At 61.9% G+C, this 56905-nt stretch carries 51 protein-coding genes (1 of these 51 cut by a window edge); 24 read left to right on the forward strand and 27 right to left on the reverse strand.

The annotated features are described in order from the left end of the window. The first annotated feature begins 93 nt into the window (after positions 1-93). On the forward strand, positions 94-1434 hold the full coding sequence (gene ltrA, locus MA04_RS06780) for a group II intron reverse transcriptase/maturase (protein WP_262459885.1): 1341 nt from the start codon (positions 94-96) through the stop codon (positions 1432-1434). A gap of 139 nt (positions 1435-1573) precedes the next feature. On the opposite strand, the gene MA04_RS06785 is transcribed toward ltrA, so the two are convergent. From MA04_RS06785 to MA04_RS06795, 3 genes are all read right to left on the reverse strand, one after another. Next, on the reverse strand, positions 1574-1888 hold the full coding sequence (locus MA04_RS06785) for a HigA family addiction module antitoxin (RefSeq protein ID WP_262459886.1): 315 nt from the start codon (positions 1886-1888) through the stop codon (positions 1574-1576). Between the two features lie 613 nt (positions 1889-2501). Further along, a complete protein-coding gene (locus MA04_RS06790; protein ID WP_014992458.1) occupies positions 2502-3623 on the reverse strand; it encodes a PilT/PilU family type 4a pilus ATPase in 1122 nt (373 codons plus the stop codon). 18 nt (positions 3624-3641) lie between these two features. Continuing rightward, a complete protein-coding gene (locus MA04_RS06795) occupies positions 3642-4676 on the reverse strand; it encodes a type IV pilus twitching motility protein PilT (protein WP_014992459.1) in 1035 nt (344 codons plus the stop codon). A gap of 118 nt (positions 4677-4794) precedes the next feature. On the opposite strand from MA04_RS06795, the gene MA04_RS06800 reads away from it, so the two are divergent. From MA04_RS06800 to MA04_RS06810, 3 genes are all read left to right on the forward strand, one after another. After that, positions 4795-5499: a YggS family pyridoxal phosphate-dependent enzyme gene (locus MA04_RS06800; protein WP_080530121.1), complete on the forward strand. Its 705-nt coding sequence runs from the start codon at positions 4795-4797 to the stop codon at positions 5497-5499. 32 nt (positions 5500-5531) lie between these two features. Next, positions 5532-6344 (forward strand): pyrroline-5-carboxylate reductase, encoded by an 813-nt coding sequence (gene proC, locus MA04_RS06805; protein ID WP_163124629.1) that lies wholly within the window; start codon positions 5532-5534, stop codon positions 6342-6344. Positions 6345-6843: 499 nt separating this feature from the next. After that, positions 6844-7392 (forward strand): YggT family protein, encoded by a 549-nt coding sequence (locus tag MA04_RS06810; protein WP_163124626.1) that lies wholly within the window; start codon positions 6844-6846, stop codon positions 7390-7392. Positions 7393-7470: 78 nt separating this feature from the next. On the opposite strand, the gene MA04_RS06815 is transcribed toward MA04_RS06810, so the two are convergent. After that, the gene (locus tag MA04_RS06815) at positions 7471-8394 is read right to left on the reverse strand and encodes a hydroxymethylglutaryl-CoA lyase (RefSeq protein ID WP_163124623.1); all 924 of its coding nucleotides are present in this window, start codon (positions 8392-8394) and stop codon (positions 7471-7473) included. A gap of 186 nt (positions 8395-8580) precedes the next feature. Here MA04_RS06815 and MA04_RS06820 point away from each other — a divergent pair, with 186 nt between their 5' ends. Then, positions 8581-9432: an esterase/lipase family protein gene (locus MA04_RS06820; protein ID WP_163124620.1), complete on the forward strand. Its 852-nt coding sequence runs from the start codon at positions 8581-8583 to the stop codon at positions 9430-9432. Positions 9433-9533: 101 nt separating this feature from the next. Beyond that, on the forward strand, positions 9534-9986 hold the full coding sequence (locus MA04_RS06825; protein ID WP_163124617.1) for an OsmC family protein: 453 nt from the start codon (positions 9534-9536) through the stop codon (positions 9984-9986). A 68-nt stretch (positions 9987-10054) separates the two neighbouring features. On the opposite strand, the gene MA04_RS06830 is transcribed toward MA04_RS06825, so the two are convergent. The 3 genes from MA04_RS06830 to MA04_RS06840 all read right to left on the reverse strand — a co-directional run bounded on the left by MA04_RS06830 (position 10055) and on the right by MA04_RS06840 (position 13198). Next, positions 10055-11215 carry a C4-dicarboxylate TRAP transporter substrate-binding protein gene (locus tag MA04_RS06830; RefSeq protein WP_163124614.1) on the reverse strand — a complete coding sequence of 387 codons (1161 nt, stop codon included), beginning with the start codon at positions 11213-11215 and terminating at the stop codon, positions 10055-10057. A 29-nt stretch (positions 11216-11244) separates the two neighbouring features. Further along, positions 11245-12402 (reverse strand): C4-dicarboxylate TRAP transporter substrate-binding protein, encoded by a 1158-nt coding sequence (locus MA04_RS06835; RefSeq protein ID WP_262459887.1) that lies wholly within the window; start codon positions 12400-12402, stop codon positions 11245-11247. Between the two features lie 124 nt (positions 12403-12526). Continuing rightward, on the reverse strand, positions 12527-13198 hold the full coding sequence (locus MA04_RS06840; protein WP_163124612.1) for a histidine phosphatase family protein: 672 nt from the start codon (positions 13196-13198) through the stop codon (positions 12527-12529). A 328-nt stretch (positions 13199-13526) separates the two neighbouring features. On the opposite strand from MA04_RS06840, the gene MA04_RS06845 reads away from it, so the two are divergent. Beyond that, positions 13527-14666, forward strand: a complete 1140-nt coding sequence (locus MA04_RS06845; RefSeq protein WP_163124606.1) for an acyl-CoA dehydrogenase family protein — start codon at positions 13527-13529, stop codon at positions 14664-14666. Here the strand turns inward: MA04_RS06845 and MA04_RS06850 are convergent. From MA04_RS06850 to MA04_RS06860, 3 genes are all read right to left on the reverse strand, one after another. Further along, positions 14638-15246 (reverse strand): class GN sortase, encoded by a 609-nt coding sequence (locus MA04_RS06850; RefSeq protein ID WP_262459888.1) that lies wholly within the window; start codon positions 15244-15246, stop codon positions 14638-14640. The two genes, MA04_RS06845 and MA04_RS06850, sit on opposite strands and share 29 nt — an antisense overlap. Continuing rightward, positions 15239-17236 carry a VIT domain-containing protein gene (locus MA04_RS06855; protein WP_262459889.1) on the reverse strand — a complete coding sequence of 666 codons (1998 nt, stop codon included), beginning with the start codon at positions 17234-17236 and terminating at the stop codon, positions 15239-15241. The genes MA04_RS06850 and MA04_RS06855 overlap by 8 nt, the downstream gene beginning before the upstream one ends. A 128-nt stretch (positions 17237-17364) precedes the next feature. Further along, complete coding sequence (locus MA04_RS06860; RefSeq protein WP_163124599.1) at positions 17365-18027, reverse strand: GntR family transcriptional regulator; 663 nt, start codon at positions 18025-18027, stop codon at positions 17365-17367. 132 nt (positions 18028-18159) lie between these two features. Between MA04_RS06860 and MA04_RS06865 the strand changes: the two genes are divergently transcribed. From MA04_RS06865 to MA04_RS06890, 6 genes are all read left to right on the forward strand, one after another. After that, a complete protein-coding gene (locus MA04_RS06865; protein ID WP_163124596.1) occupies positions 18160-19308 on the forward strand; it encodes an alkane 1-monooxygenase in 1149 nt (382 codons plus the stop codon). Positions 19309-19474: 166 nt separating this feature from the next. Further along, positions 19475-20194, forward strand: coding sequence for a hypothetical protein (locus MA04_RS06870; protein ID WP_262459890.1), 720 nt, complete (start codon positions 19475-19477; stop codon positions 20192-20194). Between the two features lie 199 nt (positions 20195-20393). Continuing rightward, a complete protein-coding gene (locus MA04_RS06875; RefSeq protein ID WP_262459891.1) occupies positions 20394-21368 on the forward strand; it encodes a YbgA family protein in 975 nt (324 codons plus the stop codon). After that, positions 21365-22249: a MerR family transcriptional regulator gene (locus tag MA04_RS06880; RefSeq protein WP_262459892.1), complete on the forward strand. Its 885-nt coding sequence runs from the start codon at positions 21365-21367 to the stop codon at positions 22247-22249. The genes MA04_RS06875 and MA04_RS06880 overlap by 4 nt, the downstream gene beginning before the upstream one ends. After that, positions 22227-23651 carry a cryptochrome/photolyase family protein gene (locus MA04_RS06885; protein ID WP_262459893.1) on the forward strand — a complete coding sequence of 475 codons (1425 nt, stop codon included), beginning with the start codon at positions 22227-22229 and terminating at the stop codon, positions 23649-23651. The genes MA04_RS06880 and MA04_RS06885 overlap by 23 nt, the downstream gene beginning before the upstream one ends. 217 nt (positions 23652-23868) lie before the next feature. Then, positions 23869-24345, forward strand: coding sequence for a GNAT family N-acetyltransferase (locus tag MA04_RS06890; RefSeq protein WP_262459894.1), 477 nt, complete (start codon positions 23869-23871; stop codon positions 24343-24345). Here the strand turns inward: MA04_RS06890 and MA04_RS06895 are convergent. The 5 genes from MA04_RS06895 to MA04_RS06915 form a co-directional block, all read right to left on the reverse strand. Then, positions 24321-25595: an MFS transporter gene (locus tag MA04_RS06895; RefSeq protein WP_262459895.1), complete on the reverse strand. Its 1275-nt coding sequence runs from the start codon at positions 25593-25595 to the stop codon at positions 24321-24323. The two genes, MA04_RS06890 and MA04_RS06895, sit on opposite strands and share 25 nt — an antisense overlap. 78 nt (positions 25596-25673) lie before the next feature. Further along, positions 25674-26477, reverse strand: a complete 804-nt coding sequence (locus MA04_RS06900; RefSeq protein ID WP_262459896.1) for a crotonase/enoyl-CoA hydratase family protein — start codon at positions 26475-26477, stop codon at positions 25674-25676. Positions 26478-26677: 200 nt separating this feature from the next. Further along, a complete protein-coding gene (locus MA04_RS06905; protein WP_262459897.1) occupies positions 26678-27826 on the reverse strand; it encodes an acyl-CoA dehydrogenase family protein in 1149 nt (382 codons plus the stop codon). Then, complete coding sequence (locus tag MA04_RS06910) at positions 27823-28887, reverse strand: acyl-CoA dehydrogenase family protein (RefSeq protein WP_262459898.1); 1065 nt, start codon at positions 28885-28887, stop codon at positions 27823-27825. Before MA04_RS06910 ends, MA04_RS06905 begins: the two co-directional genes overlap by 4 nt. Before the next feature lie 6 nt (positions 28888-28893). After that, complete coding sequence (locus MA04_RS06915) at positions 28894-30078, reverse strand: thiolase family protein (protein ID WP_262459899.1); 1185 nt, start codon at positions 30076-30078, stop codon at positions 28894-28896. A gap of 229 nt (positions 30079-30307) precedes the next feature. On the opposite strand from MA04_RS06915, the gene MA04_RS06920 reads away from it, so the two are divergent. After that, positions 30308-30955 (forward strand): TetR/AcrR family transcriptional regulator, encoded by a 648-nt coding sequence (locus MA04_RS06920; protein WP_262459900.1) that lies wholly within the window; start codon positions 30308-30310, stop codon positions 30953-30955. 311 nt (positions 30956-31266) lie between these two features. Continuing rightward, positions 31267-32301: an amidohydrolase family protein gene (locus tag MA04_RS06925; RefSeq protein ID WP_262459901.1), complete on the forward strand. Its 1035-nt coding sequence runs from the start codon at positions 31267-31269 to the stop codon at positions 32299-32301. 93 nt (positions 32302-32394) lie between these two features. On the opposite strand, the gene MA04_RS06930 is transcribed toward MA04_RS06925, so the two are convergent. The 5 genes from MA04_RS06930 to def form a co-directional block, all read right to left on the reverse strand. Then, a complete protein-coding gene (locus MA04_RS06930) occupies positions 32395-33846 on the reverse strand; it encodes a TrkH family potassium uptake protein (protein ID WP_262459902.1) in 1452 nt (483 codons plus the stop codon). 117 nt (positions 33847-33963) lie between these two features. Further along, the gene (gene trkA / locus MA04_RS06935; RefSeq protein WP_014992484.1) at positions 33964-35340 is read right to left on the reverse strand and encodes a Trk system potassium transporter TrkA; all 1377 of its coding nucleotides are present in this window, start codon (positions 35338-35340) and stop codon (positions 33964-33966) included. A gap of 13 nt (positions 35341-35353) precedes the next feature. Then, a complete protein-coding gene (gene rsmB, locus MA04_RS06940; RefSeq protein WP_262459903.1) occupies positions 35354-36658 on the reverse strand; it encodes a 16S rRNA (cytosine(967)-C(5))-methyltransferase RsmB in 1305 nt (434 codons plus the stop codon). Continuing rightward, entirely contained in the window at positions 36651-37616 is a 966-nt protein-coding gene (fmt, locus tag MA04_RS06945; protein ID WP_262459904.1) for a methionyl-tRNA formyltransferase, read from the reverse strand. The genes rsmB and fmt overlap by 8 nt, the downstream gene beginning before the upstream one ends. Before the next feature lie 83 nt (positions 37617-37699). Further along, entirely contained in the window at positions 37700-38206 is a 507-nt protein-coding gene (gene def, locus MA04_RS06950; RefSeq protein WP_262459905.1) for a peptide deformylase, read from the reverse strand. Positions 38207-38356: 150 nt separating this feature from the next. Between def and MA04_RS06955 the strand changes: the two genes are divergently transcribed. From MA04_RS06955 to MA04_RS06980, 6 genes are all read left to right on the forward strand, one after another. Beyond that, a complete protein-coding gene (locus tag MA04_RS06955) occupies positions 38357-39427 on the forward strand; it encodes a LysM peptidoglycan-binding domain-containing protein (RefSeq protein ID WP_262459906.1) in 1071 nt (356 codons plus the stop codon). Between the two features lie 180 nt (positions 39428-39607). Next, complete coding sequence (gene dprA, locus MA04_RS06960; RefSeq protein ID WP_262459907.1) at positions 39608-40678, forward strand: DNA-processing protein DprA; 1071 nt, start codon at positions 39608-39610, stop codon at positions 40676-40678. Between the two features lie 115 nt (positions 40679-40793). After that, the gene (locus MA04_RS06965) at positions 40794-41342 is read left to right on the forward strand and encodes an L-threonylcarbamoyladenylate synthase (RefSeq protein WP_262459908.1); all 549 of its coding nucleotides are present in this window, start codon (positions 40794-40796) and stop codon (positions 41340-41342) included. Between the two features lie 37 nt (positions 41343-41379). Beyond that, positions 41380-42288 (forward strand): oxygen-dependent coproporphyrinogen oxidase, encoded by a 909-nt coding sequence (gene hemF / locus MA04_RS06970; protein ID WP_163124563.1) that lies wholly within the window; start codon positions 41380-41382, stop codon positions 42286-42288. Next, positions 42285-43103, forward strand: a complete 819-nt coding sequence (gene aroE, locus MA04_RS06975) for a shikimate dehydrogenase (protein ID WP_163124561.1) — start codon at positions 42285-42287, stop codon at positions 43101-43103. The genes hemF and aroE overlap by 4 nt, the downstream gene beginning before the upstream one ends. Beyond that, on the forward strand, positions 43100-44083 hold the full coding sequence (locus MA04_RS06980) for a lipid A deacylase LpxR family protein (protein ID WP_163124559.1): 984 nt from the start codon (positions 43100-43102) through the stop codon (positions 44081-44083). Before aroE ends, MA04_RS06980 begins: the two co-directional genes overlap by 4 nt. Here the strand turns inward: MA04_RS06980 and MA04_RS06985 are convergent. Continuing rightward, the gene (locus MA04_RS06985; RefSeq protein ID WP_022996622.1) at positions 44067-44603 is read right to left on the reverse strand and encodes a gamma carbonic anhydrase family protein; all 537 of its coding nucleotides are present in this window, start codon (positions 44601-44603) and stop codon (positions 44067-44069) included. The two genes, MA04_RS06980 and MA04_RS06985, sit on opposite strands and share 17 nt — an antisense overlap. Before the next feature lie 45 nt (positions 44604-44648). Between MA04_RS06985 and prlC the strand changes: the two genes are divergently transcribed. Continuing rightward, entirely contained in the window at positions 44649-46682 is a 2034-nt protein-coding gene (gene prlC, locus MA04_RS06990) for an oligopeptidase A (RefSeq protein WP_163124556.1), read from the forward strand. Between the two features lie 129 nt (positions 46683-46811). Continuing rightward, the gene (locus MA04_RS06995; RefSeq protein WP_097058308.1) at positions 46812-47006 is read left to right on the forward strand and encodes a YheV family putative metal-binding protein; all 195 of its coding nucleotides are present in this window, start codon (positions 46812-46814) and stop codon (positions 47004-47006) included. On the opposite strand, the gene MA04_RS07000 is transcribed toward MA04_RS06995, so the two are convergent. Then, positions 47003-49126 (reverse strand): TonB-dependent receptor, encoded by a 2124-nt coding sequence (locus tag MA04_RS07000; protein ID WP_262459909.1) that lies wholly within the window; start codon positions 49124-49126, stop codon positions 47003-47005. The genes MA04_RS06995 and MA04_RS07000 overlap by 4 nt on opposite strands. A gap of 281 nt (positions 49127-49407) precedes the next feature. On the opposite strand from MA04_RS07000, the gene aqpZ reads away from it, so the two are divergent. Next, positions 49408-50097, forward strand: coding sequence for an aquaporin Z (gene aqpZ / locus MA04_RS07005; protein ID WP_262459910.1), 690 nt, complete (start codon positions 49408-49410; stop codon positions 50095-50097). A 94-nt stretch (positions 50098-50191) separates the two neighbouring features. On the opposite strand, the gene MA04_RS07010 is transcribed toward aqpZ, so the two are convergent. The 5 genes from MA04_RS07010 to MA04_RS07030 all read right to left on the reverse strand — a co-directional run. Further along, entirely contained in the window at positions 50192-50776 is a 585-nt protein-coding gene (locus MA04_RS07010; RefSeq protein ID WP_262459911.1) for a hypothetical protein, read from the reverse strand. Beyond that, on the reverse strand, positions 50776-51405 hold the full coding sequence (locus tag MA04_RS07015) for a hypothetical protein (RefSeq protein ID WP_262459912.1): 630 nt from the start codon (positions 51403-51405) through the stop codon (positions 50776-50778). The genes MA04_RS07010 and MA04_RS07015 overlap by 1 nt, the downstream gene beginning before the upstream one ends. 134 nt (positions 51406-51539) lie before the next feature. Then, positions 51540-52193, reverse strand: a complete 654-nt coding sequence (locus tag MA04_RS07020) for a hypothetical protein (RefSeq protein WP_262459913.1) — start codon at positions 52191-52193, stop codon at positions 51540-51542. Between the two features lie 462 nt (positions 52194-52655). After that, positions 52656-56609 carry an autotransporter domain-containing protein gene (locus MA04_RS07025; protein WP_262459914.1) on the reverse strand — a complete coding sequence of 1318 codons (3954 nt, stop codon included), beginning with the start codon at positions 56607-56609 and terminating at the stop codon, positions 52656-52658. Positions 56610-56668: 59 nt separating this feature from the next. Continuing rightward, positions 56669-56905: the 3' portion of a hypothetical protein gene (locus tag MA04_RS07030; RefSeq protein ID WP_262459915.1), read on the reverse strand. 201 nt of this gene lie beyond the right edge of the window; only the last 237 of its 438 coding nucleotides appear in the window; the start codon falls outside the window, past its right edge; its stop codon occupies positions 56669-56671.

A 56905-nucleotide genomic window follows, 5' to 3' on the forward strand; every position in this document is an offset into this window, starting at 1 on the left:
GGAAACTGTCCAAGATCACTTGACCACTACAGACGAAGGGCTGAACGAGACGGAGTGTCCAAAGACGTGTCGATGAGAGCGGTAAGGCATCAGATGTCCGCGTCAGCGGAGCGGGTCGTGGAAGGGCGAGGTGAAGCTTTGTCCCAGACGATCCGCGATGAAACCGGTCTCCCGCGACAGGATACGGAGGACGCAGGGCGAGACCTGCTCGGGCAGGTACTCGCTAGGGAGAACATGGAGCGTGCCTGGAAGCGCGTGAAGGCGAACAAGGGGGCCGCGGGTGTGGATGGTCTGGGCATTGCCGAGACCGGAGAGGCCCTGAAGCAGACGTGGCCGGGCATCCGGCAACAACTGCTGAGGGGTCGGTACCGACCGCAACCGGTACGGCGCGTGGGCATCCCGAAGCCGGACGGCAGCGAACGTGAGTTGGGTATCCCCACCGTGACGGACCGTCTGATCCAGCAAGCGCTGCTGCAAGTGCTGCAACCGCTGATCGATCCTACCTTCAGCGAGCATAGCTACGGGTTCCGCCCCGGACGCCGGGCCCGAGGGGCGGTGCTTGCGGCGCAACGTTATGCTCAGCAAGGTTACTGCATCGTGGTGGACGTTGACCTGTCGAAGTTCTTCGACCGGGTGAACCACGATATCCTGATTGATCGCCTAAGGAAGCGTGTGAACGATGCCGGAGTGATCCGGCTGGTTCGCGCGTACCTGAACGCGGGGATCATGGATGGGGGTGTGGTGATCGAGCGGCACGAGGGGACGCCGCAAGGCGGCCCGTTGTCGCCGCTGCTGGCGAATGTGCTGTTGGACGATGCGGACCGGGAACTGGAACGCCGTGGTCATCGCTTCGCTCGGTACGCCGATGACTGCAACGTCTACGTGCGCAGTTGGAAAGCGGGTGAACGGGTGATGGCGCTGTTGCGGCGCTGTTACGGCAAACTGCGCTTGAAGATCAACGAATCGAAGAGCGCGGTGTCGAGCGTGTTCGGTCGCCGCTTCCTTGGCTATGCCTTGTGGCGGAACCGACATGGTAAGGTATGCCGTGGCGTGTCGGGCAAAGCGTTGCAAACGTTCAAGCAACGGGTCAGGCAACTGACTCGTGGCAACGGCGGGCGCAGCATCGAGCAAGTAGTGGAGAAGCTGCGAAGCTACCTGCTGGGGTGGAAGGGCTACTACGGTCTGGCGCAAACCCCGCGAGTCTGGCGAGGTCTGGATGAGTGGATACGGCGTCGGTTACGGGTGCTCCACCTGAAGCAGTGGCGACGAGGCAAAACGATCTACCGGGAGCTACTGCGCCTTGGCGCCAGTCCCTCGGTAGCGCGCTCGGTGGCGGCGTTGAGTCGTCGCTGGTGGCACAACAGCTGCTCGGCCATCCACAACGTGCTGACGATCGCTTACTTCGACCGGTTGGGCGTGCCGCGTCTGTCCTGATCTGCTGACCTCAACGTCTCGAACCGCCCGGTGCGGACCCGCATGCCGGGTGGTGTGGGAGGGGCGGAGCCACAAGGCTCCCCCCTATCCCGATTACTCTTTATAGCCCGCCGCTCATGGCGTCTGCTCTCGTGGCGAATCAGGCCGCACTCAATGGCTTGATCCGCGCGAGCTCTTTGCCAATGGCTTTGGCCGCATCCCATAAATCCACCGCGCGCTGGGCGTTGAGCCAGAACTCCGGTGAGTTACCGAACAGGCGCGCCAGTCGCAGCGCCATTTCCGGGCTCAGCGCGCGCCGTTCCCGCAGCAGCTCATTGATGGACTGACGGGACACGCCCACCGCCGTGGCTAGGCGGGTCACGGTGAGCTGGTAATCGGACATGAAATCCTCGCGCAGCATCTCGCCAGGATGGGTGGGACGGCGTTCCAGGCCCGACAAGCTTTCCGGCGTCATGAGACCTCCCCTGATTCGTTGATGCGTATGGCGTGTTGTTCCTGGCGACTGCGTTAACAATGTCCCCGGGTTCGTTTGTCGGTGAAGGTTAAAATTATTTGCATCGTGTCACGTGACTGATGTCAATAAAAAGAAAGATTCATCACGGAATAACGGGACTGAGTGCCTTCATCGGGGGCTCGGGTCTGTACGGAGGCCTTCCGGGATCGCCGTGAATACGTCCCTGTAAGCTCCCGGTTTGACGTGCGTGTCAAACAGGGTCCCGGAAGGCCTCCGTACAGACCCGCTTCGAGTGAACCGCAATGTTCCGGGCCCGAACAACGACGAACCTTTTTGGAAAGGGGGGCGCGTTACCCACAGCCCATCGTGGTTTTCTGGGAGCGGCTGGAAGGACACTCATGCCTGCTGGCTACCTCGAAGCTGATCGGCGTTACGCCTTTGCGGGACCCTGTCGAACAGGGATGTTCGACAGGGAGCTTACATGGATGTATTCACGGCGTTCCCGTAAAGGCGTAACGCCGATCAGCGTCCCCGATGGAGAGTCATATCGTTTCCCTCTAAACCGGGAGGAACCAAAAAAAGGCGGTCTTCGAGACCGCCGAGGCAGGAAAAATCAGTCCGAGTCCTCGATGCTCAGGCCACGGGTGGCGTGGTCCAGGCTGGAGGCGTCGGTTTCGTTGGCGAGCTTGATCATCAGACGCAGATCGTTGGGGGAGTCGGCGTGGGCAATCGCGTCCTCGTAAGTGATTTCACCGGCGTCATAAAGATCATAGAGGGCCTGATCGAAAGTCTGCATGCCCTGCTCCCGGGATTTGCCCATCAGCGCCTTGAGCAAATGCACTTCGCCTTTACGGATATGGTCCGCCACCAGTGGCGTGTTCAGCAGCACTTCGATGGCGGCGCGGCGGCCCTTGCCGTCCGGAGTCGGGATCAGTTGTTGGGCGATGATGCCGCGCAGGTTCAGGGAGAGGTCCATCCATAACTGCCGGTGACGGTCGGCCGGGAAAAAGTGAATGATCCGGTCCAGCGCCTGGTTGGCGTTGTTGGCATGCAGGGTGGCCAGGCACAGATGGCCGGTTTCGGCGAAAGCGATGGCGTAATCCATCACCTCGCGGCTGCGGATCTCACCGATCAGAATCACATCCGGCGCCTGTCGCAGGGTGTTCTTGAGAGCGATCTCGAAACTGTCCGTATCCAGCCCCACTTCCCGTTGTGTAACAATGCAGCCCTGGTGCTGGTGGATGAATTCGATCGGATCCTCAATGGAGATGATGTGGCCTTTGGAATTGCGATTACGGTGGCCGATCATCGACGCCAGCGATGTGGATTTCCCGGTGCCGGTGGCGCCGACGAAAATCACCAGGCCGCGCTTGGTCATCGCCAGGTCCTTGATGATCGGCGGCAGCCGCAGCTCGTCCACATCGGGAATTTTGGTCTCGATGCGCCGCAACACCATGCCCACCAGGTTCCGCTGATAGAAGGCGGAAACGCGGAAGCGGCCGATGCCCCGCGAGGACAGCGCGAAGTTGCATTCGTGCTGGTCGACGAACTCCTTGCGCTGTTTTTCCGACATCACACCGAACACCAGGTCCCGGGTCATGTCCGGGGTCAGGGCGTTACGGGTAACCGGCACCACCTTGCCGTGGACTTTCATACTTGGCGGGACACCGGCGGTGATGAACAGGTCCGAGCCGCCTTTTTGCACCATCAGTTTGAGCAGGTCTTCGAATTCCATGGGCGCTCACCGCTGCGTTCAGATTGAGTCCGGGGACTTGGCTTTTTCCCGGGCCACTTCGCGGGATACCAGCCCCCGCTGCACCAGTCCTTGCAGGCATTGATCCAGGGTCTGCATGCCCACCGAGGCGCCGGTCTGGATCGCCGAATACATCTGCGCCACCTTGTCCTCGCGAATCAGGTTTCGAATCGCCGGGGTGCCGATCATGATTTCGTGGGCGGCCACCCGGCCGCCGCCGTTTTTCTTCATCAGCGTTTGCGACACCACCGCCTGCAGCGACTCGGAGAGCATGGAGCGGACCATGGCCTTCTCCTCGGCGGGGAACACGTCCACCACCCGGTCGATGGTCTTGGCGGCGCTGGTGGTGTGCAGGGTGCCGAACACCAGGTGACCGGTTTCGGCGGCGGTCAGCGCCAGGCGAATGGTCTCCAGGTCCCGCATCTCCCCCACCAGGATGATGTCCGGATCCTCCCGCAGTGCCGAGCGCAGAGCTTCGGCGAAACCATGGGTGTCCCGGTGCACTTCCCTCTGGTTGACCAGACATTTCTTCGATTCATGGACGAATTCAATCGGGTCCTCGATGGTGAGGATGTGTTCGTAGCGGGTGTTATTGATGTAGTCCATCATCGCCGCCAGCGTGGTGGATTTACCGGAACCGGTGGGGCCGGTGACCAACACGATGCCGCGCGGCAGCGAGGCGATGTTCTGGAACACCTTGCCCATGCCCAGTTCCTCCATGCTCAGCACCTTGGAGGGAATGGTCCGGAAGACGGCGCCGGCGCCCCGGTTCTGATTGAAGGCGTTGACCCGGAAACGGGCCACGCTGGGCACATCGAAGGAGAAGTCGGTTTCCAGGAACTCCTCGTAGTCCTTGCGCTGCTTGTCGTTCATGATCTCGTAGATCAGCGAGTGCACTTCCTTGTGCTCCATGGGCGGCAGATTGATGCGGCGCACGTCGCCGTCCACGCGAATCATCGGCGGCAGACCGGCGGACAGGTGCAGATCCGAAGCGCCGTTCTTGGCGCTGAAGGCGAGCAATTCGGTGATATCCATGGGTTGCTTATATAGTGTTGTGTGATTCGTTCCGGCCGACCCCCGAAAACCCGATGACCGGAACACTCAGTAAAAAGTATCAGCCATAAACTAACCCCTGGATGCCCACCGTTCAATCATGAAGCACAGTGAAACACCATATACCTCGATTCGCGCACGAATTGACGACGCTTGTCGCCGATCCGGGAGGGATCCCGCGCAGGTGACTCTGCTGGCGGTCAGCAAGACGCGATCGGCCAGGGACGTGGCCGCGCTGGCGGATCAGGGCCAGTACGACTTTGGCGAGAATTATCTGCAGGAAGCGCTGGACAAGATCCGGGCACTGGCGGATCGGGACCTGACCTGGCATTTCATCGGCCCGATCCAGTCCAACAAGACCCGGGACATCGCCGCCCATTTCCACTGGGTGCACTCCGTGGACCGGGCCAGGATCGCCGAGCGCCTGAACGCTCAGCGTCCCGAAGGGCTGGCACCACTGAATGTTTGCATTCAGGTGAATGTGGATGCGGAAGACAGCAAAAGCGGTGTGGCGCTGGCGGACGTCCCTGCCCTCGCCGCCCGCTTCCAGCAATGGCCGCGCCTGCGTTTGCGCGGGCTGATGGCGATTCCCCGGGCGGACGCCGCCGATGGCGGCCGGGACGCCTTTCGTCGACTCGCCATGACACTGTCACAATTGCGCAATACAATGCCGGCCCTTGATACGCTTTCCATGGGCATGAGCGCGGACTATCCGGTGGCGATCGATGAAGGCGCCACCATCGTGCGCCTGGGCACCGCCCTGTTCGGTCCGCGCCTGCCCAAGGCGAGTAATCCCGCGGTATGACCACGGCGGGACCTGAACATGGGAAGGAACGCATGGCACAACAGCTAATCGGATTCATCGGCGCCGGCAACATGGCCACCAGCCTGGCCGGAGGCATGATCGCCAAGGGCATTCGCCCCGCCCGTATTTGGATGAGCGACCCCTCCCGGGATCGCCTCGACGAAGTGTCCCAGCAGCACCGCGTCCACGTGGCCACGGATAACCTGGAAGTGGCCCAGCGGGTGGATGCCCTGGTGCTGTCGGTGAAGCCGCAGATGATGGCATCGGTATGCGCTGATTTGCGTTCCGTGGTGGAGGAACGGCGGCCGCTGGTGATTTCCATCGCCGCCGGTGTCACGGTGGCCAACCTGCGTGACTGGCTCGGTGAGGAGGTTCCCATCGTGCGCTGCATGCCGAATACGCCGGCGCTGGTGCAGGCCGGCGCCACCGGTCTGTACGCCGCCGAAGGCGTGGATGACAGCCAGAAAGCCCTGGCCGCCCAGGTATTGGGGGCGGTGGGTCTGACGTTCTGGTTCGATAACGAGCAGTCGCTGGATGCGGTGACCGCTGTTTCCGGCTCCGGCCCGGCCTATTTCTTCCTGCTGATGGAAGCGCTGATTGACGCCGCCAAGGCCCAGGGCCTGGACGCCGCCACTGCCCGCCAATTGGTACTGCAGACCGCCTGGGGCGCCGCGCAACTGGCGATCACCAGCGAGGCGGGCCCTGATGTGCTGCGCCAGCGCGTCACCAGCCCCGGCGGCACCACCGCCGCCGCCCTGGAAGTCTTCGAGGAAGCCGGCTTCCGCGAGCACGTCCAGGCGGCCGTCGCCGCCGCCCGCGAACGCTCCGAAGAGCTGGCTGGGTAAACCGAGACCGAAGCATGCTTCGCAGCTCGGTTTACGACTGGCCATGGATGGCCAGGCCGGGCTCCCCGACTGGCACGGCGCCACGCCATGGATGGCGGGCACGGCCTGTGTAGGATCCTCCACCGAAGCATGCTTCGCAGCGTGATTTACGACTGGCCATGGATGGCCAGGCCGGGCTTTCCGACCGGCACGGCGCCGCGCCATGGATGGCGGTCCAAAGCCTGTTGTGGGCCCCGGAGGTTGAACGCTGGGGTAGCTACGAAGCCGCTGTAGGAGCTTGCCCGCAAGCGAATCTCTTGTGACCCGAAAGCCTATTCGCTTGCAGGCAAGCTCCTACAGCGGCCTTGTGTAGATTCCTCCGTGGAAATTTCCTGCAACGACGAGACACCCCCGATCCCAGGGTGCCGGCTCATTCCAATCACGTCCCCCACCGATCCGGTTTGAATTCACGCCGATTTGCCCCAATACTCTTTCGCCAAATGACACCGCCGGAGAGCCTATGAACCCCCAGGGTGCCGCGATCTTCCTGATCAATGTGGCGTTCAGCATTTACATCTTCATCGTTCTGACCCGTTTTGTACTGCAACTGGCCCGGGCCGACTTCTACAACCCGATTTCCCAGTTCGTACTGCGTGCCACCAACCCCCTGCTGGCGCCGCTGCGTCGGATCATCCCGAGTTGGCGCGGTCTGGACATCGCCTCGCTGGTGTTGGTGGTGATTCTGATCATCGCCAAGGTATTGGTGCTCAGCGCCATCCATTACGGCTCCCTGCCTGCTGGCCTGGGACCCCAGCTATTGCTCTACACCCTGCGTGAACTGGCGTCGCTGATTCTTAACTACGTGTTCTGGATGGTGCTGATCCGGGTGATTCTGAGCTGGATCGCGCCGGACCCGTACAACCCGATGGTGCGGGTGATCGTACAGATCACCGAGCCGATCATGGCGCCGGCCCGCCGCTTGCTGCCGGATATGGGAGGCCTGGATTTAAGCCCGCTGATCGTATTGTTGGGGGTGCAACTGCTGAAGATTCTGTTCCAGCTTCATTAGTGGGCTTGGGTTCCTTTTGAGGCCGATAGCCGCATTTTCAATGAAATTTGCGGATATTGGCCTCATTATTCCGGAAGATCACCAAAGGCAGGGGGTTTTGCCGCGCTTTTCCTGGGAGGCCATCCACTCCAGAATTCGTCCGCCCAGCGGCCGCTGGGTCGCCTCCGCTGCCAGTGCCACCACTTCACGCAAGCCCTGGATGTCGACGCCGGTTTTCAGCCCGCAGCTCTCCAGCAGGTAAACCAGATCCTCGGTGGCCATGTTGCCGGTGGCGCCCGGGGCGAACGGACAGCCGCCGAGGCCGCCCACCGAGGCGTCGAAGCGGCGCACGCCCAGGTCCGCTGCTTCCCAGGCCATGGCCGCCGCCAAGCCGCGGGTGTCGTGCAGATGGACAAAGAACTTTTCGGCACCGAATGCGCGGATCAGCGGCGTCATGATGTCCTTCATTTGTTTTGGGTTGCCGGCGCCGATGGTGTCGGCGATGGCGACTTCATCACTGCCGGCGGCGAACATGCGCTCGGTCAGCTGTTGCGGCAGACTGACAGGCACCGGGCCGTCGTAAGGGCAAGCGAAAGCGCCGGAAATGTAGGTCCGGGTGGCCACGCCGTCTTCACGGGCGGCGGCGATGATGTTCTCGCAGCTGGCGGCGGCCTGCTCCAGGCTCATGTTCAGGTTGCGCTGGTTGAAGGTGTCGGTGGTGGACAGTACCAGTGCCACGGTGCGGTAACCGGCATCCCGGGCCAATTGGTAGCCCTTCAGGTTGGGTACCAGGGCGGTGTAGTGCAGCCCCTCGTCGGCCGGCAACCGGGGCGTCAGCGCGGCGGCGTCGGCCATCTGCGGGATCGCTTTCGGGCTGACGAAGCTGACCGGCTCAAGATAACGGACCCCGGCGTCCACCAGCAGGCGCGCCAGGCGCGCCTTGGTGTCGGTATCCACGGTGACGGGCTGATTTTGCAGGCCATCACGCAGGCCCACTTCGTTGACTATGACGGTGTCGCTCATATTGTTCTCGTTCGTGCTCTTCCCGAAAAGGTCAGCCAGTTTGCCATGACATCCCCGCCGCGGTCATGTCAATGACCGTCGGCGGTACGCTGGTGCCAGTGCCGCGTTGAGCCGGGCGCCGGGGGCGCGTAGTTTGCCGGAATGAATCCGGTGCGAGGGTGCCGGTAACGAAAGGAGAAGGCCCGTATGTTCTGGATTTCCTGTTTGTTGCTGGTGTTGATGCTTATCCCCGGCGCCCTGACCCTGGTGTTCTATCTGCTTTGGTACTATGACCGGCGCGCCTTCCCCTCCCCCACGCCAGCGGACCGGGAAACAGCATTGCGTCCCCTGCCCGCTTTGCTGGCGGTGGCGCGGGAGGCCATCAGTCTGACGGTGCTGGTGCTCAGCTATCCATTGCGGCTGGTCCAGGACGCGTCGCCGCAGCGCTCCCGCCAGCAGGGACGGAAACCGATCATTCTGGTCCATGGGTACGGTGGCAACAGCACCAATTTTCTCTGGCTGCAATGGTGGTTGCGCCGTCGCGGCTGGGCCAATGTGTATTCGGTGAGTTATACCCCACCCCACATCAACGCGCGCAAACTGGCTCAACAGGTGGCGGATCATGTAAACCGCATCCTGGCCCTGACCGGGGCGGAGAAAGCCGATCTGGTATGCCATTCCATGGGCGGCCCCCTGGCCCGCTATGCGCTCAAAAATCTGGGGTTGGCCGGTAAGGTGGATCGGGTCATCACCTTGGGCAGTCCCCATCGCGGCTCACGCATTTCGGCACTGTTCGCACCCCGTGGCGCCGCCGCCCAGATGCGCTATGACAGTCCTTTCATCAAGGAGCTGGAAGAAGGCGGAGCCTGCCCCGGCGGGGCAAGCTACCAAGTGATTTATTCCACTATGGACAACTTTATTCTGCCGGCCTCCAGCGCCTTGCTGGACGGCGCCGAGCGCACCGTGCATGTGCCCTACCTAGGCCATTGCGCCCTGCTCTACAGCCGCCGGGTGGCACGGGCGGTGGCCGAAGGGTTACAGGATGAGAGCATGAGATAAGGTTTCCGTGGTTGGTATTGACCCCGATCACTTGCCAGAAACCGCGACCGGGGGCATGGTTAAACTGGAGCTTGTCCATAGGGCCAGAGGGAGAAATAGCCATGACCGAGTACACCGCCAGTGTTGCCTGGCATTTGCCGCCGGGCGCGGATTTCCAGTATGAAACTTTTCCTCGCGATCATGAATGGACGTTCGCCGGTGGCGAGGTGGTTCAGGCATCGGCATCGCCGGACTACTACGGTTGCCATAGCCGGGTGAACCCGGACGAAGCGGTGATCGCCGCCACGTCCAGCTGCCACATGCTTACTTTTCTTTCCATCGCCGCCAAGAAAAAACTAAGGGTGCTCAGTTACGTGGACCGGCCCCAGGGGGTGGTGGACAAAAATGCGGACGGCCGTATGTCCATTACCGAGGTGGTGTTGCATCCGAAAGTGGTTTTTGAAGGTGAGGAGGTGGATGAGGCGACGCTGAGCAGCCTCCACGAAAGCGCCCACCGTAACTGCTTCGTGGCCAATTCCCTCAAAGCCTCGGTGAGTGTGAGGCCGGAAAAATAGTAATTTTTCAGTAAAAAGGCCGGCTGTGATGCCGGCCTTTTGCTGCTTTTTATATGCCGCCAATGGGCTTACTTCATGCCATAGGTCGCCACATCCACCTTCGAAAAGATCTCGTCCCAATACAGCTTTTCCAGTTCCTCGGGGCCGTCGACGTCTTGAACCAGATCAACCCAGCGGACCAGAACGTCGTGGAAGGAATCGAGCATTTCCTTGCCGCGTTTTACGCCGTGGTTTTTGGCGTAATAGTTGATGATGGTGTTCATATCCTGTTCCACGAACTCGCGGGTCGCCTTAACCAGTGCGGGGTCGGGGTCATGCTGTTTAATGCCTTCCTTTTTCGCTAGTTCCAAGGCTTGTGGAACCTGCTCCAGCGAGCTCCAGGGAGACAGCGCGGTGGTGGAGGCTCCGGCGCGGAGTATGGCGTGGCGTTGACCTTCGGTCAGTCCTTGCCACACGTTCTTGTTGAAACCGGCGGCGCTGGCGCCAGCATAGAGCCCGCCGGGAATGGCCAGGGTCATATCGGTTACCACTTCGGCAAGACCGAGGTTGATCAATTCCACCGGGGAAGTGATGCTGCAGTCGATCACGCCCTGGCTCAGCCCCTCCAGAGTTTCGTTGATGGTCAGGGACGTCGGAGTGGCGCCAAAGTGCTTGGCCCAGCGCGACCAGTGTGAGCCGGCGACACGGATTCGTTTGCCTTTCAGTTGCTTTTCATTGGTTACCGGAGAAGTGCAGAGAAGGCCGTAGCTGATGCTGGTGGCATTGGCGGTATAAACCTGGTTTTGTTTCTCATACTCCTCCAGGCATTCGGGGCAGTGGAACAGAGTAAACTCCGACATGGCTCCTTCGAATGCCATGGCCGCCTTGCCTTTCAGTTTTTCCGGATCCAGCAACAGAAGTTGCATGGCGGATTCGTTGAGGAGATTGGTATGAGGGTACATGGCCGGGAAGTACACCGTGTACATGACGCCGATATCAGCGATGCCGTCACGCACACCGTCGGAAATTTCCGCGGCGCTCAGCAATGACATTGGATACACCTTCACCGACAGACTGCCGTCGGTATACTTTTTTACCGTTTCGGCGTACTTCTGCATGACCTCGTCGGCTTTTGAACCCGGCGGGTAGCCCAGTGCTAGTCTCAACGTTTCCGAGGCGCTGACCTGGCCGAAACCGACCAGGAACATTGCCACAAGAAGAGCACGGGTGACACTTTTTGTTATCGCCATAATCAGTCACCTTTTTCTGTTTTATCGAGTTATTTCATTCCGTAGCTGGATACGTCCACTTTGGAGAAAACCTCGTTCCAATACAGTGTTTCCAATTCGTCGAGGCTATCCACATCCTGTACCAGGCCAACCCATTTCTTGAGAAGATCCTGGAAGGTGTCGAGCATTTCCTCTCCGCGTTCGACGCCATGATTTTTTGCGTAGTAGTCAATGATGGTGTTGAGATCCTGCTTAATGAATTCGCGGCTGGCTTCCATCAGCTCCGGTGATGCCTGATGGAGTGTGGCGCCTTTTTCTTCGGTCTTTTTCAGTGCTTCTTTCTCAAGCTGCAGGTAGCTCCAGGGTGTTTCGGCGGTGTAGCGGGCGCCGGCGCGCAGAATGGCCTGGCGTTGTTTTTCGTTAAGTTTGCGCCAGACATCAATATTGAAACTGCCGGCGTTGGCACCGGCATAGACGCCGCCGGGCACGCTCATGGTGATATCGCTGACCGCTTCGATCAGTCCCAGATTAATCAGCTCTGGTGCTGATGCGATGGTGCAGTCAATCACGCCTTGATGCAGTGCCTCGAGCGTATCGTTGATGGTCAGCGACATGGAGGTGGCGCCGAAATGTTGGGCCCAGCGGGACCAGTGAGAACCGGCTACCCGAAGACGTTTTCCTTTGAGTTGTTCCTGGTTGGTGACCGGTTTGTTGCACAGCAAACCATAGCTCGAGCTGGCGGCGTTGGCGGTATAGACCTGTTTTTGCTTTTCGTATTCTTCAAGGCATTCAGGGCAGTTGAAGAAAGTGAATTCCGTCATGGCGCCTTCATAGGCCAAGGTGCCTTTACCATTCAATTCTTCTTCATCGAACAGCAACAGCTGCATGGAGGATTCGTTTGCCAGATTGGTATGCGGATACATGGCGGGAAAGTACACCGTCAGCAAATAGCCGCCGTCGGCGATACCATCACGGACACCGTCGGAAGTTTCCGAAGCATTGAGAAGAGACAACGCGAAGACACGTAACTTCAGATCACCATCGGAATATTCTTCCACCGCTTTGGCGTAATTCTCCGCTGCCATGGCAGGCAGAGATCCCGGGGGGTAACCGGTGGCATAACGCAAGGTAGTGGCGTGGGCGCTGGCCATGCCGGCGAGCAGAGCCCCTATTAAGACCGGACGCAGAACGACAAGCGAAAGACGCATGGACGACCTCTCAAAAAAGGTGAATAACCCGCCATAAAAGGCGGGTCTGGCCGTCCTTACCCTATCGACAAAGCAATAACCGGTTATCGTCTGTTACGACGATTTGCCGGGAGGGGCTGAGCCGTCAAACAAAAGTAATGGCGTCACGCCGATCCGGGCGGTCAAGGTGGGGCAGGGCGTTGAACGTGGAAAGGCGCCATTCGGAACGGCCGACGATGATTTCGCAGAACGCGCTGTTGCGGAACTGGAAGTTCAATTCGATGGCGGAACGCGGCGCGGTCTGTAAAAGACCGGCGATGGTGGTGCCGATGACGCCGCCGGAACTGACCGCCAGGACATTGTCTTCCCGGGACAAACCCGTGCACAGCGCGCTCAATGCCTGCTGAATGCGGCCACCGAAATCGTCCCAGCTCTCGTGCTCTCCGATAAGGGTGCCGTCCACCCAGCCTTGATAGGCCCCACGGAAAGTTCGCCAGTAATCCACGGCATCCCGTTTTTGGTGGCCGGCCACGTCGGCGCTGCCGGTATGACTGGCATAAAGTGCGTGACCATCGTATTCGTCCAGGCCGGGATGGAACTCCAGGGTAGGTGGGTTTTCGGTGGCGGCGAGCAGGCTTTTGGCGGTGTCCTGTTGCCGCGTCAACTCGCCGGCCAGGGCCCGCTTGAAAGTGACGCCCCGTTCACGGAAATACTCGCCAAGCCAGCGTGCCTGCTGGTGTCCGAGCTTGGAAAGCTGATCGTAATTGTCTTCGCCGAAGGCCGCTTGGCCGTGACGTACCAGAAACAGTTTGGCCATGAACGCTCCGTCCTGCCGATTCGGGAAACGGCAGATGATCCATGGCGGTGACGGTGCTGTCCAGCGGTGCCGGGTTACAATCGGCGGAATGGACGAGGCGGGGCCGCGCCGGGAAGGCAGAGGATAAGTAAAAAATGTCGCGTCGGCGGTTGCCGCCAAGGCTTCAGGTTGACGCTACGTCAAGTGTTATCCTGAAGGATCACGCCTTAGAATAGAGCGCTTTCCGGCAAGCCGGTATGTCCTTTGCGGTATCCGGGTGGTTCGGGTACCCGCTACGGGGCTGGGAAGGCCCCGTTTTCAGATGGCCAGGTTACAAAACAGGTGAGTCATGCTTGACCAAAACGAAATTGAGTTGTTCCGCGATAACGTCCGCAAGTTCCTCGAGAAGGAAGTCGCGCCGCACTATGACCAGTGGGAGAAAGAAGAGAAGTTTCCCCGCGAATTGTGGAACCAGTTAGGTGAAAACGGGTTTCTGTGTGTTGACGTGCCGGAGGCCTACGGCGGCTTTGGCGCCGATTTCCGGCTTTCCGCGGTGATCGTGGAAGAAGCCTCCCGTTTGGGGTTCGGCGCTCTGGCCTCCAACCTGTCCGTGCACTCCGATATCGTTGCCCCTTATATCCTGCACCTGGGCACTGAAGAGCAGAAACAGGCCTGGCTGCCGAAGATGGTGACCGGGGAAGCAGTGGGCTCCATTGGCATGACCGAACCCGGTGCCGGTTCCGATTTGCAAGGCATGAAAACCCGCGCGGAAAAAGACGGCGACCACTATGTGATCAATGGTCAGAAGACTTTTATCACCAATGGCCAGCACAGCGACGTTATCGTCCTGGCCACCAAAACCGATCCCAATGCCGGCGCCAAGGGCGTGACCCTGTTTACCGTGGACGCCACCACCGCGGGATTCTCTCGTGGCCGTAATCTGGAAAAGATGGGCCATCACGCGGCGGATACCTCGGAGTTGTTTTTCCAGGACGTACGCGTTGGCGCGGACCAGATTCTGGGTGGAGAGGGCAACGGGTTCTTTAACCTGATGAACGAACTGCCTCGTGAGCGCCTGATCCTGGCGCTGAGCGCGGTGGCCGCTTGCGAGGGCATGCTGGAGCGGACCATCGAGTACGTTCAGGAACGTCAGGCGTTCGGGCAGTCGGTGGCCAAATTCCAGAATACCCGTTTCGTGCTTGCCAACCTGCATGCCATGGTCGAGGTCAACAAAGCCTTCACCAGCCAGTGCATCGACCAGTACGGCCGCGGTGAACTGAGCACCACCAATGCCTCCATCGCCAAGTTGATGACCACGGAACTGCAGGGCAAGGTGGCGGACCAGTGCCTGCAGTTGTTCGGCGGTTACGGTTATATGAAGGAGTATCCGATTTCCCGGGACTACGTGGACGCCCGCATTCAGCGTATCTACGGCGGTACCAGCGAGATCATGAAGGAAATCATCGCCCGGGATATCCTCGGCCGCTAAGGGTTTCCACGCTGACCACCGATTCCGTACTGACCAGCGTTTCCATACTGACCACATAGCGCAGCGGTCCTCCCGCTGCGCTGGCGTCAAAGGGATAGCAGGTCACCAGCGTCAGCGCTTGCGGGTCCGTCGGTGGTTGCAGGGTGTCCCGGCGGCTGTCGGCCACTTCGGTGGCCGTCACCCGGTAACGGGTCCAGCGCCCGTCCGCCTTCTGCAAGCTCAACCGGTCGTCCTTTTCCAAGCCCTCCAGAAAGCGGAAGTGTGTGTCCCGGTGTCCGGCCACCACCCAGCCGCCACCGGCGGTCGCCATCCGGCCGGGGCCGAACGCCAGCGCCTGGCCGCTGGCGCTTTCCAGGACATACAGATCCTTGCCGCTGTTGCCGGTCAACCGTGCCACCGGCCAGGTGTCCGCCCAGGGCCAGGGGGGATGGTGACCGCCTTCGACCAGGGTCCGCTCCCAGGCCCGGGCGATAAGCGCCTGGGCCACCCAGGCCTTGGCTTCGATCCAGGACGCCTTGGCGACCACCAGTATCAGCAAGCCCAGGACCGCCCCCAGCAGCAGACGCTGGCTCCTAGCCACGGTGGCGTCTCCGGCGGAACACCAGGATCAGCAGCAGACCGGTGAGGCCAAGTACCACGGCCTGGTGCCACAGCCGGTCCACACCGGTGGCGGTAGCGGGCCACACCAGACCATCGGGAAGGGTGTTGGCGATGTCCTCCCGGATCAACGGCTCGTCCAGCGGGCGGGAAGGAGTGCGCTCGATCGCCACGAAGCTGGTGTAGCGGCTCATCAACGAATGCTCCAGTGCCACGTCGGTGAGCAGCGGACGGATCACTTCTTCCGGTTCGCCCAGCGCCAGCCGGTCGTTCAGCGCCTCGATCTTGTTGCGGGCCCAAAGGCGGGCGATGCCGGGGTGTTGCCGCCCCTCGGGCAGTTGCAGGGTCTGCTCCCATGGGGCGGGTGTGAGACCGGTCAAGGTCAGGTACTCGGGGACGCGATTCAGCTTCAGTGTCAGCAGCAGCGGCTCACTGGCGTACAGGTCAGGAATACGGCGCGGCCAGACTTCCGCCTCCACGCCCGGTGGCAGGGTCAGCTGGACATCGCGGATCACCGGGTTTTCCAGCTTCACGAACAGGTCGTTCATGGCTTTCGACACTTCCTGCAAGTTGCCGATGTAAGTGAAGGTGCCGCGGCCGAACTGCGCCGCCTTCCGCATGAAATGACTGTTGGGGCTGGAGCCGATGCCGACGGTAAACAGGCGGGCCGAACCCAGGCGCCGATGAATCAGGTTGAAAATGCCGTCCTCATTGGTCACCGCGCCGTCGGTGATGAACATCACCTGGCGCAGGTATTCGGCATCGGTGGACATGGTCAGCGCGGTGTGCAGGGCGGGCATCATCTCGGTGCCGCCGCTGGCTGCCAGGCCGGCGACAAAACGGCGTGCCTGCTGCAGGTGCGCCTCATCGGCGGGCATGGGGGCTTCGAACAGGGCGCGATGGACGCTGTTGAATTCGATCACATTGAAACGGTCGCCAGGGCGCAGATGCGCCAGCGCTTCCAGCAGACTGGCGCGGGCCTGGCGAATGGAGGCTCCGCTCATGGAGCCGGAGGTGTCGATAATGAACAGGGTTTCCCGGGGCAGGGCGCGGGTGGCGGCGGGTCGCGAGGGCGGGGTCAACATCACCAGCGCGTAGTGTTCGCCATTCACATTCTCCACGAACAGGCTGCCTCGACTTTGTTCGGCGTTGGCGATGCGCCAGTGCAGCAGGAAATCCCGATCCATGGGTACCAGGCCGTCGCTGGGATGGATCTGATAGAGGCCGCGGGCGCCGTCCACGTCCAGATCGTGACTGCCGCTGTCCGGCGGCAGAATCGACTGGCCGGCATCCAGTTCCACCCGCAGGCGGGCCATATTGGGGGCGGCGCCGCTATCCGGGGAATGGAAGGGGCCGGACAGGTTCTCGCCGCCCTCGGGCTGGTAACGGGGCGTCAGCGTCATCGGCACCCGTAGCCGGAAATCATTGCCCTGCACATCCACGGTCTGGCTGTAGTGCAAGGTGACTTCGACGCGTTCGCCAGGAGCGATGTTGGCCACGGAAGTGGTAAACAGGTTGCTGTGGCGTTGCTCCACCAGCCCGGCGCGATGGCCGTCCCTCTTGGCTTGCTGGTAGCGGCGTTTGGCTTCCTGTTTCGGCTGGATCTCACCGACGATACGGCGTTCGCCCACCGTCAGGGTCATACCGGTGACCGCCGCCTGCTCCGGCAGCGGAAACACATAACGCCCCTCGCTGAAGAGTGCGCCTTCGTTTTGGAACGACTGCACCAGGGTGACCTGGGCCACCGGTCCGCTGACCTGGATGTCCACATCAGTGGAGAGCAGGGTTGCCGGCACCTCCTGGCCATCGTCATCGAACATCAGGAACACGCCGCTGCCCGGTTCCGCCGGGGTATCCCGGGGTAGGGCGTGGGCGGTGGCGGACAACAGCAACGTGGTCAAACAAAGCAAGGCCCAGGGCAGGGCGGTTTGGAGCGCGGCACCGGGCCGCGCGGCAAGCAGGCGAATGGTCATGTCGGTTCCCCTCGCAGGTTAGGTCGGGGAGAGCATGGAGGGCCTGAATGAGACTCTTATGTGGGTTTTGTGTGGAAGGAATGAGGGAGACCCATCGCGGCTCGTGAGCGGGGGAGCCGCGATTGGCCCTAGAGGTCCCGTTTGGCCACGGCCCTCAGCACGATCCGGCATTGATTCTCGCCATACTCGCGAATGTCCGCCGCGGCCTTCTCGGGATCCCGTGCCAGCACGTTCTCCAGTAGCCGCTGAAAGATGCGCAGGGACACATCGAACTCGGTGGTTTCTTCCTGCAGGGCGATAAAGGAAAACCGCTTCAACAAGGGCATCAGGTCGGTGATGTCGGCCGCCAGGTAGCGGTTGGCGGCGAAACGGTCGGTGGCGATCTCGACGAAACGGAAGGCCAACTGGTGCCCACCCTGAACGTCGCCCTGGTCATAGCAGCGCTGAAAGTCCGGCAGCATGGCGGCGAGATCCTCGATCTGGCCCGGTCGCCAGTTGCTGGCCGCCATGGCCGCCAGACGGGAAAGCAGCAGAAACAGGAAGTCGTAGAGGTCGCGAACCTCGCTTTCGCTGACCTCGCAAACCCGGGCACCACGGCGTGGCTGCAATTCGATCAAATGCTGCTTTTCCAAGAGTCTGAAGGCCTCTCGGAGTGAGTTGGTGCTCACTTTTAGCTGTTTGGCCAGCTCCCCCTCCGGCAGTTTCTCTCCCGGTTTGCGCTCGCCGCGGACAATCTGCTCGGCCAGATGATCGGCGATCTGCTCGCTGAGGCTCACGGCTCTCAAGGTCATAAAGGGCTCCTTTTGATGGGAGCGATTATCGCCATTATGGGCGGATGTGTCACGAATTGAATTGTTTGACAATTGAATTAATCATGCTAACGTTGCCATCGAGGACTGTTACTGTCACTAGCGAGGCCGATCATGTTTGCCAAAATGTCGTCCGACACCATGTTGAAAATAAAAAAGTGGGGCTATCTCCTGTTCTGGGCCGCGGTACTGCCGCTGCTGCCGTTCAGCGTCTATGTGGGACGTGAGGCCGGCACCCAGGACTATTGGGCCTGGTTCATCTATTTCGTCGTGTTCGGCATGGTGCCGTTGCTCGACTACCTTATCGGCAAGGATCCTTCCAACCCGGATGAGAAGGTCCAGGTGCCTTCCCTGAGCGAGGAGCGCCTCTACACGTTCTTCCTGTTTCTGATGGGCTTTATCTGGCTGGGCGTGCTGTTCTACGCCGGCCATGTGTTCATCAGCAACGATTACAGTTGGTTCGGCAAGCTGGGGTGGATTGTTTCCATTGGCACCGTGGGTGGCATCATCGCCATTAATCTGGGCCACGAATTCGTCCACAAGGATCCCAAGCTGGAGAACTGGATGGGCGGATTGCTGCTGTCCTCGGTGACCTACGCCGGCTTCAAGGTGGAGCACGTGCGCGGCCATCACGTCCATGTTTCAACCCCGCAGGATGCCTCCTCATCCCAGTACAATCAGGGGCTGTACAGTTTTCTGCCGCGCGCCATCAAGCACAACTTCCTCAATGCCTGGAAGCTGGAAAAGCAGTATCTGGAGCGTAAGGGCAAAAAGAATTTCAGCATCCATAATGAGCTGATCTGGTGGTACAGCATTTCCGCTTTGTTCGCGGTGGCTTTCGGTATCGCTTTCGGCTGGCAGGGTGTGCTGTTCTTCCTGGCACAGAGCCTGGTTGCCGCCTTGACGCTGGAGGTCATCAATTACATCGAGCATTACGGCCTGCATCGTCGGGTTCAGGAAAATGGCCGCTATGAGCGGGTAACCCCGGCGCATAGCTGGAACTCCAATTACCTCCTCACCAACCTGGCCCTGTTCCAATTGCAGCGTCACAGTGATCACCATGCCTACGCCAAGCGGCGCTATCAGGTCCTGCGCCACTATGAGGAAAGCCCGCAACTGCCCGGTGGATATGCCGCCATGTACGTGTTGGCGCTGTTCCCGCCGCTGTGGAAAAAGGTCATGAATCCCCGCGTTGAGGCTTACTACCAAGGGGAAATGGATCAGTTGTTCCGCAATGCGCGCCGCGTGAACAACATCGCCTGAATACCTGCTGATGACACGGAGCCCGGCCTTGCCGGGCTCATTTCCTGGCTCTCTTCAGGACCCCGGGCCGTATCGACTGCGGTACCCGGGGTTTTTTTTGAGGACCCGACCATGGTGGTTACGCTGCGGGCCGTCGGACTCTTTGCTATGGTCGGGCGGAGACGATGTGTCAGGACGACACGAGTGCGAGGACGATGAAATGGAATCGGGAAGAGGGCCAGGGTATCGGGTCATGATGGCAATGGCGCTATTGTCGATGTTGCCGGGGATGCTTTTGGCACAGGAGCCGCTCCCGTGCGATCCAGTGTCCCGGTATCACGTCCTGCCGTTACCTGTATCGGGCTTTCGTCATATAGGGACGGATCAACTCTGTGATCCCATACCTACCAAGGACTGGCGTGGGGAAGATGGTGGCCTGAGCGTTCATCTCGACGGCCCCGAAGGGCCCGGACGATGGTGGACGGTGACGGTGGGTGTCGCGGAGGCGGGAAGTCCGACGCCAGGCAGGGGCCTTTGTCTGGACACCAGCACCGTGGGTTGGCGGGCTCTGCAGGGTTTTCAGAATCGTCCCTTGCCCTGGGTGGAAGATCGTGACGGCGACGGCCGGGCGGAACTGGTGATCTGGGACAGCTTTCCGTTGTCATCGGGACAAGGTTCCGAGGTCGAAACCGGCCTGATCGGATGGGTGTACCAGCGGCGATCAGCGAATACGCTGGCGTTGGATTGGGGTATGACGCGGGGACTTGCCAGAGAGGTGGCGCGTGAGTATCGGCGCCCGGCGGCGGATAACCTGGAAGAGCTCCGGCTGGCGCTGGCGGAGGTGCTGGAGGGGTTTGCCAGCGGCGCTTGCCGGGTGGCTGTCGGCAAAGAGCCCCTATCGCCTTAGGACGTTCGGCGCCGGCTACCGCCCCCGGAGCCAATATCTTTGAGGAAACCACTCGAGTGCTATGGTCATCATGGACGGGCACCGCTCGGCACCCGGCTCGTCGGCAGGGTGCCGCTTTCTGAAGCGATGGCCGTGGATGTTCTCCAAATTTGTACAAAGTGGTAATGTTGTACAAGTTTGGAGAATGAGGGGCCGGGTCATGATGAGCGTACAACCGATTGCAAGCGGGGGGCGGGGTATTGCAGTGGGGATCAGCGCCTGCCTGCTGGGCAGCCCGGTACGCCACGACGGTGGGCATAAGCACTCCCGTTACTGCACGGAGGTGCTGGGCCGCTACTTCCAGTTTTACTCCTTGTGTCCGGAGATGGGCGCTGGCATGAGCGCGCCTCGTCAGGCCATGCGGTTGGTGGAGATCGATGGTCAGATCCGGCTACGCGCCACGCGCGGGGAAAAGGATTTCACCGCGCTGATGCACGGCTTTATTGGCCAGGAGCTGGAACACCTCGAGCACCTCCGAGGGTTTGTATTGATGGCCAAGTCACCCAGTTGCGGCATGGAGCGAATAAGGGTCTATCGCGCCGATGGTGAGGTGGCGAGGCGGGATGCCAGCGGGCTGTTCGCGGCGGCGCTGGCGGGGCGGTTTCCGCTGATGCCGCTGGAGGAGGAAGGGCGGCTGAATGACGACGGTCTGCGTGAAAACTTCGTTGAGAGGGTGTTCGTTTATGACGACTGGTGCCGCTTGCGGGAGGGTGGGCTCACTGCGGAAGGGTTGCTGGCCTTCCACCGTCGTCACAAGTTTCAATTGCTGGCGCACTGTCAGTCCACCTACCGGCGGGTGGGCCCGCTATTGTCCGATCTCAAGCGTCAGCCTCTGCCGGTGATCGCGGAGCAATACATCACCCAGGTGATGCCGGCGCTGGCGCGGCGAGTGTCACGTGGCAGCCACGTCAATACCATGCTGCACCTGACCGGCTTTCTGCGCGAGGCGCTGAGCGCCGAGGATCGCCGCTTGATTCATCAGCAGATCGAGGCCTATCAGCGCGGTGAAGTTCCTCTGGTTGTGCCGATGACGATGCTGCGGGGTGCTCAGAGCAAAGTGGAGCAACCTTATCTGGCGACCCAGGAGTATCTGCGCCCGTATCCGGATGCCCTGGGGTTGAGGAACCGTTTATGAACACGGAAGAGACACTGACAATCCAGGAGGTTGGCCAGCGTTGCGGTGTGAACCCGGTGACGCTGCGGGCCTGGGAACGGCGCTATGGCCTGATCCGTCCGGCCCGGACAGAGCGGGGACATCGCCGATACAACGAAGCGGATGTCGCCCGTATCCACTCTATTCTCGCCTGGCTCGATCGGGGGCTGCCGATCAGTCAGGTGCGCGCTGTTCTGGAACAGGGAACGCCCCCGGGGGCGGTGACGGGGCCTTGGCGCCAGGCCATGGAGGAGGCTCAGTCCGCTCTGGATGACCTCAATGTGCGACGGCTGGAACAGTTATTCCGGAGGCTGACCGGTGACTACCCGCTGGAGCAGGTGGTGAACGGCTGGTGTGAGCCACTGCGGTCGCACCTGAAAATGCCGGGACGTATTGCCGCCCGTGCCCTGTTTGACAGCTTTTTGCGGCAGAAATTGTCCGGCCCACTGTTGGCGGTCGCTCCCAGTCGCCGTCAACACGGCTGGCTGGTGATGGCGGTGGGGGATCCCCTGCCGGCGATGTTTCAGGCCGCTCTGTCAGAAGTGCCGGTATGGACTTTGGTGCTGCCGGTGGCGGGCGCGGAGCTCGGGGCCTGGTTGAGTCATTCCCGTTTGGACGGCTTGCTCTGGGTGCTCGGGGAGCACCCAGAGAGGCGACAGAGTAACCGCTTGTGGCCCGAGCGCATGCCGGATTCCGGGCCCGCGCTATGGTGCTGCGGGCCGGCTCTGACCGGGGAGTTACGCACACCGGAGTGGCTGATGCGTCGCCCGGGCGGTTTCGCCGAAGTGGCCGGGGCGATGAGCGATTGGTCGGCGACCATGGCGGCGGGGAGGGCGGACCATGCGTCTGATCTGGTTCCGTAACGATCTGCGATGTCACGGTCACACGCCCCTGCAGCGGGCATTGGCGGCTGGTGAGCCGGTTATCGCCTTGTATGTATTGTGTCCGGGCCAATGGGACCGGCACGGGGTTGCGCCGCTGCGCCGCTGGTACGTATTGGAGAGTCTGCTGGAGCTGGGACATACGCTGGCCTCGCGCGGCGTCGATCTGCATGTGATCGACGGCGGTGACTTTGAGGGCACGGTGGGGGTGGTGACGGACTTTGTTCGCCTACACAACATTACCGATGTGTTTTGCAACCGCGAGTACCCGCTGAATGAACTGAACCGGGATCGGGCCGTCGCGCGCGAACTGGAGGCGGAAGGGGTCCGTATCCATGGCTTCGACGATGGCGTTCTGGTGCCGCCAAGATCCTTGAACACGGGCAAAGGTACCCCTTACACGGTCTTCACGGCGTACAAGCGACGCTGGGATCAGTGGATGGAAGAATACGGTCCACAAGTGCCGGAGGCGCCGCGCTGGCCGAGACGGCGGGGCCGCTTTGTCGGGCATGACACGGTGGGCGGGGCGCTATCGGCGCTGTCGCTCGGGCAGGCGCGGAGAGCACTCTGGCTGCCGGGAGAAGACGCCGCCGTGCGGCGGTTGAAGATGTTCGTTGAGGAGCATATCGGCGATTACAAGAGGTTGCGTGATGTGCCCGCGGAGACGGCCACCAGTGAACTATCGGTGGCGTTGTCCGCCGGCACTCTGGCACCGGCGGAGGCGTGGCGGGCGGCGCGAATGGCGATGCGGGATCCGGCGGCCAGGGAAGGCGCGGTGACCTGGATCGGTGAGTTGGCGTGGCGGGATTTTTACCGGCAAATTCTGCACCGGTTTCCGGCATTGGCAAAGGGGGAGCCATTCCGTCCGGAAACGCGGCTGCTGCGTTGGAATGACAATGAAGCGCATTTTGCGGCCTGGTGTAAGGGGCGTACCGGCTATCCGCTGGTCGATGCGGCGATGCGGCAACTGGTGAGCACCGGGTGGATGCATAATCGCCTGCGCATGCTGACCGCCATGTTTCTGACCAAGCATCTGTTTATTGACTGGCGAAGGGGGGAGCGGTTTTTCATGCAACACCTGATTGATGGAGACTTCGCCGCCAACAACGGCGGCTGGCAATGGAGCGCGTCCACCGGCACCGACGCGGCGCCTTATTTCCGGGTCTTCAGCCCGGTGCGGCAGAGCCGGCGGTTCGATCCGGAAGGGCGCTTTATCGCTCGCTATGTCACCGAGCTGGCGGAGCTTGATAACAACGCTATCCATGAACCCTGGAAGCAGCCATTACTGACCGGGGACTATCCGCCTCCGTTGGTGCCGCATGAGGGGGTCAAGCAACGTGTGGAAGCGGCGTTTCGTGCCGCGCGTGACGCCTGGAACCAGTAAAGTGGGGATATTTCTCCCGAGACAGGGCCGGTTATCGGCAGCCCGGGAGGTGCCGTCGTCAATCGCCATTCATAAGCAAAAAACGACATTTTGCGCCCCAGTTTCTCGCATTCCGGGATCCCCCCTTCTCATTGGGCGGGATTCTTCTTACAGTGCAACTTCCATTGCCTGGGGCCTTGGGCCCGGGCGCCGTCACGAGGAAAGCGTTTCATACGTCATGGTCGTCATGGATAGGCACCGTCCCGTCGTTCTACGTCCGGCCCGTCGGCAGGACGCGGCGGCTATTTCCCGTTGCGTGCTGCGAGCTTATCAGCATTTCGTTCCGCGCATGGGGCGCCCCCCGGCGCCGATGACCGATGACTACAATCAAGTCGTGCTGCGGAACACCGTGTGGGTGGCGGACGACGGCCTCGGCATTCAAGGAGTGGTGGAGCTGGAAGAAACCGACTTCGGATTGCTCACCAAGAATATGGCGGTGGATCCTGATTTTCAGAAACAAGGGTTGGGCCGCAGGCTGTTGAAGCAGGCCGAACAGCTGGCTCGTGATGCCGGTCACGACATGCTCTATATCTACATCAGCGAAGCCATGGTCGAAAACCTGGTGTTTTACCTGGATCATGGCTACGAAGAATGCGAGCGGCGCCTGGAGCAGGGGGTTTATCGCCGCATTTATTTACGTAAGGCGTTGCTCTGATCTTCCTCCACCGCAACGTCTTCAAGTCGATCCACTCGGCGTAAAACCGGAAAGCCCCACATCCACAGGCCGACCACCGCCAGTGTGCCGACACCGCCAATCACCGCCGCCGGCACGGTGCCGAACCAGGACGCGGTAATGCCGGACTCGAATTCTCCCAACTCATTGGATGCCCCAATGAACAGCATATTCACGGCGTTGACGCGTCCCCGCATTTCGTCCGGCGTGGCCAGTTGCAGCAACGTCAGCCGCACATAGACACTGATCATGTCGGCGGCGCCGGCAATGAACAGGGCAGCCAGCGACAGCCAGAATGAGGTGGACAGGGCAAACACCAGATTAGCGACGCCGAAAATCGCCACCGCCGCGAACATCACCAGGCCGGTATGCCGGCGAATGGCGCGCACTCCCAGATACAAACCCATGACGAAAGCACCGAGGGCAATGGCGCTGCGCAAGGCGCCAAGTCCCTCCGAACCCACGTGCAGGATCTCGTCGGCGTAGATTGGCAGCAGCGCCACCACGCCACCGAACAAGACGGCGAACAGGTCCAGGGAGATGATGCCGAGAATGACCGGTTTATGGCGGATATAAAGAATACCGGCGGTAAAGCGTTGCCAGGAGGTGGTGTCGCCGGAATGCAGAGGGCGCTGTCGGTAGCGGATCGGCACCAGAAAAAGCATGGCCAGGGCGAACAGGAAGCAGCCCAGGACCACACTGTAAGCGGTGGTGGCACCGAGCGGATAAAGCAATCCTCCCAGCAGCGGCCCGCCAATGACCGCGATCTTCATGATCGAGGAATTGAGCGCGATGGCTTTGCCAAGTAAGGCTTGCGGCACGATTTGCGGTAGCAGGCTTTGCAGGGTCGGGCCGGTGAAGGCGCGGGCGGCGCCGAACAGCACCAACACCGCATAGAACGGGCCGGCATGATCCGGCGGGTTCAGGGAAAGTATGATGAGCAGCGCGCTGCACGCGGCTTGCGCCGCCCAACTGGCGTGCAGGATCAGACGCCGGTCAAAGCGGTCCACCAGATCACCGGCGGGCAGCAGCAACACCACCATTGGCAGAAACTGGGCCAGGCCCACATAACCGAGGCTGAGCGGATCCCGGGTCAGTGCGTAAACCTGCCAGGCGACGATGATGGCCTGCACCTGCATGGCTAACGCCGCGCCCAGGCGGGCGAGAACGAAAGGCACAAAGCCCGGGTGTTGATAGACCCGGGGTTCGGCGTCAACAGTGGGAAGGGGCATCGGAGTCCGTCCAGTGACCGGCACGCGGACCGTGCCGGACAGGAAACGAAAAGGGCGCGTGGACGCCCTGGTCAGGGGTTATTGGCCGCTGAAGGTCGGGTCCCGCTTTTCGATGAAGGCGGCTACGGCCTCGTCGTGATCGTCGGTGGTGTGGGCCAGCGCCTGCATGGCGGCGGACATTTCCAGCACCGTATCCAGACGCGAGGAACGCGCGGTCCACAGCAGGCGTTTGGTCATGCGCACCGCCTGTGGCGGGTTGGCGGCGATACGCGCGGCCAGGGCGCGGGCTTCGTCCAGCAATTTGTCGTCCGCCACCACCCGGGACACCAGGCCACAGGCCAGAGCCTCTTCGGCGCCGACGCGGTCGCCAGTGAGCGCCATTTCCGCCGCTTTGGAGAACCCGACCACGCGCTGCAGCAACCAGGCGCCGCCGTCTCCGGGAATGATGCCCAACTTGACGAAACTCTCGGCGAACCAGGCACGCTCGCCGGCGATGCGGATGTCGCACATGCAGGCGAGATCGCAGCCGGCGCCCACCGCCGGGCCGTTGACGGCGGCGATTACCGGGACTTCCAGTTTTTCGAACGCCAGCGGAATGCGCTGAATGCCGGTTTTGTAGTTGCGCCGGGTTTTCACCGGGGCGGTGGCGTCGTTGAGACCGCCGGCGGCGCCCATCTTTTTCACGTTGCCGCCACTGGAGAAGGCACTGCCGGCACCGGTGAGAATCGCCACCCGGGCTTGCGGGTCCGCCTCCAGGCGGTCCAGGGCATCCAGCAGCGCTTCGATCATGTCGGCGTCGGAAATCGGGTTGCGGTTTTCCGGGCTGTTCAGGGTCAGGGTGACGACACCGTCGTCGATTTGATAGGTGACCAGTTCGCTCATAAAACACTCTTCTTCGTGTGTGTGGTGGTTCGCGGACACGCAGACACGCTTACACGCAACACGCTTGCACGCCATGCTTGCCAGCCCCGAGCCAGACGGAAAGGTCTGATTGCTCGGGAAGTCAGGGCCGGATTGCGCTCTGCTTTGGCAGTAGCGTGCAAGCGTGTTGCGTGTAAGCGTGCATGCATGTCAATCGCCTCTCAACGCAAACCCAGGCCACGCGCGATGATGCCGCGCAGAATTTCCCGGGTGCCGCCTCGTAATGAAAATGCGGGTACTTGTTGCACAGCGTAGTGGAGCACTTGGAAAAAGTCCCGGTGAGCGGCGTCGGCGCGGCCGGTGTCCACCAGTTGCCGGGCAATGTCCGGAATTTCCTGTTCCAGCAGGGCGCCCAGATCCTTGACGATGGCCGCCTGCAAAGTCGGATTCTCGCCCCGTTGCAACATGCCGGCCACACTGCGTGAGAGTCGGCGCAGGCTCATCAAATGGGCGGCGATGCGGCCAACGGCGATGCGGGACTGATCGTCATCGCGGCCTTGCAGGGTGCGGATCAACTCGATCAGCACCCACAGAGTGGAGAGAAACCGGTCCGGACCGCTGCGCTCGAACGCCAGCTCGCTGAGCACCTGGTTCCAGCCGTCGCCCATCTCGCCGATCAGGGCGTCGCGGGGAACCTGGACGTTTTCGAACACCACCTCATTGAAATGATGGGCGCCGGACAGATCGTGGATCGGCCGGATGGTGATCCCCGGCAGAGTCAGATCGATCAGCAACTGGCTGGTGCCGCCATGGCGGTCCTCATGGTCACGGCTGGTGCGGCAGAACAGCACCATGTAATGGGCCTTGTGGCCGTAGGTGGTCCACAGCTTGGTGCCGTTGACGATGAAGCCGTCGTCCACCGGCTCGGCGTAGGTGCGGGCGGCGGCCAGGTCGGAACCGGAATCCGGTTCGCTCATGCCGATACAGAAAAAGCATTCACCGCGGGTGATGCGTGGCAGGATCGCCTGCTTCTGGGCTTCAGTGCCATAGCGCAACAGCAGCGGGCCGCTTTGCCGGTCCGCGATCCAATGCGCCGCCACTGGCGCGCCGGCGGCCAATAGTTCCTCCAGCAGCACGTAGCGTTCCAGGGCACTGCGTTCACTGCCGCCGTATTGCTTCGGCCAGGTCAGGCCGATCCAGCCCTGCTCGCCAAGGCGGCGGCTGAAGCCGGCATCGAACCCCATCCAGGATTCGACCCGTTGAAGCGGCGTGCGGCCGGCCAGTTCGGTGGCGAGGAAGTCGCGTACCTGTTCGCGGAAGCTCTCTGCCTGCTGCGATTCCGGAGGCGTCGGGAAGGACAAATCGATCATTGGCGCGCTCCTTCGGTGCTGCTGCCCAGTTCGGTGATGAAGGGCCAAAGACCATCGGCGCCGCGCGCCAGCACCTGCTCGCCCAACCGGGCCTGCCAGTAGCGTTCGCTGCCGAATTCGTCGCGCCAGCTCCACAGCCGCCGGCTGTACAGGTTGAGCCGGTATTCGCGGGTCATGCCGATGGCGCCATGGACCTGGTGGGCGATGGCCAGCGCCTGGCCGGCGGCTTCGCCGCAACGGGCCTTGGCGGCGGCAATCAGCGCATGGCGGCGCGGATCGTGGAACGCGTCCACGGCCATGTCGGCGGCCCCGGCAGCTATCGCGGCCTGGGTGGCCAGTACCGCCAGTTGCTGCTGGATCGCCTGTTGCCGGGCGATGGGCTTGCCGAATTGTACTCGCTCGCCGGCGTATTGAACGGTCATATCGAGCACCGTGGCGAGGGCTCCGGCGATTTCCTGGCAGCGCAACAGCGCGCCGCTTTCGAACAGCCATTCCGCGCCAAGCGTCTCGGGCAACTCGCGCACCCGGTGGTTGTCCAGATCAAGGTCCAGTGTCAGATCGGTGCGCGGCTGATCGGCCAGATTGGTTCCAGGCGTTGCCGCCAGACTGTCGGGGTCGAGCAGCAGCAGCCGGTTTTGCCGGTCGTGCCGGGCGATCGTTACGACTACTTCGGCGTGTTCCACCCAGGGCGCGGCCGGCAGCCGGCCGTGGACCCGCCAGCGGTCCCCTTCCCGGTTCAGTGTCAGTGGACTATGCGGGTCCGCCACGGCCAGGGTGGGCCGCCCTGCGGCGATGTCGGCGCCGGCTTCGGCAAGCAACCGGTTGGCCAGCAGAGCTTCGCCCAGCGGCGCCGCCAGCGCGTACTGACCGGCCAGGCGAACCACCGCCAGCGCGTCCGCCACCGGCAGGTCGAAGCCGCCATGGGCCTCATCCACCAGCGCCAGTGGCAGGCCGAGTTCCGCCACCCGCCGCCAGGCCGTGTCAGCGTCGTCCGGCGTTTCCCGCAGTTCGGCGAAGAGCCGGCCGGCGGTATCGAGCAGCAGGCTGCGACTATCGTCCATGGAACCTCACAGGCGCTCGATGATGGTGGTGTTGGCCATGCCGCCGGCCTCGCACATGGTTTGCAAGCCGTAACGCTGGCCGTTCTGACCCAGGGCGTGCACCAGGGTGGTCATCAGCCGGGCCCCGGAAGCGCCGAGCGGATGGCCGAGTGCGATGGCGCCGCCGCGCGGGTTCAGGCGCTCCGGGTCCGCGCCCAGCTCTTTCCGCCAGGCCAGCGGCACTGGCGCGAACGCTTCGTTGACCTCGAAATGGTCGATCTGGTCCACGCTCATGCCGGCTTTTTGCAGCGCCCGTTTGCTGGACGGAATGGGCGCCGTCAGCATGGTCAGCGGGCTGTCGCCACAGACGTCAAAGCTGACGAAACGGGCCAGCGGTTTGAGCCCCAGCTTGTTGGCCAGACTCTCGCTCATGATCAGCAGAGCGGAGGCGCCGTCGGTGATCTGGGAGGCGTTGCCGGCGGTGATGCTCCAGTTGATTTCCGGGAACCGCTGTTTCAGGGCATCGTCCTGGAATGACGGGCGTAATTCGCTCAGCCGCTCCGCGGTGGTGGCGGGGCGGATGGTTTCGTCCTCGGACAGGACGCTGCCGTCCGGCAGGGTCACCGGTACGATCTCATCGCGGAAAGCGCCGGCTTCCCGATGAGCTGCAGCCCGCTGATGGGATTGGGCGGCGTATTGATCCAGCGTCTCGCGATCCAGTTGATAGCGGCTGGTCACCAGTTCGGCGGCCACTCCCTGGGACACCAGCCCCGGAGCATAGCGTTGCTGAACGCCCTGTCCGAACGGGTCCTGGCCCATGCGCGCGCTGCCCATGGGGACCCGGCTCATGGACTCCACGCCGCCTGCGATCACCAACTGATTGGCGCCGGCCATGATCGACTGGGCGGCGAAATGCACCGCCTGCTGGCTGGAGCCGCATTTGCGGTCGATGGTGGTGCTGGGAACATGTTCGGGAAAGCCAGCGGCGAGCAAGGCCATGCGCCCGGGGGTGGCGGACTGTTCGCCGGACTGGCTGACGCAACCGATCATGACGTCGTCCACCAGGCCGGGGTCGATATCGTGGCGCTGGACGGTCTCTTTCAACAAGGCGGCGAGCAGGTCCACCGGGTGCAGGCCGGCCAGCCCGCCATCGGGCTTGCCCCGGCCCATGGGGGTACGCAGGGCGTCGACGATAACGGCGGCTTCAGTCATGACGGACTCCATGCCGGGGGGCGCCCGGCGGCAGGGGGAAATTCATTTGTACTCCTTATTGTTCCGACGGCCGCCATCCGGGAATATCCGGGGGGCATCGCCCGTCGGGTCCGGGACCGTGGCGCGAAAAAGGGCGCTTGGGGCTCGACAAAACGGGATAAACAATCAACCATGATTTTTTTTGCCGGTCAAGATGGCTGGCATCCGGCGAACGCAATGGACCAGAACCATGACCGAAGACGTAGAGCACTCTCCGGCGACGGACGCGGCAGTCCCCGGTGCCCGGCGCGCGCCCCGGCAGGCACGCAGTCTGGATACCCGGGAGAAGCTGGTGACCGCTGCCCTGGAGTTGATCCGCACGGAAGGTTATGCCGCCCTGAGCACCCCGCTGGTGGCACGCCGCGCGGGCGTTTCCCGGGGCGCGCTGCAATATCATTTTGCTTCCCGCGACGATCTGTTCGTGGCGGTTCGCAGCCGCCTGGCATTGCGCCTGGACTGGGGGTTCCCGGTGGCGGAACTGGCGGCCCGGCCTCTGGCCGAGCGGGTGGCCTGGGTGGTGGACCATTACTGGTCGGTACTGGGCAGCGACGATTATGTGGCGGCCATGGAGATCCGCCTGTATGAGCGCTTCAACGGCGCGCTCCATGCTCAGCTGTGCCAGGAAATGCGGGAGCTGGCGGAAACTCGCCACCGGGAATGGGTGCGTCTGTTCGCCGACGTGTCACTGGACACCGACACTCTGGTCGGTGTGCGCACCTACATGATGGACGCCCTGCGCGGCATTGCCCTCAGGCGCATCGAGATGGGACCGGAGGAGCGGGTGCGGCCGGCGCTGGCATTGCTCAAGACCAGCCTGGCGGGGCTGCTGGCTGAATAATTCAGCCAGCCGCATTCGCCAGCAAGCTGGCTCCCACAGATTACGCCACGAAGCCGCTGTGGGAAGCTTGCTTGCAAGCGAATGGCGGTCCGCAAGGCGGCCGCCATGGACGGCGGTGATAAAAAATTGCCGGGAGCAATTTTTAACGTTGCTCTGCGACGGCCCGGAGGGTGACCGCCATGGATGGTGGTGATAAAAAATCAGCTTTGATTGTCGTCGCGAAAAGTGGAAAAGTATCGGGCTGATTCCGGCCCGTCCGGAATCGGAAACCCGGAAATGAAAACAACAGGCCGGGACAATCAGGAGCCTTGATGACAACAACAACGTCACAAAAACCGGTGCTGCCGGGTCCGGATCGGGACTGGCTGGCACGACATCAGGAGCCGGTGCTGGAGCCGGATCTGTCCATCGTCGACCCGCATCATCATCTGTGGGGGCCGCCGCGCGCCACCTATCTGCAAGCGGATATCGAAACCGATTTGAACGCCGGCCACCGCATTATTGGCACGGTCTTCGTGGAATGCCTGGAACAGTATCGTGACAGCGGGCCGGAACCGATGCGGCCGCTGGGCGAGACCCGTTTTGCCCGGAGTGTGGCGGAAGCCACCGGCGGCCGCGTCTGCACTGGCATCGTCGGTCACGCCGATTTGCGCCTGGGCACTTCGGTGAATCGGGTGCTGGAAGGTCACCTGAAGGAAGGCGGCGGCCGTTTCCGCGGTATTCGCCAGTCCAGCGTCTGGGATCCGGATCCGACGGTACGCACCACCACCCGGATTCCACCGGAGAAGCTGCTGCTGGATCCGAATTTCCGCGAAGGGTTTGCCTGCCTGGCGCCGCTGGGGCTGAGCTTCGATTGCTGGACCTACTTCCACCAGTTGCCGGAACTGGAGAATCTGGCGCGGGCGTTTCCCGATACCGTGATCGTGCTGGATCACGTCGGCGGTGTGCTCGGTGTCGGGCCTTACGCCGGGCGTCGTGACGCGCTGTTCCCGGAATGGCGCATGGCGATCGAATCGCTGGCGCGCTGCGCCAACGTACGGATCAAACTGGGTGGTCTGGGCATGCACAGCTGCGGTTTCGGCCTGGACGGTCAGCCGTTACCGCCCTCCTCGGAGGCCCTGGTGGAGCTCTGGCGCCCTTATCTGGATGTCTGCCTGTCCGCCTTCGGCGTGGAAAGGGCGATGTTCGAAAGTAACTTCCCGGTGGATCAGGTGTCCTGTTCCTACGCGGTGTTATGGAACGCGTTCAAACGGTACGCCGCCGGTTTTTCCGAGGCGGAGAAAGCAGCGTTGTTCCGGGAAAACGCCATTGAAACGTACCGGTTGGAGATTCCGCAGGGCCAATGATTCGCGAGCAAGCTCGCTTCCCACAAGGATCTATAGGCCGCTGTGGGAAGCGAGCTTGCTCGCGAAATCTCTCCAGGACGAATAGTTCAGAGATCACTGCTTCCAGAACAGCGGCGTGAACAGCACCAGCAAGGTGAAGATCTCGAGACGGCCGAGCAGCATCAGCAGCGTCATCATCCACTTGGCGGCGGGAGAAATATCGGCGAAGCCGCTGGCCACGCCGCCAATCCCCACGCCCAGATTGTTAAGACTGGCGGCAACACAACTGACCGCGGTGGCCAGGTCCAGGCCGGTGACGGTGAACAGCAGCGTGAAGACCACCGCGATGGTGATGTAAACGCCGACAAAGCCCCACACCGCCTGCAGCACCCGATCATTCACCGTATGGCGGCCGAAGCGCAGGGCAAAGGCGCCGTTGGGGTAAATCAGCCGCCGCAGTTCGCGAATGCTGTGGTGGAACACCAGAGCCCCGCGCACGCTCTTCATACCGCCACCGGTGGAACCGGCGCTGGCGCCGAGGAAACTGGTGAACACCAGCAAAAAGGGCACGAAACCGGGCCAGGCGGCGGCGTTGGTGCTGGTGTAGCCGGTGCCGGTGCTGAACGAGGCCACCTGGAACGCGGCGTGACGCAGGGTTTCATCAGCGCCCTGGAACACGTTGAAGGCCAGCAGTCCCAGGGTCACCAGCAGAATGTAGAGGAACACCATGCCGATATAGAACCGGAACTCCGGGTCGCGCACGAAGGTCAGTGGCGAGAGGCCGCGAATGGCGGCGAAATGGAGGGCGAAGTTGGTCCCGCCGATAATAATGAAAACGGTGGTGATCCAGTCGATGGCGGCACTATCCCAATAGCCCATGGACTGGTCATGGGTGGAGAAGCCGCCGGTGGCCACGGTGCTGAAGCTATGGGTGACGGCATCGAACAGGGTCATACCGGCCAGCCAGTAGGCCGAAGCGCACGCCACGGTGATGAACAGATACAGGTACCACAGGGCCTTGGCGGTTTCGGCGATGCGCGGGGTCAGCTTGGCGTCCTTCATCGGCCCCGGAATCTCCGCTTTGTACAGCTGCATGCCCCCGATGCCCAGCATGGGCAGGATTGCCACCGCCAGCACGATAACGCCCATGCCGCCAAACCACTGCAGTTGCTGGCGGTAATAGAGAATCGATTTTGGCAACGTATCCAGACCGGAAAGCACCGAGGCGCCGGTGGTGGTCAGGCCGGACACGGATTCAAACACCGCGTCGGTGAAACCCACCGGAGTGTCGGCGGAAATCAAAAACGGCAGGCCGCCAATCACGCCCAGTACCGACCAGAACAGCGTCACCACCAGGAAGCCGTCACGGGTCTGCAGTTCGGCGCGATGACGGAAGAACGGCAGCCACAGCATCAGGCCGAGCAGCAACGAGATCACGAAGGAGGCCAGGAACGGCCCTTCGCTGCCGTCCTGGTAGAAGTAGGACACCGCCACCGGCGGCATCATGGTGAAGCTGAACACCACTAGCAGCAGGCCGAGCACTTTGGAGATCAGCGCGAAATGCATGCTTTCTTCCTTCGCTGACACGCCAGCACGCAACACGCAACACGCAAAAAAACGTGGGCTGGAAAGTGGCACTTGCGAGCGTGCAAGCGTGTTGGCGTGTCAGCGTGCATGCGTTTCCTAGAAGAACGTGAACCCGACCTGGAACAGCTTTTCCACATCGCGGATGCGGCGCCGGTCGATCAGGAACAGGATCACGTGATCGTTCGGTTCGATCACCACGTCATCATGGGCGATCAGCACCCGTTCACCGCGTACCACGGCGCCGATGGTGGTGCCTTCCGGCAAGTCGATGTCCTCGATGGCGCGGCCCACCACCTTGGAGGATTTGGCGTCACCGTGAGCAATCGCCTCGATGGCTTCGGCGGCACCACGGCGCAGCGAATAGACGTTGACCACGTCACCACGGCGTACATGGGTGAGCAGGCTGCCGATGGTGGACTGTTGCGGTGAAATGGCAATGTCGATGTCATGGCCCTGAACCAGGTCCACGTAGGCGGGGTTGGCGATCAGTGTCATCACCTTGCGCGCGCCCAGGCGTTTGGCCAGTAGCGAGGCCATGATGTTGGCCTCGTCGTCGTTGGTCAGAGCGCAGAACACATCGGTGTTCTCGATGTTGGCCTTGAGCAATTCGTCGCGATCGGTGGAGAGGCCCTGCAGCACCACGGTGTGCTCCAGTTTTTCGCCGAGCCAGTCGGCCCGTTGCGGAGAGCGCTCGATGACCTTGACGTTGTAGCGGTGCTGGATGCTTTTCGCCAGGCGATAACCGATGTTGCCGCCGCCGGCGATGAGAACGCGCTTGTAATTGTGCTCCAGCCGGCGCAGCTCGCTCATTACCGCGCGGATGTCGTTCTTGGCGGCGATGAAGAACACTTCGTCGTCCGCCTCGATGACCGTGTTGCCTTCCGGAATGATGGGCCGGTTACGGCGGAAAATCGCCGCCACCCGGGTATCCACATTGGGCATGTGCTTGCGCAGTTCACGCAGCTCGTTACCCACCAGCGGACCACCATAATAGGCGCGCACCGCCACCAGTTGCACCCGGCCGCCGGCGAAATTCACCACCTGCAGAGCACCGGGATGTTCGATCAGACGCTTGATATAGTCGGTGACCACCTGCTCGGGGCTGATGATCACGTCGATGGGAATGGCGCTCTCGTTAAACAGCTTGTCGGCGCGGCTGGTGTAATGGGCGGTGCGGATGCGGGCGATCTTGGTGGGGGTGCGGAACAGGCTGTACGCCACCTGGCAGGCGACCATGTTGACTTCGTCGGAGTTGGTCACCGCGATCAGCATGTCGGCGTCCTCGGCCCCGGCGTCCTTGAGCACGCTGGGATAGCAGCCCATGCCCTGCACCGTGCCGATGTCGAGACGGTCCCCCAGTTCCCGCAGGCGCTCGCCGTCGGTATCAATGACGATGATATCGTTGCGTTCGCCGGCGAGGTTCTCCGCCAACGTGCCACCCACCTGGCCGGCACCCAGAATAATGATCTTCATGATCGTGGTCCGATCACCCCATGGTTTTGCGCAGGCGGGCCAGATAAAAACCGTCCGGCCCCTGATCCCGCGGCAGCAATTGCCAGCCCCGCGACGCCGGTGACGGATCGCCAATGCCCGGCGTGTCCTCGGTGGCGTCTTCGGTGCGCTCGAGGAACGCGCTGATTTGCTGATCGTTTTCGGCGCGCAACACCGAGCAGGTGGCGTACACCAGCGTACCCCCGGGGCGCAGAAGCGGCCATAGTGCATCCAGCATGCGCGCTTGTAAATCCACCAGTGCCGGCAGGTCCTGGCGGCGGCGGTGCCATTTCACATCCGGTTGACGGCGCAGGATGCCGGTAGCCGAGCAGGGGGCGTCCAGCAGAATGGTGTCAAACGGCTCACCGTCCCACCAGCTTTGCGGTTCGGCGGCGTCACCCTGGAGCACGGTGGCCTCGGCGCCGAGACGCTTGAGCGCCTCGCGCACCTGACGCAGGCGTGGCTCGGACACGTCCAGTGCCACCAGCCGCGCGCCGGGAAAGGCTTCGGCCAACTGCCCGGTCTTGCCGCCAGGCGCGGCGCAGGCGTCGAGTACGCGCGCGCCGTCCGGTACCGCCATCAAGGTCACCGGCAGTTGCGCCGCTTCATCCTGCACCGTCAGTTCGCCCTCGGTGAAACCGGGCAGGGAGGTGACCGGGCGGGGTGGCGACAGATACAGCGCCCAAGGAGAGAGGGCGCCGGCGCGGGCTTCGTCGCCGAATTGTGTCAGCCAATGGTCGCGGTCGTGGTGCCGCTGATTCACCCGCAGGGTCAGCGGCGGTGGCGTCAGGCTGGCCTCGGCCATGGCGGCGGCCTGATCCGGCCAGTCGCTTTGCCACTGTTGCCAGAGCCAGTCCGGCAGCGACCAGCGCACCGCGTCGGGGTAGTCGGCGAAGGCGGTGGCGGCGTCAATACGGCTGGCCTTGCGCAACACCGCGTTGGCCAGGCCGCTGGCCCAGCCCGCTTTCAATTTGCGGCAGAGGTCCGGATAGGCATTGACCACCGCATGATCGGCGCGGTCGCTGAACCACAGTTCGTAAAGGCCGCACAGGAGCGCCAGACGCACCGGTTGGGCACTGGGTTTGAGCGGCTTGCTCAGCTGTTGATTGAGCCAGTGATTGAGCGGGCGCAGGTAGCGGCAGACACCAAAGCAGAGGTCGCGCATCAGGCCGCCGGCGGCGCCGTCCAGGGCTTGGGCGCGCAGCACTTCGCGCAGACTGGCGCCATCGCCACTGCCGGGCAGCACACGATTGAGGGCGCGTACCGCCACCAGACGGGGGTTGGGGGCGGCCTCAGCCAAGATGACCGCCCCGCGCGAACAGATCCGGGTGGCCGCGCAGTACCTCGGCCACGCTCATCGGCTTCTTGCCGGGCAACTGGATACGCTGCAACCGCAATGCGATGTCGCCGCAGGCCACCACTATGCCGTCGGCGTCGGCGGTGACGATGTCGCCCGGCTCCAGCAGGGTGGTGTCGGCGTCGCACTCCCGCGCTTCCCATACCCGCACGGCCTTGCCATCCAGATCAAACCAGCACACCGGCCAGGGATTGAACGCGCGGATACGGCAGCTCAGGGCCCGGGCCGGTAGACGGAAGTCCAGGCGGGCTTCTTCCTTGCTCAGCTTGTGGGCGTAGGTGACGCCATCGTCCGGCTGTGGCTGTGCCCGCTGTAAATGGCCGGGCAGATCCTCCAGCACCGTGACCAGCAGGCGCGCGCCTTGCCCGGCCAGCCGGTCGTGCAGTTCTCCACCGGTTTCACGCTCGCCGATGTCCAGCGCTTCGGCGAGCAGCATGGGGCCGGTATCGAGGCCGGCGTCCATGCGCATGATGGTGGTGCCGCTTTGCCGGTCACCGGCCATGATGGCGCGCTGGATCGGCGCCGCGCCACGCCAGCGCGGCAGCAGCGAAGCGTGCACGTTGACGCAGGCCAGCAGGGGGATATCCAGCACCGCCTGGGGGATGATCAGGCCGTAGGCGACCACGATCAGCGCGTCCAGCCCGAGATCGCGAAGTTGGGCCTGGATCGCTTCGTCCTTAAGGGTGGTGGGTTGCAGAACCGGGATGCCGGCGTTTTCCGCCAGTGCTTTGACCGGCCCCGGCTTGACCTTCTTGCCGCGACCGGCGCCACGGTCCGGCTGCGTCAGCACGGCGACAACGTCGTGAGGGCTGTCCAGCAGCGCCTGCAGGCAGCTCGCGGCGAAGTCCGGCGTGCCGGCGAAGGCCAGCCGTAAGGGAGAAGACTGTTCGGAATGGGCCACGATGGTGATCCGTCTCCAGGAAACGGGGCGGCGCTGCCGCCCCGGGGGAATGGATGTCAGAGTCTGCTTGCGCTGTCAGGCGCTCAGGCTTGCTGGCGGTGAATCTTCTGCAGTTTCTTCTTGATGCGGTCACGCTTGAGCCGCGATACGTAATCCACGAACAGCTTGCCGTCCAGATGATCGATCTCATGCTGGATGCAAGTGGCGAGCAGGCCATCGGCCTCCATCTCAAACGGATTTCCATCCCGGTCCAGGGCCTTGATCATCACCCGCGCCGGCCGCTCCACCTGTTCGTAGAAACCGGGCACCGACAGGCAGCCCTCCTCATAGGGGGCAAGATCCCCGGTGAGCGGGGTGATCTCCGGGTTGATAAACACCAGCGGTTGATCCCGCTCCTCGGAGACATCGATCACCAGCAAACGCTGATGCACGTTCACCTGGGTGGCCGCCAGGCCGATGCCGGACGCTTCATACATGGTTTCGACCATATCGTCGATCAGTTTGCGAAGCGCGTCATCCACCTGTTCCACCGGTTTTGCTACGGTGCGAAGTCGGGGGTCGGGGAATTCAAGTATTTCCAGTTTGGCCATTTGGGGTCCCGGCTAGTCTGCTATTGCCAGACTACTTTAGATTTGGTTGCTAACTCTATGATCACGTTGCTAGTATCGAGAATCGGCTCACGCCGATTTGGGGGATGCATCCACAACGTGGGTGCTCATAATCATAAAAGGAAACCACTGATGATCAAAACGCTCCGGCGCCTGGCGGCGGCGTGCGCGATGCTGGTGGTGGCCGCCGGCGTTTCCGCCGTAACCCTGCGCGATAATCACCCGGACGTCTACTACGTCAAGAAAGACGATACTCTCTGGGACATCAGCGGGCGTTTCCTGGAACATCCCTGGCAATGGCCCGAGATCTGGCACGTCAATCCCGCCATCAAGAACCCGCATCTGATTTTCCCCGGTGACGCCATTCGTCTGTCCTGGGTGGACGGCGAACCGCGGCTGGAACTGGATCGCGCCAGCGGTGAACAGAGCCGGTTGCCCGACGGCACCGTGAAGCTGTCGCCAAGGGTACGGGAAATGAGCCGCGAGGACGCCATTCCCGCGATTCCGATGAACGCCATCCAGAGCTATCTCAAGCAGGCGCTGGTATTGGAACGTACGGATATCACCACCGCGCCCTATGTGCTCGGCGGGCAGGATCGCCGCGTCATCTTTGGCGGCGGCGACACCGTCCACGCCCGTGACCCGGAACAGCGCTGGGAAAATGCCGAGCGGCGCTATGGACTGTATCGCGTGGGCGAGGAATACGTGGACCCGGTCACCGATGAAGTGCTGGGCTACGAGGCCCGTCAGGTCGGTCTGGCCTCGGTGGAACGTATCGAGGAAGACATGGCAACCCTGCAGGTGTTGCGCTCTTCCGAGGACCTGCGGGTGGATGATCGGCTGTTCCCGCAACCGGATCAACGCGTGCGCGCCTTGCTGTATCCGCACGCGCCGGATGAAAAAGTGGAAGGCCGTATCATCCGCTTCTTCGACCGGATCAGCAGCGTCGCTCGCAACGACGTGGTGGTGATCAACCGCGGCACCCGGGAAGGCATGGAGGAAGGCCACGTGCTGGATATCTTCCAGCAGGGCGAGCAGGTCCGGGACCGGCAGCAGGATGAGATGGTGCGCCTGCCGCGTACCAGGGCCGGGTCCCTGGTGCTGTTCCGGGTGTTCGAGAAAGTCAGCTACGGGCTGATCATGGAGTCCCAACGCCCAGTTTACATGAATGATGTAGTGGAAAGCCCGGAAGGCAGTTACTAAGCCTGCTGTGGGAGCTTGCCTGCAAGCGAATGGGGGTGCGTTCCAGGAATTCGCTTGCAGGCAAGCTCCCACAGCGGCTGTGTGGCTATCTCTATTGGAGTTGTCCGAGCCGCAATCTTTTGGCATTCGGCCTCAGGCCGATTTACAGAGTCCATAACGCGCACAGGGAGGTGCGTTTTTATGCGAGACCAGCTTGCGCGCCTGGCGTTGGCCAAGGCGTTCGACCCCGCATCCATGCACCTCGGCGAGGCCTTGCGTCGCCGGCCCATCGACGAAACCCCTCTGACCCGGTATGCCGAGGCCCTGCCCGGGCGCTTGCCGAATCCGAGCGAACGCCGGAGCTGGCTGACGGCCCCGGAATCCCTCGAGCCGCAGTGGCGACCGCTGGCCGCTCAGGGCTGGCGCTGGCTGGCCCTGGGGGACGAGGATTATCCGCCGCTGCTGGCGGATCTGCCGGACGCGCCGGGGGTGCTGGCGGTACTGGGCGAGGTGTCCGCGCTGGCGCGGCCTCAAATCGCCATGGTCGGGGCCCGTGGCGCGTCCGCCGAAGGGGAGGCCAACGCCTATCGTTTCAGCCGTTGCCTGGCCGCGGCGGGATTCGCCGTCACCAGCGGGCTGGCCCTGGGCGTGGACGGCGCCGCCCACCGTGGCGCCCTGGCTGCCCCCGGGATCACCCTGGCGGTGCTGGGGCACGGTCCCGGCGAGCTCTACCCGCCACGCCATCGCCGGCTGGCCGGGGAGATCGTCGCCGCTGGCGGCGCCCTGGTGAGTGAGTTCGCCCCGGGGCGCCCGCCTTCCCGGCGTTCTTTCCCGCAACGCAACCGCCTCATCAGCGGCCTGAGCCTGGGTGTCGTGGTGGTGGAGGCGGCGCTGCGCAGTGGCTCCCTGATCACCGCCCGCTGTGCCGCCGAGCAAGGGCGGGAAGTGTTCGCCATCCCCGGTTCCATTCATAACCCGCTCAGCAAAGGCTGCCATAAACTGCTGCGGGAAGGGGCCAACTGGCTGGAATGTACCGACGATGTGCTGGCGGCATTCGAGGACTTTCATCGCACCGTGGCGCACAGCCCTTCGCTTGTTGAAACGCCGCCGCCGTTGCTGCGGTATTTCATCGGCGGTGTGAATACCCTGGACCAGCTTTGCGAGCGCTCCGGTCTGGCGCCGCCGGAGCTGACCGCGGCGTTGCTGGAACTGGAGCGGGAGGGGTGCATCGAACGGGTCGGTGGCGGCTATGTGAGCCGTCCGCCGGGTTGACCCGCCAAGGCTGTCGGGCGGCGATCCGTCCGGTGCTGGCGGGATGACCGCCACAACGGGTATCCTACGTGCCGACCGGAGAGGCTCTCCCTATTCGTCCTGACGCGCTTTTTACATGAATCTGCACCTGGACACAGCCGCCCGCATTGTTCACGCGGGCGGCGTAATCGCTTACCCCACGGAAACCGTTTACGGCCTCGGTTGCGACCCGTTCAATCGTGAGGCGGTGAACAAACTGCTGGCGATCAAATCCCGCCCCTGGCGTAAAGGATTGATCATGGTGGCCGCGGACCTGTCCCAACTCGACGGACTGGTTGCTCTGAGTGGCGATCAGCGCCGGCAACTGAGTGATATCTGGCCGGCACCGGTGACGTATTTGCTGCCGGCCACCCCGGCGGTTCCGGAGTGGGTTCGCGGCGAACACGCCAAGGTGGCGGTGCGGGTCAGTCCGCACCCGCTGGTACGGGCCCTGGCCCGGGCCGTGGGCACGCCGATCATTTCCACCAGCGCCAACCGCGCCGGCCAGCCCCCTGCCCGCAATCGCTTTCAGGTCGCCCGGGCGATGGGGGCGGAGCTGGATTTCATAGTGACCGGTGACTGCGATCCCAGAGCCCGTCCTTCCACCATTATCGATCTGGAAACCGGGCGGGTAGTGCGGGCCTGACCCCCGCGACCGCCCAGATAACCACGGAGTAATGCCGATGACCGATGTGGCGCCGCAAGCGGTAAAGCACTATCTGCTTGAGCTGCAGGACCGCATTTGCCGGGAGCTTGAGGACGAGGACGGCGGAGCCCGCTTCATCGAGGACGCCTGGGAGCGCCCGGAAGGCGGCGGCGGCCGTAGCCGGGTAATCAGCGAGGGGGCGGTGTTTGAGAAAGGCGGGGTCAACTTCTCCCATGTGCATGGCGAGAGCCTGCCGCCTTCCGCCAGCGCCCATCGGCCGGAACTGGCCGGACGTTCATTTCAGGCCATGGGCGTTTCGCTGGTGCTGCATCCGCACAACCCCTACGTGCCCACCAGTCACGCCAATGTCCGTTTCTTTCTGGCGGAAAAGCCGGGTGAAGCGCCGGTATGGTGGTTCGGTGGCGGCTTTGACCTGACGCCTTATTACGGTTTCGAAGAGGACGCGGTGGCCTGGCACAGTGTGGCGAGAGACGCCTGCGCGCCGTTCGGCGAGGATCTTTACGCGGAGTTCAAGGCCTGGTGCGATCGCTACTTCTATCTGAAACACCGGGACGAACCGCGTGGTATCGGCGGGCTGTTTTTCGATGACTTCAACCGGCTCGGCTTCGCCGACAGCTTTGCTTTCATGCGCAGTGTCGGTGATGCCTTCCTGCCGGCCTATCGGCCGATCGTGGCGCGCCGCAAGGCTATCCCCTTTGGTGAGCGCCAGCGCCGCTTCCAGCTTTATCGGCGCGGCCGTTACGTGGAATTCAACCTGGTCTACGACCGCGGCACCCTGTTCGGCCTGCAATCCGGCGGTCGCACCGAATCCATCCTCATGTCGCTGCCGCCGCTGGTACGCTGGGATTACGACTGGCGGCCACAGCCGGGTAGCGAAGAAGCCGCCTTGTACCAACAGTTCCTGATTCACAAGGAGTGGGTATGACCGATCGCTACGCCGTGTTCGGTAATCCGGTAAGCCATTCCCGGTCACCGGACATCCACCATGCCTTTGCCGTTCAACGCGGCGAGAACCTTAGCTACGAGCGTATCGAAGCGCCTCTGGACGGCTTCGCCGAGTCGGTCGGCGCCTTTTTCCAGGCCGGAGGCAAAGGCGCCAACATTACCGTGCCGTTCAAGGAACAGGCCCATGATCTGTGCGACGTACTCACCGAGCGGGCCCGTCAGGCCGGTGCGGTGAATACGCTGTGGCAAGAGCAGGGTAAATGGCATGGCGACAACACCGACGGCGCCGGACTGGTTACCGACCTGTGCGATAACCAGGGCTGGGAGTTGCAAGGGCGACGGATACTGATTCTGGGTGCCGGCGGTGCCGTTCGCGGTGTGCTTGGGCCCCTGTTGGCGCGCAAACCGGTGGCACTGACCATTGCCAACCGTACCGTGGCTCGGGCGCGGAATCTGGTCACGTTATTCCAGAATCCGCATTGCCCGGTGGCGGCGGCGGGACTGGAAGAATTGGGCGGTGACTTCGACGTCATCATCAACGCCATATCGGCGGGATTACAAGGAGAAATGCCGGCGTTGCCGGTGAGCCTGGTGCACCGGGACACGGTGGCCTACGACATGGTTTATGGCCGTCAGCCGACGCCGTTCATGAGGTGGGCGGACGCCGCCGGCGCGGCGGGTGTTTGTGATGGCCTGGGCATGTTGGTGGAGCAGGCGGCGGAGGCCTTTCAGGTTTGGCGGGGGTGGCGGCCGGACACTCGTCCGGTGCTTAACAGCCTACGGAGCGCGTCATGATTCAGGTGCGAAATTGGATCCTTGGTGCCGGCCTTTCCTTCGCTGGCGTCTGTGGTGCGGATACGTTTGGTTTTGCCTGGGATAACGACTTGTTCGTCGGTTTGGACAAGAACTACACCAATGGCCTGCGCATCAGTTGGGTCGGTGATGGCCATGGCAAGTGCGATGACAACGGCGGGGCAACCTGCGCGGTGGCGCGGGCTCTGGATCCGCTGCCGGGAGTGTCCGCGGCGGATGAGCGCCATGCGCTCACGGTCAGCCTGGAACAGATCATGGTGACGCCCGACGACATCGAGCGTTCCACGCCGGACTACACGGATGTGCCCTATGTGGGCTACAGCAATCTGGAACTGGGGCTGTTCAGCTGGGATGCCCGTAACCTGTATGGCTATGGTATACGGGGCGGCGTGGTGGGCCCGGACTCCGGCGCGGAGGAAAGCCAGAAGATCGTTCATAAGGTCACCGGTTCCACCCGGCCAAGGGGCTGGGACAACCAGCTTGGCCCGGATCTGATCGGCGGGGTCTATTTTTTGCACGCCCATCGCTTCCTCAAGCGGGAATACGACAGCGGTTATCAGTTGGAGCTGGGTGGGGCCTGGGGCGTTGACGTCAATAATTTCGACGGCAATGCGCAGAGCGGAGGGTTCATCCGTTTCGGCCGCAACCTGCCCGGCAATTTCATTCCGGATTACGCGGGCATCGGTACCGCCGGGTCTCTGGTGGGGCTGTTCGATAACCCCGGGTTCGGCTGGGAGCTGTTCCTGGGGTCATCCGTGCAGTACAACGGCTATTCCTACATCGAGCGCAAGGGCGGGGACTACAACATCGACAAGGAAGACTGGACCGTCACTCTGATCGGTGGGGCCGGTGTTCGCAATGACCGCTTCAGCTTTACCATGACCTTGCAGCACTCCACATCACCGATCCGCGACAGCGACCCGATCAGCTTCGGCAACATGTCGTTCATGTGGGCGATTTAAGGTACTGATCCTTCAGTTTCACGTAATTCCCCGCCACATAGGGCAGGAACGCCAGCTCCTCCTCGGTGAGGCGGCGCGCCGGTTTGGCCGGGCTGCCCCGGTACAGCCAACCGCTTTCCAGGCGTTTGCCGGGGCTCACCAGAGTGCCGGCGGCGATCATCACGTCATCTTCCACCACCGCGCCGTCCATGATCATCGCCTGCATACCCACCATGACCCGGTTGCCCACGGTGCAACCATGCAGCATGGCCTGGTGGCCAAGAGTGACATCCTCGCCGATGGTCAGCGGAAAGCCGTCCGGGTTGAAACGGGAGGCGTGGGTAATGTGCAGCACAGCGTTGTCCTGGACGCTGGTGCGGGCGCCAATGCGGATACGATGCATATCGCCGCGGATCACCGCCCCCGGCCAGATTGAACAGTCCTCGCCCAGGGCCACGTCACCGATCACGGTGGCGGCGGGATCCACATATACCCGTTCGCCCAGTTGCGGTACCTTGTCTTCGAAGCGACGAATCCCCATCTCTTTCTCCCAATCAGGTGAATTCCGTTTATAACGAGAGGCCCCATGAGTCACAACCCGTTGATCGACTACCCGGATCTGCCCCCCTTTTCCGAGATCCGTCCCGAGCAGGTAAAACCGGCGGTGGAGCAACTGATCGCGGATGGCCGCCAGCGTATCGAGACGGTGCTGAAAGCCGGTGACGTGGGTTACCAGGCGCTGGTGGCGGCGCTTGATGAAGAGGACGACCGCCTTGGCAAGGCCTTTGGCCCGGTCGGGCATCTTAACGCGGTGGCCCAGAACGAGGCGCTGCGGGAAGCTTACAACGCTTGCTTGCCGCTGCTCAGCGAATACGGCACCGAAGTGGGACAGAACAGCGCCTTGTTCGCGGCCTATCAGGCGCTCCACGACAGCGCCGAATTCGCCACTCTCAATGAAGCCCAGCGTAAGGATATTGATAATACCCTGCGTGATTTCCGCTTGTCCGGCGTCGCCCTCGGGGAGGAAGACAAGCGCCGTTACATGGAGAACGCCAAACGCCTCTCCGAACTGACCACACAGTATGAAAACCAGCTTTTGGACGCCACCCAGAACTGGAAAAAACACGTTACCGATGAGCAGGAGCTGGACGGCCTGCCGGAAACCGCGCTGGCTGGCACCGCCGATCGCGCCAGGGCCGAGGGACTGGACGGCTGGCTGTTGACGCTGGATTTCCCGGTCTATCTGGCGGTCATGAGCCATGCCCGTAATCGTGCCCTGCGCGAGGAAATGTATCGCGCCTTCACCTCTCGGGCCTCTGATCAAGGACCGGACGCCGGCCGTTTCGACAATGGACCCGTCATGGACGAGATTCTGGCGTTGCGTGATGCCCAGGCCAAACTGCTCGGGTTCGGGAGCTATGCGGAAAAATCGCTGGCCACCAAGATGGCCCGTAGCGTCGATGAGGTGATGCACTTCCTTCACGATCTGGCGCTCAAAGCCAAACCGCAGGCGGAGAAGGAATTGCAGGAACTACAGGACTTCGCCGCGGAACAGGGCGCCACGGATCTGCAACCCTGGGACATTGGATTCTGGAGCGAGCGTCTACGTGAAGCCCGTTATGATCTTTCCGACGAGGCACTTCGTCCCTGGTTCCCGGCGGAAAAAGTCATCGATGGCATGTTCGCCGTGGTCGGCAAGCTGTTCGGTATCCGCTTCCGTCAGCGCGATGACGTGGACACCTGGCATACGGATGTCCGCTTCTTCGAGTTGGTGGACGATGACGGCGGTGTCCGCGCCGCCTTCTATCTGGACATGTACGCGCGCACCGGCAAGCGCGGCGGCGCCTGGATGGATGACGCCCGTATTCGCCGCCGCCGGCTGGATGGTTCGCTGCAAACCCCGGTCGCCTATCTGACCTGCAATTTCGCGCCGCCGGCCGGGGGCAAGCCGGGCCTGCTGACCCACGATGAGGTGGTGACGCTGTTCCATGAGTTCGGTCATGGCCTGCACCATATGCTGACCGAGCAGGAAGTGTCCGGGATTTCCGGCATTAACGGTGTTGCCTGGGACGCGGTGGAGCTGCCCAGCCAGTTCCTGGAAAACTGGTGCTGGACCGAAGAAGGTCTGGCAATGATCTCGGGTCACTATGAAACCGGCGAACCGCTGCCCAAAGCGATGCTGGACAAGATGCTGGCGGCGAAAAATTTCCAAAGCGCCATGGGCATGATGCGACAGCTGGAGTTCTCCCTGTTCGACATGCGTTTGCACGCGGAATACACGCCGGAGCTGAGTATTCAGAAGGTTCTGGATGAGGTCCGTGACGAAGTGGCGGTGATCAAGCCGCCGGCGTTCAATCGTTTCCAGAACGGTTTCTCACACATTTTCGCCGGTGGCTACGCCGCGGGTTATTACAGCTACAAGTGGGCGGAAGTGCTTTCCAGCGACGCCTACTCGCGGTTCGAGGAAGAAGGCACGTTCAATGAGGACGCCGGCCGCGCTTTCCGTGACAACATCCTTGCCCTGGGTGGCAGCCGGGAGCCGATGGAACTGTTCAAGGCGTTCCGTGGCCGCGAACCGAGCGTGGAGCCGTTACTGCGGCATAGTGGTATCGACGTCTAGTCAGGGAGAAGTGGGTATTCGCTTGCAGGCAAGCTCCCACAGCAGCTTCGTAGCTCTGTGGGAGCTTGCCTGCAAGCGAAGGATACTGCCCATTTCGCATGACCTGGAAATTGTCCAACGAGTCAGATTATGAAACGTCAATTTATCGCCGGTGCCACCTGTCCGGAATGCGGAAAGATGGACAAGATCCAACGTGTTATCGATGGCGATAAGCAATGGATGGAATGCGTCGCCTGCGGTCTGGTGCGTGATCTGGACGCGGAACCACAGGCGACGGATGCGAATGTGCAGAAGGTGGATTTACGTCCACCCGGGAAGCATTAGAAGTTCAGACGATAGCCCACTGTCAAGGTGCGCCCTCTGCCGGTGAAATAACGGTCGTTATTGGCCAGGGCGCTTTGTGAGTAATAGGTGACGTACTGCTTGTTCAGGAGATTGGAAAGCGCCACGCTGAGTTGCCCTTTGGGTAACCGGTAGCCAATGGCGGCGTCCACCAGCAGATAGCCGTCGAAGTCCAGGTCATCGCCCTTGGGGCTTTTATCGAGGTTTTTATCGAAAGCATAGTTGGCTTGCACGAATGAGGTCAGCCTGGAAGACCAGCGCGCTGACCAGCTGGTGATCAGGCGATCCGGTGCCACATTCAGGCCATTAAGTCGTGCATCCAGAGTGCCATCGTCGTTGCTGTCATAGCGTCCACGCATGTGGGAGTAGGCCAGTTTGCCGCTGTGATTCGGTGTGAACTGGTAGCCCAGAGTTCCTTCGATGCCATCGATCTTTGTTTTCTCCCGCCGCATTACAAAGGCATCGTTTTCACGCTCGATACGGCTGCCGTAGTCCGAAGACGAGACGTAGTAGCTCACCTCGGCGCTGAAGGGACCGTCCTGATAGCGAACGCCGCCTTCGACGTTGTCGGTGACGATGGGGCGCAGGTCCTTGAAGTCTTCCACTGATTGACCCGATTGATTAATGCCTCGCAGCACACGGCCCACATCAGGGAGCGCGAAACCTTCCGAGTAGTTGGCGAACAGGTTCCAGTTGTCTTGTGGCGCCCAGACCAGGCCCACGTTGTACAGGGTATCGTTGAAGCTGGGATCGCCACCTTCCACATAAACGCCGCCATTGTTCCACACTGTATTGTAACCGTCGATTTTCAGCTCGGCGTATTCGTAACGGGCGCCGGCGGAAAGTGTCAGGGAGTCGATGGGTTTGAGCTGGATCTGAATGAACGGCGAAAGGTCGGTGTATTCCACTTCCGGCACGTAGGTGCGGTCGGTCAGCCACAGGAACTGCTCGGTGTTATCAAACAGTGTGTCGAAGCCGCCGGTGAGTTTGAGCCGGCCATTCCAGAGGCCGTCCTTGGTCAGGGAAACCTTGGTGCCATACTTGGTGGTTTCCGCCATGGTCTGATCGTAGAGCCTGCCAGGCGCCGGGACGATGGCCGGGTCCTGGAAAGAATTGGAATCAGTAGCGCCAAACAGAGACTCGTAATCCTGATAGAACGCCAAAGCGTTGAGCTGCATACCCGCCAGATTGTAGTGATCGTAGCTCAGGCCGGTGGTCCAGACTTCGTTGTAAGGTGCGTCGCCTTCAGGGGTGCCTGGAGTGGAGGTAGTGGGCACACCTTCGTCCCGCTTGCCACTAACACTGACGTACTCGTTCAGTCCCTTGATCCGATACCGGTTCACGCTCAACTGCAAACGCTGATTGTCATCCAGCCAGTAGGCCAGTTTCCCCATGGCGTCATAACTACGCGAATTCATCAGATCGCCCTGGGTGTTATCCACGCCAATTAGATGGTTATCACCATCCAGGAACATGCCCTGTTCCTCGTAACCGAGGGCGAAGAGATAGTCGACTTTGCCGGCGTTGCCGCTTACCCCGTAATGGGTTTTGTAGCTCAGGGTTTCGGACTTCAATTCAGAGGTGGGTGTGGTTATCTGGACGTCGATGTTTTGATTCAGGGAGCCTGGTTCGGGTCTTTTGGTGATCAGGTTGATGACACCTCCAGTGGCGCCCAGACCGTTGGTGGCGTTGGCGCCCTGGATCACCTCGATACGTTCCACCATGGCGAAGTCGATGGTGTGCATTTCCCGTCCGGTGGGACGCAGCGGGTTGGACTGGGGAATGCCGTCGATCATCACCAGTGGCGTCCGGCCACGCAGGGTCTCGCCGCTGCCGCTCATTTTCTGACGGCTGGGAGAAAAGGAGGGCAACAGATTACTCAGGATCTGAGAGGAGTCCGAGGTGATCTGACGCTGCTCTTCGATTTCCTCTTTCTTGATGACCCGGATCACCTCCGGAGTGTCATGTTCAGTGGCACCGGTCCGGGACGCACTGACGACGACCGGTTCGAGAACATGATCCTGGGTTTGTTCGGCGCCATACGCCGGGCATACCAATGCCACCCCGATGGCCGATGCCGGCCAGAGCAGTCGATGATGCATGGGGGATTCTCCCTTACCTCGAAAAACGGAATGCAGATGACGCGTTCTCTGGAAAGGCCAGAAAAGGTCTAATTGCAAATGAAAACGATTATCATACCATGTAAGCAATGTAAGTCAATGAAGGCCGCCGGCATGGCGGAAGAACGGGCTGGCTTTGGTGAAGAAATACCACGCGTTCGTAAAAGAATGACACTAAAGCGTTATTCGACAGGGATAACGCTGGCCATGGTGAGCCGTCCTTATGTATATAAACGCAATCCCCTCATACAAAGGACTGCACGATGAACAAATATATAGCGGAATGTTTTGGGACTTTCTGGCTCGTTCTCGGTGGCTGTGGCAGCGCGGTACTGGCCGCCACCTTCCCGGAAACCGGAATCGGTTTCGCCGGTGTCGCGCTGGCCTTTGGCCTGACCGTGCTCACCATGGCCTATGCCATCGGTCATATCTCCGGCTGCCATCTGAATCCCGCGGTATCGGTTGGGCTGTGGGTGGGTGGGCGTTTCCCTGGCGGGCAAGTGATTCCCTATGTTCTGGCTCAGGTGATCGGCGCGGTGATCGCCGGGGGCGTGCTTTACCTGATCGCCACCGGCAAGACGGGCTTCGACGTGAGTGCTGGTTTCGCCTCCAACGGCTACGGAGAACACTCCCCCGGCGGTTACTCCCTGATGGCGGCGGCGTTGACTGAAATCGTGATGACGGCGATGTTTCTGATCATCATCATGGGTTCGACCCATGGCCGCGCCCCGCAAGGCTTTGCCCCCATCGCCATCGGCTTGGGATTGACCCTGATCCACCTGATCAGCATCCCTGTCACCAACACCTCGGTGAATCCGGCACGCAGTACCGGCGTGGCGTTATATGTCGGAGACTGGGCCACCGCGCAATTGTGGCTGTTCTGGTTGGCACCGATTATCGGCGGGGCTGTAGGCGCACTGATTTATCGCGTTCTTATCGACGACAAGGCCTGACGTCACGACCAAACGACCAGCTTCCCACAGAGGGCTCCGCAACGTCGCCGTGGGAAGCGACCGCAGTGACCTTGTCGCTCCCGGCAACGGCCGCTCAGACCATATTGGTGACCACATTAACGGTAATGGCGGCGGTGACCAGCGTCACACCGAACAGGGCCACGGAGACAATACCCAATACCATGCCAAGCATGACAGTACCGCGGTTGTCTTGATCCGCGCCGGCGCCGCGCATGATACGCAGATCCCGGGCCCCAACCATCCAGGCGACGATACCCAGCGGTTGGAACAACAGCAGGGAGAGGGCGCCGATCAGCACCAGCTCCCTGGCTTGTCTTTCACTAGCGTGCCCCACATCGGGCGCTCCGTCGCCGCGCCCGACGAACGCCGCACAGATCAACAAGGCGTAACCGCCCATGGTCAGGCTCTGACTTATGGCGCCGTCGATGAGTATGAACAATTCCAGGTTGGGATCACGAGAGCCGATCAGACCGGCGCCCAGAGCCAGATCCACCGACAGGGAATAAAGAGCATTCAGCCAGAGCAACAAGGCGGCCGCGATCATCAACAAGGCGGGTTTGCGAAAACGGCGGAAATACAGCCCACTGGCAATCAACGCCATCACGGCTGGCAGGAAGGTTGGTCCCGCACTTAGCAGAGTATGAAAGAAACTCAGCATTAGTAAATTCCACTCCGAAATAGAGCTATGCTGCCATCGTAAACTCCCCGAGCAATCCAGATTGAGGCAATCAATGCAATAAGGAACCAGGCCAGAGCAATGGCGCTGACAATGACGCCAATGATCATGCCGCGCCGGCCTGCGGAATCCAAATCGCCCCTGCGGATGGCTCTTAAATCCTGTACGCCCATGACCAGAGTAGTGATCGCGAAAGAAGGGAACAGGAGTAAGAATACCCAACTCAGTACCAAGGTGGTCACGCCCCGATGCCGGCTGATGTTGGCACCCTGGGATTGATCCGCTGCAAGCAAGGTAGGTGGCTTCCGGTCAACAAATACGGCAGCTACGAGCAGTAGCATTATTGAGCCTTCCAGTAGAATAAATACAGGTAGGGATATGGAGTGCAACGCCTCCAGTGCATCGTGATTGACTTCCTGTATGAACGTTGTGCTTACGATACCGCGCAAGATCATACTGACCAACAAGGTGGTCCACGCCAAGGCACAGCTGAGAGTGGTTAATAGAGCAGCTGTTCTTGATCGATGAAAGAAGCGAACGGCCAGTATCAGACCGATCGTTGCTGGAATCAGGTTAATCATGTTGCTACGCAGAACATCAATCCATGACATGACATAATTCCGATAAAGGAAAATCACACGTTGAGCTATGGTGCGTGATAGGAAAATGCCTTTTGGTGGGAATTGCGAAGTACTCGTGACGACTACCTGTTCGCCGGGGCGTCATCGTGACGCCCTTCGGGTACTTAGTATGCCCAGTTACTGTTGGCCAGAGCGGTGATGAAGAAGCCTATTGCGATCAAACTGAGCACGAACAAGACGATGGCGATGATGCCCAGGATCATGCCGGCCAGGGTGGTGCCGCGGCCCTCCGGATCCATACGGCCTTCACGCATGGCGCGCAGATCTTGCACGCCGATTACCCAGGGCGCGATGCCAAGAGGCTGGAATACCAACAAGGAAATCAGACCGAGCGTCAGCACAAGAGCGCCGCGATGATTCGGCGCCTGGGACAGTTGGGGCGGGACGTGGGAAAGGCCTGCTCCAGAGTTTTGATCGGCATTGCCGTCAGAGAGCGACTGCTCCTTCCCGCGACCGACGAAAGCGGCGGATATCAACAAAATGGTCGCGGACAACGTGAGGATGGCATACACGCCACCATTGATGGCGCCGAACACCTCCCAGGACAGGGCATCGCCTACCAGAGGTATGATGAAGATCTGGGAAACAACGTTGTATCCCCCTTCCAGGAACAGCAAGACACTGGCGATGATGACCAGAACCGCCGCTTTGCGCGCCCGCTGCATGTTGATGGCGCCGAGAACGACACCGATGATAGCGGGTATAAGCAGGGGCAGCGCATACATAAGCGCGACCAGCGCCTGGGCTGGATCGGACATGGGAGCTCCTTCTCGTTGAAGCGGACAATGAGCGTGATGATCGCATAGGAGTGTGGATGGGCGCCAATGTCGTCGCTGTGGACGCTGCTTGACTTGCGCCCGATAGCATTTGCTATTCACACGCCAACAATGTTGATTTGAAGGGACAATATCACCAAAACGCCGGCCGCTAACGAATCACGGTTCGTGGACCGCTGTTGTCCCATCGTTTCGAGAGATCCTGGCTCCCTGGTTTGTGAATGACTGGCAGTGCCCTGTCAACAGGTCTCGGAGCCATGAATTCAGAGGTTGCTACAAGGCCGCTGTAGGAGCTTGTCCGGGCGGCGGACCGCTGCAAGCGAATTCTTTAGGAGCGGGGCGCAGGGCAAGCGCCTACAGCGACTTCGAGAGATCATCGTGTAGGCGTGCCAGCAGGTCGTCCCAAAACTGTGGGACAGCCGTGGCCCACGGATCGTGATCTCCTCACCAACGCACTTCAATCCCCGCCTGCCCCAGATGCTCGTTGCCCTGATCATCCACCCGGCCCTGATAATCCAGAGATAACTGGATGCGCGGGCTCAGTTGCACGGCGGCGCCGAGGCGAGCTTGCAAGCGCGGGTCATCACGGTCAGCGCCGTACACGGTGAAGGTCTCGCCGGCGTCGACGAAGCGGGCGTCCTGTTCGCTCTGGGTATCGCCGAACGGCTGTACCAGAGCCAGGCCGCCATGCAGCCGGGTGGGGTGACTGCCTGACCGTAAGGTGCGCCCCAGGTCCACCCCGAGTTCGGCTTCGCCCCGGTGCAGCGTGATCTTCTCCACCCGCAGATCCGCCGCTCCGGCGCCCTCCTCACGGAAGCCGTCCCGCTCAAGGCGGGTCATCGCCACCTGGGCGTAGGGCCGCACGTCGGCGCGGCCGGCGCTCAGGTCCAGGCCGCTTTCCAGCGCCAGCCGGGCCGCCTTGACGGTGCTGGAAGAACGGGCCGGCGTCTGGTCCTCGAAGTGGCGTTTGTGGTCGTGGTCGGTTTCGCCGTAGCTGAGATCCGCGCGCACGTAGAGAGTGCGGGTGAGATCGCGGCGGCCGTAGGCGCCCACGAACCAGCCGTCCAGATCGCCGTCGGCCCGGCGCCGGTCGAACTCCAGACGCCCCTGAGCCTGGCCCACGGCGAGCCCGACTCGGCCTTTTCCCAGAGTGCGGTCCAGCCCCAGGGTCAGATGCTCGCCTTTCATTTCATAGCCGGCATTGCCGGTGTAGCCGTTGCGTTTTTCCTCACTGTCCAGGGCGCCGGCCTGCAACCACAGGCCGTTGTCGTGGTCGCCGGCCAGGGTGCGTTGATCCGCGGACGCGCTTTGCGTCCGGTCGCGCTGACGCAGACGCTCACCGAACTGGCCGATCAGCCGGTCGGTGGCGCTCAGCCCGGCCACCAGGGAGTCGCCGCTGTAGCGGTCGAAGGCGGCCGCGGCCGCGTCGGTCTCCTGGGTGACGATGTCCTGATAGACCGCATGATCCGGCGCCAGGGTTTCCACCGCGCCGGCCACCGAGCGTTGGTTGCGGGTCAACGCGACGCTGTCGAAGGCGACGTCATTACGGGTCAGGGCCAGCAGGACTTCGTGATCGTTATAGTCCAGACCGGCATCAAGAAAAGCGAAGCGGGATAGGACCGCTTCGAAACGGCCGAGGATCCCCCCATCGGCGCTTAAAATCGTGTACTCGGTGAAGGGCTGATAGTCGCCGTCGTTGCCCACATGCAGCACGGAGCCAGCCAGGGTGGCGCTACCGGTGACGTGGACCAGATCGCTGTCGGTATTGTCCGGACTGACTTCCATGTCATAGGACGAGCCGCTCTCGAACACCAGGTCGCCATCCACGGTGAGGGTGCCGATACTGTTGCCCGGCGCCAGCGTGCCGCCTTGCGTAATGGTGGTGTCGCCGACGATACCGTCGCCGCCGAGGGTGCCACTGTCGTCCACCAGAACCTCGCCGCCCAGGCGGCCGCTGACGCTTAACCGGCCCGCCGCCACCTGCGCGGTGCCGTGAAAACCACCATTGCCGCCATTGAGTTTTAAATCACCGTCGCCGGTTTTATGCAGAGTGCCGGTACCGGACAACTGCCCCAGGTATTCGCCATTCTGCTGCTGGTCGAAGGTGGCGTGGCCGTCGGCCAGCAGAATGAGATCGCCGCTGAAGCGCTCAGCGGCGGTCACCAGTTCCCCGTCATGAACGGACCAGTCCAGGGTCGAGGTGCCGGACAGCGTGAGCGTGCCCTCGCCGTTTTTGATCAGAGTGCCATCGGTACCGTCGAAGCCACCGATGTCGCCGGCGAAAGTGCCGTCGCTGTCCTGTTCGAACACCACGTTGCCGGCGTTGGCCAGATCACCACTGATCGAGGTGGCGCTGCCAAACAGGCGGCCCGCCTCGACGAAGGTGTTGCCGTAGTCGTTGTCGCCGCGCAGATGCAGAATGCCCTCGCCTCGTTTGATCAGATCACCGGTGCCGTTCAGATCCTGGTTGACGATAAATTGCTGCAAGCCATCGACGATGTCGAAGCCACCGCCCTGGTCGCCCCAAGTGATTGAACGCTGATTCGATAGGGAAAGAAAATCGGGATCGGTGACGCGCAACACGCCGCCGTTGAACGTCAGCCCACTATTGGCATCACCGAGATGGCTGTCGCTGGCCACCGAAAGCACGCCGCCATTCAAGGTGGTGCCGCCGGTGTAGGTGTTGTCACCGGTGAGCACCAGGGTGCCGGCACCGGTTTTGTTCAGGCCGTCCTGGCCGGCGATAACGTTGTTGATGGTGGCGGTATACCCGCTGCTGTCGCCGCTGCCGTCGCCGACACGGATTTCGCCGTCGCCGTCCACCAGACTCAACGCGTCGCCTTCCAACACATAGCCGTCGCCGGCGAATTGCAGGCCGGTGGCCTGAACCACGCCGTCGGTGCTATCCAGTGTGACGGTGCCCGCGTTACCACCGAAAATCGCGAAGCCGGGTTGCGGCTGCATGGGTGCGGTGAGGGTGCCGTCGGTGTCGGTCCAACTGGCGCTATCGTTGGACCACACACCATCGCCGCCACCCTGGCCGTCACCGTTCCAGAGGTTCAGGGTCATGCCGGTGGTGTTGAGCAGGTTGATCTGGCCTTGATCGTCGAGGAATTGCAGGCTCATTCCCTGTGGCTCATCGGCCAGCAGCAAGCCGCCATTGTTTTGTTTCAGGGTGCCGCCGTAATCGAACAACCGATACAGGCCCACGCCAAAGTCGCCGTCATCGGTGAGATTAAGCGTGCTGCCGTTGAGGGCCAGGTCGCCGTTGACGGTGACGCTGTCGCTTTGGCCCAAGGTATTGAAATCCCCTCCCGGGGCGCCAAATTCGAAGTCCAGCAGTGAGCCTTGCGCCAGGGTGAGATCGCCGTCCACGGTGAGAGTACCGATGCCGCCATCACCCGGTGCCAGCGTGCCGTCACTGTCAATGGTGGTGGTGCCGACACTGCCGCCGCCGCTAAGGGCGGCGCCGCCGTTGACCGTGACGGTACTGGAAAGCCCTCCATTCACCTGCAGAGTGCCGCCCTCCACCTGGGTAAGGCCGGTAAAGCTGCTGGTGCCGGTGAGCACCGTGGTGCCGGCGTGGTGCTCGATGGCGCCGTTGCCGGTGATATCGGGGGCAAATTCGTAGCCGCCGCTGGTGTCGGTGTGGTTGAAGACGATCCGGCCGGAGGCATTGGCATCGGGGTTCGAGGATACCCGGCCCATTTCGATTTCGGTGGTGTTGGCGAAGCCGGGCGCGGCAGCAGGGTCGCCGGCGGCCGCGCCGATCACCAGAGTGCCGAGGGCGGATGGGCCTCCACTCTCTCCCAGAATAATGCGATTGCCGACACCGCTGACGTTGAGGGCACCGCCGTCGGCGAGGATCAGGGTGCTCGTGGAGTTGCGGCCGATACGGATGCCCAGGTCTCCATTGGCGACTTCCGCATTCCAGGCAGAATCGGTGCCAGTGATGGTCAGGGTAGCCGGATCAATGTTCCAACCGATGCTGTGATAGACTGCGGAGCTGGTGAGACTGCCTCCGTTCTGGATGGTCAGATGTCCGCCATACATGATCAGGTCGCCGGATTCCGCCGCTTTCCGGTTGATCGTGGCGGCGCTACCATCTCCGCGAAGAATGCGAACAGAATCGCCGCTCCCAGGGATACCGCCGGTACAACCGCCGGACACACAGCTCCAGTTGCCGGGGTCGAACCAGTCTTCGCCTGCCGCTAAATCGTCCCAATGATACGAATCCGCCCTGGCCGCTCCGCCGGGGAGTATTCCCAGAGCGGTCAACAGTGCCGCCAAGGCAGCGGCCCGGGGGCCGGAAGCCCTGCCTTGCCTTTTGGTGAACTCGGGCACAGCCTGCCATGTCCCGGTGTGGCGGTTGAAAAGGGTGCGGTAAATGCGGTTCATGGCGTCTTCCCGTTAAGGATGTAATGAAGCTAGCAACGGAGCAGGTATTCGGGCCGTGGTCAGGCAAAGATCTGGACCCAGCGGATATCGCCAGGAGGCGGCACTTCCCCGGCAACGGCGTCGCTGTGGCCGAAAATTTGAGTGCCGTGCCAGATTTCATTTTGTTGCGCTGCCAGCCGCACCCGGGCCGAGAATTCAGCGATGCCGAGCCCGCAGGTGGAGATATAAATCGAAGTGGGGATGGCGTTGTTTGCCATGTTGCCCTGGACCAAGGCAAGAAAGACGGATTCGTCTAT

The organism is Alloalcanivorax balearicus MACL04, from assembly GCF_025532145.1.
Classification (GTDB): Bacteria; Pseudomonadota; Gammaproteobacteria; order Pseudomonadales; family Alcanivoracaceae; genus Alloalcanivorax; species Alloalcanivorax balearicus.

What these genes read in the sequence shown, in the direction of transcription:
- MA04_RS06920 (WP_262459900.1), top strand. Translation starts at nt 30,308, where the DNA reads ATGACCGAAGACGTAGAGCACTCTCCGGCGACGGACGCGGCAGTCCCC.
- MA04_RS06900 (WP_262459896.1), bottom strand. Translation starts at nt 26,477, where the DNA reads ATGAGCGAACTGGTCACCTATCAAATCGACGACGGTGTCGTCACCCTG.
- MA04_RS06890 (WP_262459894.1), top strand. Translation starts at nt 23,869, where the DNA reads ATGGTCGTCATGGATAGGCACCGTCCCGTCGTTCTACGTCCGGCCCGT.
- MA04_RS06895 (WP_262459895.1), bottom strand. Translation starts at nt 25,595, where the DNA reads ATGCCCCTTCCCACTGTTGACGCCGAACCCCGGGTCTATCAACACCCG.
- ltrA (WP_262459885.1), top strand. Translation starts at nt 94, where the DNA reads ATGTCCGCGTCAGCGGAGCGGGTCGTGGAAGGGCGAGGTGAAGCTTTG.
- trkA (WP_014992484.1), bottom strand. Translation starts at nt 35,340, where the DNA reads ATGAAGATCATTATTCTGGGTGCCGGCCAGGTGGGTGGCACGTTGGCG.
- MA04_RS07015 (WP_262459912.1), bottom strand. Translation starts at nt 51,405, where the DNA reads ATGTCATGGATTGATGTTCTGCGTAGCAACATGATTAACCTGATTCCA.
- MA04_RS06830 (WP_163124614.1), bottom strand. Translation starts at nt 11,215, where the DNA reads ATGGCGATAACAAAAAGTGTCACCCGTGCTCTTCTTGTGGCAATGTTC.
- MA04_RS06910 (WP_262459898.1), bottom strand. Translation starts at nt 28,887, where the DNA reads ATGGACGATAGTCGCAGCCTGCTGCTCGATACCGCCGGCCGGCTCTTC.
- MA04_RS06795 (WP_014992459.1), bottom strand. Translation starts at nt 4,676, where the DNA reads ATGGATATCACCGAATTGCTCGCCTTCAGCGCCAAGAACGGCGCTTCG.
- aroE (WP_163124561.1), top strand. Translation starts at nt 42,285, where the DNA reads ATGACCGATCGCTACGCCGTGTTCGGTAATCCGGTAAGCCATTCCCGG.
- prlC (WP_163124556.1), top strand. Translation starts at nt 44,649, where the DNA reads ATGAGTCACAACCCGTTGATCGACTACCCGGATCTGCCCCCCTTTTCC.
- MA04_RS06860 (WP_163124599.1), bottom strand. Translation starts at nt 18,027, where the DNA reads ATGACCTTGAGAGCCGTGAGCCTCAGCGAGCAGATCGCCGATCATCTG.
- MA04_RS06785 (WP_262459886.1), bottom strand. Translation starts at nt 1,888, where the DNA reads ATGACGCCGGAAAGCTTGTCGGGCCTGGAACGCCGTCCCACCCATCCT.
- MA04_RS06885 (WP_262459893.1), top strand. Translation starts at nt 22,227, where the DNA reads ATGCGTCTGATCTGGTTCCGTAACGATCTGCGATGTCACGGTCACACG.
- aqpZ (WP_262459910.1), top strand. Translation starts at nt 49,408, where the DNA reads ATGAACAAATATATAGCGGAATGTTTTGGGACTTTCTGGCTCGTTCTC.
- MA04_RS07025 (WP_262459914.1), bottom strand. Translation starts at nt 56,609, where the DNA reads ATGAACCGCATTTACCGCACCCTTTTCAACCGCCACACCGGGACATGG.
- MA04_RS06915 (WP_262459899.1), bottom strand. Translation starts at nt 30,078, where the DNA reads ATGACTGAAGCCGCCGTTATCGTCGACGCCCTGCGTACCCCCATGGGC.
- MA04_RS06815 (WP_163124623.1), bottom strand. Translation starts at nt 8,394, where the DNA reads ATGAGCGACACCGTCATAGTCAACGAAGTGGGCCTGCGTGATGGCCTG.
- MA04_RS06980 (WP_163124559.1), top strand. Translation starts at nt 43,100, where the DNA reads ATGATTCAGGTGCGAAATTGGATCCTTGGTGCCGGCCTTTCCTTCGCT.
- MA04_RS06835 (WP_262459887.1), bottom strand. Translation starts at nt 12,402, where the DNA reads ATGCGTCTTTCGCTTGTCGTTCTGCGTCCGGTCTTAATAGGGGCTCTG.
- MA04_RS06845 (WP_163124606.1), top strand. Translation starts at nt 13,527, where the DNA reads ATGCTTGACCAAAACGAAATTGAGTTGTTCCGCGATAACGTCCGCAAG.
- MA04_RS07010 (WP_262459911.1), bottom strand. Translation starts at nt 50,776, where the DNA reads ATGCTGAGTTTCTTTCATACTCTGCTAAGTGCGGGACCAACCTTCCTG.
- MA04_RS06855 (WP_262459889.1), bottom strand. Translation starts at nt 17,236, where the DNA reads ATGACCATTCGCCTGCTTGCCGCGCGGCCCGGTGCCGCGCTCCAAACC.
- MA04_RS06965 (WP_262459908.1), top strand. Translation starts at nt 40,794, where the DNA reads ATGAATCTGCACCTGGACACAGCCGCCCGCATTGTTCACGCGGGCGGC.
- MA04_RS07020 (WP_262459913.1), bottom strand. Translation starts at nt 52,193, where the DNA reads ATGTCCGATCCAGCCCAGGCGCTGGTCGCGCTTATGTATGCGCTGCCC.
- MA04_RS06810 (WP_163124626.1), top strand. Translation starts at nt 6,844, where the DNA reads ATGAACCCCCAGGGTGCCGCGATCTTCCTGATCAATGTGGCGTTCAGC.
- MA04_RS06875 (WP_262459891.1), top strand. Translation starts at nt 20,394, where the DNA reads ATGATGAGCGTACAACCGATTGCAAGCGGGGGGCGGGGTATTGCAGTG.
- MA04_RS06840 (WP_163124612.1), bottom strand. Translation starts at nt 13,198, where the DNA reads ATGGCCAAACTGTTTCTGGTACGTCACGGCCAAGCGGCCTTCGGCGAA.
- MA04_RS06955 (WP_262459906.1), top strand. Translation starts at nt 38,357, where the DNA reads ATGATCAAAACGCTCCGGCGCCTGGCGGCGGCGTGCGCGATGCTGGTG.
- MA04_RS06930 (WP_262459902.1), bottom strand. Translation starts at nt 33,846, where the DNA reads ATGCATTTCGCGCTGATCTCCAAAGTGCTCGGCCTGCTGCTAGTGGTG.
- MA04_RS06995 (WP_097058308.1), top strand. Translation starts at nt 46,812, where the DNA reads ATGAAACGTCAATTTATCGCCGGTGCCACCTGTCCGGAATGCGGAAAG.
- def (WP_262459905.1), bottom strand. Translation starts at nt 38,206, where the DNA reads ATGGCCAAACTGGAAATACTTGAATTCCCCGACCCCCGACTTCGCACC.
- MA04_RS06865 (WP_163124596.1), top strand. Translation starts at nt 18,160, where the DNA reads ATGTTTGCCAAAATGTCGTCCGACACCATGTTGAAAATAAAAAAGTGG.
- MA04_RS06800 (WP_080530121.1), top strand. Translation starts at nt 4,795, where the DNA reads ATGAAGCACAGTGAAACACCATATACCTCGATTCGCGCACGAATTGAC.
- MA04_RS06880 (WP_262459892.1), top strand. Translation starts at nt 21,365, where the DNA reads ATGAACACGGAAGAGACACTGACAATCCAGGAGGTTGGCCAGCGTTGC.
- MA04_RS06985 (WP_022996622.1), bottom strand. Translation starts at nt 44,603, where the DNA reads ATGGGGATTCGTCGCTTCGAAGACAAGGTACCGCAACTGGGCGAACGG.
- hemF (WP_163124563.1), top strand. Translation starts at nt 41,380, where the DNA reads ATGACCGATGTGGCGCCGCAAGCGGTAAAGCACTATCTGCTTGAGCTG.
- MA04_RS06820 (WP_163124620.1), top strand. Translation starts at nt 8,581, where the DNA reads ATGTTCTGGATTTCCTGTTTGTTGCTGGTGTTGATGCTTATCCCCGGC.
- MA04_RS06790 (WP_014992458.1), bottom strand. Translation starts at nt 3,623, where the DNA reads ATGGAATTCGAAGACCTGCTCAAACTGATGGTGCAAAAAGGCGGCTCG.
- proC (WP_163124629.1), top strand. Translation starts at nt 5,532, where the DNA reads ATGGCACAACAGCTAATCGGATTCATCGGCGCCGGCAACATGGCCACC.
- dprA (WP_262459907.1), top strand. Translation starts at nt 39,608, where the DNA reads ATGCGAGACCAGCTTGCGCGCCTGGCGTTGGCCAAGGCGTTCGACCCC.
- MA04_RS06825 (WP_163124617.1), top strand. Translation starts at nt 9,534, where the DNA reads ATGACCGAGTACACCGCCAGTGTTGCCTGGCATTTGCCGCCGGGCGCG.
- MA04_RS07000 (WP_262459909.1), bottom strand. Translation starts at nt 49,126, where the DNA reads ATGCATCATCGACTGCTCTGGCCGGCATCGGCCATCGGGGTGGCATTG.
- MA04_RS06905 (WP_262459897.1), bottom strand. Translation starts at nt 27,826, where the DNA reads ATGATCGATTTGTCCTTCCCGACGCCTCCGGAATCGCAGCAGGCAGAG.
- MA04_RS06925 (WP_262459901.1), top strand. Translation starts at nt 31,267, where the DNA reads ATGACAACAACAACGTCACAAAAACCGGTGCTGCCGGGTCCGGATCGG.